This window comes from Pseudomonas sp. UME65 (genome assembly GCF_014170225.1).
GTDB classification, from domain to species: domain Bacteria; phylum Pseudomonadota; class Gammaproteobacteria; order Pseudomonadales; family Pseudomonadaceae; genus Aquipseudomonas; species Aquipseudomonas protegens.
Genome location: NZ_LZZQ01000014.1, coordinates 1,009,527 through 1,065,263, shown reverse-complemented (window position 1 = coordinate 1,065,263; position 55,737 = coordinate 1,009,527). Strand labels below are relative to the sequence as shown.

The 55,737-nt window shown below is 65.1% G+C and carries 49 protein-coding genes and 3 pseudogenes (2 of these 52 running past the window's edge); 25 read left to right on the top strand and 27 right to left on the bottom strand.

Translation table 11 applies throughout. The features are described from left to right. Positions 1–1,120, top strand: partial view of a PqiB family protein gene (locus A9971_RS25120; RefSeq protein ID WP_183001540.1) — the final stretch only. 1,184 nt of this gene lie to the left of the window's left edge; 1,120 of the gene's 2,304 nt are visible here — the last part of the coding sequence; its start codon lies off the left edge, out of view; the stop codon is at positions 1,118–1,120. Positions 1,121–1,275: 155 nt separating this feature from the next. Here A9971_RS25120 and mksF read toward each other — a convergent pair whose 3' ends face one another. From mksF to mksB, 3 genes are read right to left on the bottom strand one after another with little or no spacing between them, the layout of a single operon-like run. After that, positions 1,276–4,119, bottom strand: coding sequence for an Mks condensin complex protein MksF (gene mksF / locus A9971_RS25115; RefSeq protein ID WP_015637042.1), 2,844 nt, complete (start codon positions 4,117–4,119; stop codon positions 1,276–1,278). After that, complete coding sequence (mksE, locus tag A9971_RS25110) at positions 4,116–4,823, bottom strand: Mks condensin complex protein MksE (protein WP_015637041.1); 708 nt, start codon at positions 4,821–4,823, stop codon at positions 4,116–4,118. The genes mksF and mksE overlap by 4 nt, the downstream gene beginning before the upstream one ends. Next, positions 4,813–6,090 (bottom strand): Mks condensin complex protein MksB, encoded by a 1,278-nt coding sequence (gene mksB, locus A9971_RS25105; protein WP_041120711.1) that lies wholly within the window; start codon positions 6,088–6,090, stop codon positions 4,813–4,815. The genes mksE and mksB overlap by 11 nt, the downstream gene beginning before the upstream one ends. Positions 6,091–6,269: 179 nt before the next feature. Between mksB and A9971_RS25100 the strand changes: the two genes are divergently transcribed. Beyond that, positions 6,270–7,070, top strand: coding sequence for a hypothetical protein (locus tag A9971_RS25100; RefSeq protein ID WP_015637039.1), 801 nt, complete (start codon positions 6,270–6,272; stop codon positions 7,068–7,070). Further along, on the top strand, positions 7,067–7,519 hold the full coding sequence (gene rimI / locus A9971_RS25095; RefSeq protein ID WP_011063479.1) for a ribosomal protein S18-alanine N-acetyltransferase: 453 nt from the start codon (positions 7,067–7,069) through the stop codon (positions 7,517–7,519). Before A9971_RS25100 ends, rimI begins: the two co-directional genes overlap by 4 nt. Before the next feature lie 138 nt (positions 7,520–7,657). Here the strand turns inward: rimI and A9971_RS25090 are convergent, their stop codons facing one another. Continuing rightward, positions 7,658–7,990, bottom strand: a complete 333-nt coding sequence (locus A9971_RS25090; RefSeq protein ID WP_011063478.1) for a hypothetical protein — start codon at positions 7,988–7,990, stop codon at positions 7,658–7,660. Between the two features lie 155 nt (positions 7,991–8,145). Between A9971_RS25090 and can the strand changes: the two genes are divergently transcribed. Then, positions 8,146–8,790 carry a carbonate dehydratase gene (gene can / locus A9971_RS25085; RefSeq protein WP_011063477.1) on the top strand — a complete coding sequence of 215 codons (645 nt, stop codon included), beginning with the start codon at positions 8,146–8,148 and terminating at the stop codon, positions 8,788–8,790. 113 nt (positions 8,791–8,903) lie between these two features. On the opposite strand, the gene A9971_RS25080 is transcribed toward can, so the two are convergent. The 5 genes from A9971_RS25080 to A9971_RS25060 form a co-directional block, all read right to left on the bottom strand. Beyond that, complete coding sequence (locus tag A9971_RS25080) at positions 8,904–10,076, bottom strand: hypothetical protein (RefSeq protein WP_183001539.1); 1,173 nt, start codon at positions 10,074–10,076, stop codon at positions 8,904–8,906. Positions 10,077–10,193: 117 nt separating this feature from the next. Further along, a complete protein-coding gene (locus tag A9971_RS25075; protein ID WP_183001980.1) occupies positions 10,194–11,915 on the bottom strand; it encodes a J domain-containing protein in 1,722 nt (573 codons plus the stop codon). 11 nt (positions 11,916–11,926) lie between these two features. After that, positions 11,927–13,624, bottom strand: a complete 1,698-nt coding sequence (locus tag A9971_RS25070) for a molecular chaperone HscC (RefSeq protein WP_011063474.1) — start codon at positions 13,622–13,624, stop codon at positions 11,927–11,929. Between the two features lie 192 nt (positions 13,625–13,816). Next, a complete protein-coding gene (locus tag A9971_RS25065) occupies positions 13,817–15,520 on the bottom strand; it encodes an acid phosphatase (protein ID WP_183000088.1) in 1,704 nt (567 codons plus the stop codon). Between the two features lie 186 nt (positions 15,521–15,706). Beyond that, entirely contained in the window at positions 15,707–17,125 is a 1,419-nt protein-coding gene (locus tag A9971_RS25060) for a short-chain fatty acid transporter (RefSeq protein ID WP_011063472.1), read from the bottom strand. Positions 17,126–17,240: 115 nt separating this feature from the next. On the opposite strand from A9971_RS25060, the gene A9971_RS32945 reads away from it, so the two are divergent. Together A9971_RS32945 and A9971_RS25050 are read left to right on the top strand one after the other, a co-directional pair. Continuing rightward, positions 17,241–17,474 (top strand): hypothetical protein, encoded by a 234-nt coding sequence (locus tag A9971_RS32945; protein WP_041774476.1) that lies wholly within the window; start codon positions 17,241–17,243, stop codon positions 17,472–17,474. A gap of 4 nt (positions 17,475–17,478) precedes the next feature. Beyond that, entirely contained in the window at positions 17,479–18,867 is a 1,389-nt protein-coding gene (locus A9971_RS25050) for a PLP-dependent aminotransferase family protein (protein WP_053153844.1), read from the top strand. On the opposite strand, the gene panB is transcribed toward A9971_RS25050, so the two are convergent. Continuing rightward, positions 18,855–19,682, bottom strand: a complete 828-nt coding sequence (gene panB / locus A9971_RS25045; RefSeq protein WP_183000087.1) for a 3-methyl-2-oxobutanoate hydroxymethyltransferase — start codon at positions 19,680–19,682, stop codon at positions 18,855–18,857. The genes A9971_RS25050 and panB overlap by 13 nt on opposite strands. Before the next feature lie 175 nt (positions 19,683–19,857). On the opposite strand from panB, the gene A9971_RS25040 reads away from it, so the two are divergent. Both A9971_RS25040 and A9971_RS25035 read left to right on the top strand, forming a co-directional pair. Continuing rightward, complete coding sequence (locus tag A9971_RS25040; protein WP_011063468.1) at positions 19,858–21,186, top strand: MFS transporter; 1,329 nt, start codon at positions 19,858–19,860, stop codon at positions 21,184–21,186. Between the two features lie 168 nt (positions 21,187–21,354). Continuing rightward, entirely contained in the window at positions 21,355–21,873 is a 519-nt protein-coding gene (locus A9971_RS25035) for a hypothetical protein (protein WP_011063467.1), read from the top strand. Positions 21,874–21,945: 72 nt separating this feature from the next. On the opposite strand, the gene A9971_RS25030 is transcribed toward A9971_RS25035, so the two are convergent. Continuing rightward, positions 21,946–22,362 carry a lysozyme inhibitor LprI family protein gene (locus A9971_RS25030; protein WP_015637031.1) on the bottom strand — a complete coding sequence of 139 codons (417 nt, stop codon included), beginning with the start codon at positions 22,360–22,362 and terminating at the stop codon, positions 21,946–21,948. 87 nt (positions 22,363–22,449) lie between these two features. Continuing rightward, entirely contained in the window at positions 22,450–23,820 is a 1,371-nt protein-coding gene (locus tag A9971_RS25025; RefSeq protein ID WP_011063465.1) for a gluconate:H+ symporter, read from the bottom strand. Between the two features lie 248 nt (positions 23,821–24,068). Between A9971_RS25025 and A9971_RS25020 the strand changes: the two genes are divergently transcribed. Further along, on the top strand, positions 24,069–24,965 hold the full coding sequence (locus A9971_RS25020; RefSeq protein WP_041119887.1) for a cation diffusion facilitator family transporter: 897 nt from the start codon (positions 24,069–24,071) through the stop codon (positions 24,963–24,965). A 57-nt stretch (positions 24,966–25,022) separates the two neighbouring features. On the opposite strand, the gene A9971_RS25015 is transcribed toward A9971_RS25020, so the two are convergent. Next, a complete protein-coding gene (locus A9971_RS25015; RefSeq protein WP_011063463.1) occupies positions 25,023–25,697 on the bottom strand; it encodes a heavy metal response regulator transcription factor in 675 nt (224 codons plus the stop codon). A gap of 386 nt (positions 25,698–26,083) precedes the next feature. Here A9971_RS25015 and A9971_RS25010 point away from each other — a divergent pair, with 386 nt between their 5' ends. The 3 genes from A9971_RS25010 to A9971_RS25000 all read left to right on the top strand — a co-directional run bounded on the left by A9971_RS25010 (position 26,084) and on the right by A9971_RS25000 (position 31,868). After that, positions 26,084–27,334, top strand: coding sequence for a TolC family protein (locus A9971_RS25010; RefSeq protein ID WP_183000086.1), 1,251 nt, complete (start codon positions 26,084–26,086; stop codon positions 27,332–27,334). Between the two features lie 200 nt (positions 27,335–27,534). Next, the gene (locus A9971_RS25005; RefSeq protein ID WP_041119885.1) at positions 27,535–28,704 is read left to right on the top strand and encodes an efflux RND transporter periplasmic adaptor subunit; all 1,170 of its coding nucleotides are present in this window, start codon (positions 27,535–27,537) and stop codon (positions 28,702–28,704) included. Between the two features lie 26 nt (positions 28,705–28,730). Beyond that, positions 28,731–31,868, top strand: coding sequence for a CusA/CzcA family heavy metal efflux RND transporter (locus tag A9971_RS25000; RefSeq protein ID WP_011063460.1), 3,138 nt, complete (start codon positions 28,731–28,733; stop codon positions 31,866–31,868). A 137-nt stretch (positions 31,869–32,005) separates the two neighbouring features. Here the strand turns inward: A9971_RS25000 and A9971_RS24995 are convergent, their stop codons facing one another. The 3 genes from A9971_RS24995 to A9971_RS24985 form a co-directional block, all read right to left on the bottom strand. Beyond that, positions 32,006–32,464 carry an REP-associated tyrosine transposase gene (locus A9971_RS24995; protein WP_183000085.1) on the bottom strand — a complete coding sequence of 153 codons (459 nt, stop codon included), beginning with the start codon at positions 32,462–32,464 and terminating at the stop codon, positions 32,006–32,008. Between the two features lie 329 nt (positions 32,465–32,793). Next, on the bottom strand, positions 32,794–33,015 hold the full coding sequence (locus A9971_RS24990; RefSeq protein WP_011063459.1) for a hypothetical protein: 222 nt from the start codon (positions 33,013–33,015) through the stop codon (positions 32,794–32,796). Positions 33,016–33,191: 176 nt separating this feature from the next. Beyond that, positions 33,192–34,520, bottom strand: a complete 1,329-nt coding sequence (locus A9971_RS24985) for an OprD family porin (RefSeq protein WP_011063458.1) — start codon at positions 34,518–34,520, stop codon at positions 33,192–33,194. Between the two features lie 321 nt (positions 34,521–34,841). On the opposite strand from A9971_RS24985, the gene A9971_RS24980 reads away from it, so the two are divergent. Continuing rightward, a complete protein-coding gene (locus A9971_RS24980) occupies positions 34,842–35,174 on the top strand; it encodes a DUF2790 domain-containing protein (RefSeq protein WP_015637022.1) in 333 nt (110 codons plus the stop codon). Between the two features lie 60 nt (positions 35,175–35,234). Here the strand turns inward: A9971_RS24980 and A9971_RS24975 are convergent, their stop codons facing one another. Next, a complete protein-coding gene (locus A9971_RS24975; protein ID WP_183000084.1) occupies positions 35,235–35,729 on the bottom strand; it encodes a RidA family protein in 495 nt (164 codons plus the stop codon). Positions 35,730–35,945: 216 nt separating this feature from the next. On the opposite strand from A9971_RS24975, the pseudogene A9971_RS33340 reads away from it, so the two are divergent. The 4 genes and pseudogenes from A9971_RS33340 to A9971_RS33325 form a co-directional block, all read left to right on the top strand. Then, positions 35,946–36,716 (top strand): annotated as a pseudogene (locus A9971_RS33340) (PAS domain-containing protein); the annotation flags it as partial. After that, on the top strand, positions 36,702–37,262 hold the full coding sequence (locus A9971_RS33335; RefSeq protein WP_256656579.1) for a methyl-accepting chemotaxis protein: 561 nt from the start codon (positions 36,702–36,704) through the stop codon (positions 37,260–37,262). The pseudogene A9971_RS33340 and the gene A9971_RS33335, both read left to right, overlap by 15 nt. Positions 37,263–37,535: 273 nt before the next feature. Then, positions 37,536–38,312: pseudogene (locus tag A9971_RS33330) on the top strand (PAS domain-containing protein); the annotation flags it as partial. Beyond that, positions 38,307–38,852, top strand: a complete 546-nt coding sequence (locus A9971_RS33325; protein WP_370059450.1) for a methyl-accepting chemotaxis protein — start codon at positions 38,307–38,309, stop codon at positions 38,850–38,852. The pseudogene A9971_RS33330 and the gene A9971_RS33325, both read left to right, overlap by 6 nt. A 39-nt stretch (positions 38,853–38,891) precedes the next feature. On the opposite strand, the gene A9971_RS24960 is transcribed toward A9971_RS33325, so the two are convergent. The 3 genes from A9971_RS24960 to A9971_RS24950 form a co-directional block, all read right to left on the bottom strand. Continuing rightward, complete coding sequence (locus tag A9971_RS24960) at positions 38,892–39,419, bottom strand: GNAT family N-acetyltransferase (RefSeq protein ID WP_015637021.1); 528 nt, start codon at positions 39,417–39,419, stop codon at positions 38,892–38,894. 53 nt (positions 39,420–39,472) lie between these two features. Then, complete coding sequence (locus A9971_RS24955; RefSeq protein WP_019093558.1) at positions 39,473–40,381, bottom strand: LysR family transcriptional regulator; 909 nt, start codon at positions 40,379–40,381, stop codon at positions 39,473–39,475. A gap of 109 nt (positions 40,382–40,490) precedes the next feature. Further along, on the bottom strand, positions 40,491–41,264 hold the full coding sequence (locus A9971_RS24950) for an SDR family oxidoreductase (RefSeq protein ID WP_015637019.1): 774 nt from the start codon (positions 41,262–41,264) through the stop codon (positions 40,491–40,493). Between the two features lie 164 nt (positions 41,265–41,428). Here A9971_RS24950 and A9971_RS24945 point away from each other — a divergent pair, with 164 nt between their 5' ends. Further along, complete coding sequence (locus A9971_RS24945; RefSeq protein ID WP_041119882.1) at positions 41,429–42,034, top strand: flavin reductase family protein; 606 nt, start codon at positions 41,429–41,431, stop codon at positions 42,032–42,034. Position 42,035: 1 nt separating this feature from the next. Here the strand turns inward: A9971_RS24945 and A9971_RS24940 are convergent, their stop codons facing one another. Further along, positions 42,036–43,118, bottom strand: coding sequence for an SDR family oxidoreductase (locus A9971_RS24940; RefSeq protein ID WP_183000083.1), 1,083 nt, complete (start codon positions 43,116–43,118; stop codon positions 42,036–42,038). Between the two features lie 95 nt (positions 43,119–43,213). Here A9971_RS24940 and A9971_RS24935 point away from each other — a divergent pair, with 95 nt between their 5' ends. Further along, positions 43,214–44,116, top strand: coding sequence for a LysR family transcriptional regulator (locus tag A9971_RS24935; protein WP_015637017.1), 903 nt, complete (start codon positions 43,214–43,216; stop codon positions 44,114–44,116). Positions 44,117–44,184: 68 nt separating this feature from the next. Then, on the top strand, positions 44,185–44,691 hold the full coding sequence (locus A9971_RS24930) for a YbaK/prolyl-tRNA synthetase associated domain-containing protein (RefSeq protein ID WP_183000082.1): 507 nt from the start codon (positions 44,185–44,187) through the stop codon (positions 44,689–44,691). 6 nt (positions 44,692–44,697) lie between these two features. On the opposite strand, the gene A9971_RS24925 is transcribed toward A9971_RS24930, so the two are convergent. After that, the gene (locus tag A9971_RS24925; protein WP_019093555.1) at positions 44,698–45,582 is read right to left on the bottom strand and encodes a LysR family transcriptional regulator; all 885 of its coding nucleotides are present in this window, start codon (positions 45,580–45,582) and stop codon (positions 44,698–44,700) included. Positions 45,583–45,679: 97 nt separating this feature from the next. On the opposite strand from A9971_RS24925, the pseudogene A9971_RS24920 reads away from it, so the two are divergent. Next, a pseudogene (locus tag A9971_RS24920) lies at positions 45,680–47,047 on the top strand (MFS transporter); the annotation flags it as partial. Positions 47,048–47,056: 9 nt separating this feature from the next. Here the strand turns inward: A9971_RS24920 and A9971_RS24915 are convergent. Continuing rightward, positions 47,057–47,986 carry a DMT family transporter gene (locus tag A9971_RS24915; RefSeq protein WP_183000081.1) on the bottom strand — a complete coding sequence of 310 codons (930 nt, stop codon included), beginning with the start codon at positions 47,984–47,986 and terminating at the stop codon, positions 47,057–47,059. Positions 47,987–48,088: 102 nt separating this feature from the next. Between A9971_RS24915 and A9971_RS24910 the strand changes: the two genes are divergently transcribed. Next, complete coding sequence (locus A9971_RS24910; RefSeq protein ID WP_053160043.1) at positions 48,089–48,988, top strand: LysR substrate-binding domain-containing protein; 900 nt, start codon at positions 48,089–48,091, stop codon at positions 48,986–48,988. 36 nt (positions 48,989–49,024) lie between these two features. Here A9971_RS24910 and A9971_RS24905 read toward each other — a convergent pair whose 3' ends face one another. From A9971_RS24905 to A9971_RS24890, 4 genes are all read right to left on the bottom strand, one after another. Next, positions 49,025–51,265 (bottom strand): ATP-binding protein, encoded by a 2,241-nt coding sequence (locus A9971_RS24905; RefSeq protein WP_183000080.1) that lies wholly within the window; start codon positions 51,263–51,265, stop codon positions 49,025–49,027. Then, positions 51,262–51,876, bottom strand: a complete 615-nt coding sequence (locus A9971_RS24900; protein WP_183000079.1) for a biliverdin-producing heme oxygenase — start codon at positions 51,874–51,876, stop codon at positions 51,262–51,264. The genes A9971_RS24905 and A9971_RS24900 overlap by 4 nt, the downstream gene beginning before the upstream one ends. Positions 51,877–52,134: 258 nt before the next feature. Further along, a complete protein-coding gene (locus A9971_RS24895) occupies positions 52,135–52,521 on the bottom strand; it encodes a cupin domain-containing protein (protein WP_183000078.1) in 387 nt (128 codons plus the stop codon). Positions 52,522–52,601: 80 nt separating this feature from the next. Further along, positions 52,602–53,411, bottom strand: a complete 810-nt coding sequence (locus tag A9971_RS24890) for an AraC family transcriptional regulator (RefSeq protein ID WP_047285399.1) — start codon at positions 53,409–53,411, stop codon at positions 52,602–52,604. A gap of 242 nt (positions 53,412–53,653) precedes the next feature. On the opposite strand from A9971_RS24890, the gene A9971_RS24885 reads away from it, so the two are divergent. From A9971_RS24885 to ddlA, 3 genes are all read left to right on the top strand, one after another. Further along, on the top strand, positions 53,654–54,295 hold the full coding sequence (locus A9971_RS24885) for a LysE family translocator (protein ID WP_183000077.1): 642 nt from the start codon (positions 53,654–53,656) through the stop codon (positions 54,293–54,295). Positions 54,296–54,369: 74 nt separating this feature from the next. Next, positions 54,370–54,849 (top strand): GNAT family N-acetyltransferase, encoded by a 480-nt coding sequence (locus A9971_RS24880; protein ID WP_183000076.1) that lies wholly within the window; start codon positions 54,370–54,372, stop codon positions 54,847–54,849. 43 nt (positions 54,850–54,892) lie between these two features. Then, positions 54,893–55,737, top strand: the 5' portion of a protein-coding gene (gene ddlA / locus A9971_RS24875; RefSeq protein ID WP_053153812.1) for a D-alanine--D-alanine ligase. Its footprint extends 250 nt past the window's final position; 845 of the gene's 1,095 nt are visible here — the first part of the coding sequence; the start codon lies at positions 54,893–54,895; its stop codon lies off the right edge, out of view.

The following is a 55,737-nucleotide window of genomic DNA, read 5'->3' as shown; positions in this document are numbered from 1 at the left end:
CGGCCTGCACATGGTGCTGTTCACCGACAACCTCGGCTCCCTGGATGTTGGCAGCCCGATTCTCTACAAGCAGGTCAAGGTCGGCTCGGTGCAGAGCTATCAGTTCTCCCACACCCGCAAGCAACTGGTGATCGGTGTCCACATCGAGAAGGAATACGAAGGGCTGGTCAACGGCTCGACCCGTTTCTGGAACGTCAGTGGCATCACCCTGACCGGGGGCCTGACCGGCGGTATCCAGATCAAGAGCGAGTCGCTGCAAAGCCTGATGGCGGGTGGCATCGCCTTCGAGACCCCGCTGCCCAACGTGCCGCTGAAAAAGCGTATTCCACGTTTCCGCCTGTTCGCCAACCAGGAGGAGGCGGCGCAGCGCGGCACCCTGGTGAGCATCAAGGTTGATCGCGCCGACGGCTTGCGGGCCGGCACGCCTGTACGCTTCAAGGGCCTGGACGTGGGCAAGCTGGAAGAAGTGACCCTCAGCGCCGACATGCAATCGGTCATGCTCAAGGCGCGGATCACCGAAGTGCCCGAGCGCATCGCCCGGGTCGGCAGCCAGTTCTGGGTGGTCAAGCCGGAGTTGGGCCTGATGAAGACCTCGAACCTGGAAACCCTGGTCACCGGCCAATACATCGAGGTCCAGCCTGCGACGAAGAGCCAGGGCGTGCAGACCAGTTTTGTCGCCTTGCCGCAACCGCCGGAAGCCAGCGTTCAGGAAGCCGGCCTGAGCCTGGTGTTGAGCGCTGCTCGGCGTGGCTCTCTGAAAGTCGGAGTGCCGGTAACCTACCGCGAAGTGGCGGTGGGCAAGGTGACCGGTTACGAGCTGGGCCAGACGGCCGATCGGGTACTGATCCACATCCTCATCGAACCCAAGTACGCACCGTTGGTTCGCAGTGGTACGCGCTTCTGGAACAGCAGTGGATTTGGTGTCGACTTTGGCCTGTTCAAAGGGGCGACGGTGCGTACCGAATCCCTGGAGACCCTGATCCAGGGCGGGATTGCCTTCGCGACCCCGGATGGCGAGCGCATGGGCAACCCGGCGCGGCCTCAGCAGACCTTCCCGTTATTCGACAAGTTCGAAGAGGAATGGCTGACCTGGGCACCGAAGATCCCCCTGGGCAAATAACCTTCTTGTAGGAGCCGGCTTGCCGGCGAAGAGGCCCTCAGCCCTGTGTCGCGCCAGAGGGCGCCTTCGCTGGCAAGCCAGCTCCTACAACAGCTTTCCCATAAAAAAGGCCGCGCTCGGAAGAGCGCGGCCTTTTTCGTTGCTGCGTTACGAAATCAGACTTCGTCCAGCTCCGCTTCCGCTTCCGGCTCTGCGTTCAGCACGGCCTTGACCTGATCGTGACGACGGATGAACTTCCAGTCGGCCTCGTCGATGTAGATGCCGTTCGGTCCGCTGCCACCTTCCAGGTCGATGGCCACCTGGGCCGAAACCTGGGGCTTCACACTGGCCAGGATTGGCACGAAGCCCAGTTGCAGGCTGGTTTCCAGCAGCGCCGCCTGGTTGCGCTCGTCGATGTCCGCCGCCTCGTCGAGGTAGTAAGGCAGGCGGATGCGCCCGGCCTGGTCGCGGTCCATCAAGTGCAGCAACAGGTACATGTTGGTCAGCGCCTTGATGGTCATGGTGGTGCCGTTGGACGCCGCGCCATCGATGTCGGTGTGGATGACCGGCTGGCCGTTGACCTTGGTGATCTCGAACGCCAGTTCGAACAGGTCCTTGAGGCCCAGCTGGTTGTGGTTGGCCGCCACCAGCCGCGCCAGGTACTCCTTGGCTTCTTCGTTCTTGTTGTCCTGCTCGGCGCTCTGGCTCAGGTCGAACACCGACAGGGTCTCGCCTTCTTCGTATTGCCCAGCGCTGTGGATGATCTGGTCGATGTGCTTGAGGGCTTCCTTGTTCGGCGCCAGGACGATGCGGAAGCTCTGCAGGTTGGACACCTGGCGCTTGTTGATCTCGCGGTTGAACAGCGCCAGTTGGTGTTCCAGGCTGTCGTAGTCGCTGCGGATATTGCGCAGGGTCCGGGCGATATCGGTGACCGCGGCGCGGCGCGCCTTGCCCAGGGTCAGGGCTTCGTCGGTGCGGTGGGCATAGGCGTTGATCAGCAGCTGCAGGCGACGCTCGACGTCATCCTCACTGTCGAACTTGGCCACGCCCTTGAGGCGCACCTGGGCATACAGCGCCTCGATCTGCCCGTCGACCCGCTGCAAGCCCTGCCAGCTGTCCTGGTAGTCGTTGAGCAATGGCAGCAGGTTGTCCATGGAATCGTCCACCGGGTCCATGAACGGTGTGCCGAAGGGCAGGTCTGCCGGCAGCAGCTGACGGCGACGCAGAGCGTCGTCCAGGGTGCGCTGCTTGGCTTCCATGTCGGCGATCTGCCGGCCCACCAGTTGCAGCTTGGCGGACAACTGCTGGACGCGCTCGGTGAAGGCGTCGCTGGAGCGCTTGAGTTCGTCCTGGGCGGCCTCCATCTGTGCCAGCTGCTCCAGCTTCTCGCCTTCCTCGGCGCTCAGAGTCTGAGCGCGGCGGAAGTCTTCCAGGGCCTTCTGGGCATCCAGTACCTGTTGGTACAGGGCTTCGGTCTGGGTCTTGCTCGCGGCGCGGTCGGCGGCCACGGCGGCCTGGGTCTTGAGCTGCTTGAGCTCTTTTTCCAGGCGTTCTTTCTGATCCCGCAGGGCGGCGCGGTCGGCCAGGGCCTGCAAGGCTGGCGGTTCGATGTGGGAGATGTCGATCGACAGCCCCGGCACTTCGAAACGCTCGCCCTTGAAGCCGTCGAGGATCAGCTCCACCGACTTCACCCACTCGCCGTTGTCGTCCAGGGCAATGCCATGCTCGCCCAGGGGCAGGCTGAACAGCGCGCTGTTGAACAGGCGCATCAGGCGCTCCACGTCCTGCTGGGAGAACTCTTCCCGCAGGCGGGCGTAGCTGTTGTTGTCGGCATGATCGAGCTGCTGCTTCACCGACTTCAGGCGTTTTTCCAGGTCCCGCAGGCGCTCTTCCAGGTCTTCGGCGGAGAATTGCCGGGACTGGGCCAGGGCGCCGGCCAGTTCGTCGTGAGCATCCTTGGCCGCCAGCAGTTGCTGTTCCAGGACCTTGACGTCATCCACCAGGGCGAAGCGGTGCTTGAGCACCGACAGCTCACCCAGCCAGCGCTGGGTGCCGGTGATTTCCCGCTCCAGGCGCATCATTTCCTGGGTGCTGCTGCGCTGGTCGTTCTGCAGCGCGTCCTGCTCGTTGCGGTAATGCTCGGCCTGGATGGTCAGCTCTTCCTTGCGGGCGCCGGCGTAGTCCGACCAGGTGCCCAGCAGCGAATCCAGCAGTGGCGACAGGCGATGCAGTTTGCCCCGCAGAATGTCCCGCTGCTTCACGCCGTTGGCCAGGGCTTCCACCAGGGGGCCGGCGGCCACCAGGGAGTTGTAGTCCTGCTCCATGCGCCGCACATCGCGGAAGGCTTCGTCGCAGGCGGCGATGTAGTCGACGCTACCGGAGCGCAGGCTGTGCTCGAAGGCATCGAGAAACAGCTGCTTGAGCTTGGCCGCGGTGATCTCGCGCATGTGCAGCAGGTTGATGAACAGCGCACGGAAGGTCTTCAGGCTCTGTTCACTGGTGGAGCGCAGCGGAATCAGGGTCAGGTCCAGGGGGATCGACGTATGGCCGCCCACCAGCAGGCGCCGCAGTTCATCGGGCTTGAGCTCATAGGCCTTGAGGCCCTGGCGCTCCAGGTTGGTGAACAGCTCTTTCTGCCGCAGGCAGGTGTCGTCCTTCTGGTAATGCGCCAGGTCCAGCTGCCCGGCGTAGGCGAAGAACTGGTGACCGAAACCGCCGCCCGGGCCGCGCCCGACCACGCCGATCACATGAGGGCCGTGGGGCAGCGAGACTTCCACCAGGATGTAGCTGGTGTCGGAAGCGAAGTAGAAGCGCCGGGATTGTTCCAGGCTGTACTTGCCGAAGCTCATGTCCGACATGCGTGCCAGGATCGGGAATTGCAGGGCGTTGATGGATGCCGACTTGCCCAGGTTGTTGGCCCCGTACACCGACAGCGGCTCTTCCAGGGGGAACAGGCCGAGGCTGTAGCCGGCGGTGTTCAGTAGGGCGAAGCGGCGGATGCCGTAGCGTTCCTTGCTCATGCGTCGAGCTCCTGTTCTTCGGCGATGGCTCGGGCCAGCGCGTCTTCTTCACTTTCTTCGGACTCGTCGAATTCGCTCAGGTCCAGCGGGTCATCGGTCTGCAGCAGTTTCTCGTCGCTGTCGTTGTCCACCAGCACCGGGGTCGGCAACGGCAGCACGCTGTGCAGGCTGGCGGCCAGGTCGCGGTCCTGCTGCACCGACAGGCAGACATCGAGGAAGCGGTGCATCGGCGGCAGGAAGCGGTAGATCCCCGGCTCCTCGGCGGCAAAACCCAGCTGGGTCATGCGGCGCATGATCTTTTCTTCCAGCTCTTCCTGGGTCTGCACTTCGGCCTGGATGAACAGGTCGCGGTATTTTTCCAGCAGCGACGGCAGTTCGTCGCGGCCCAGGCTGCCGCCGTCGAGCACGGCGATCGGGTCGCGGCCCTGGTCGGCCAGGTGCTCCACCAGGATGAAGGTGAACAGCGCCAGGCGCTGGGCGGTCTTGTTCACCTGGGCGGCGGCGTTGTCCGGCACGAAGTAGTAGAAGCCGCGGGTATCGCACACCAGCTCGAAGCCCAGGGCCTTGAACAGGGTGCGGTACTGGTCCTGGAAGTTCGACAGTTGGGCGTACAGCTCCGGGTCGCGGCGGCTGACGTGGTAACCCTTGAACAGCTCGCGGAAGATCGGCGCCAGCTGGGACAGTTCGGAAAGATCAAGATGCATTGGCGTTGCTCGCAGAATGCTCGGCGGCGTCATCGCGGGCCGAGAGCAGGGCGAAGGAGCGCAGGCTGACCTGGTGCTCCTGGGTGTGGTAGTCGCGGCGTTCGAGGCGCTCGCGCTTGAAGCGTTTTTCCCGGGACAGGCGCGAGAACCAGTACAGCAGTTCGTCGGTGGCGCCATCGGGCTCCTGGTCCAGCAGCCAGCTCATCAGGTCCGGCATCGGCAGGGCGTCTTCGCAGCGCTCGAGCATTTCCCGGACCGTGCGCGGTGCCTTGGGGGCCACGCCCTTGTGGGTCTTGTGGGCCTTGGGGAAGCGCGCGGGCTTGGGTTCGAAGCGGGCCAGGGCGTAGACATAGGCTTCCACCTGGCCGGAGCTGCCGAGGAAGGTGCTTTGCGGACGGGTGAACATCGGCATGGCGGCCTGGGGCACGGCGTCGATGCCCTTGCGGCGGATGGCCGACAGGGCCAGGGCCGCGCCGCGGGTCACGGCGTTATGACGGCGCGCCTCCTCACGCAGCGGCAGCAGCAGTTCCCGGGCATGGCGCAGGGTCAACTGGGCGCTGGTCTGCATTTCCAGGATCCGCGCGTGGGTGCGCAACAGCATGTCGTCGTCCACCAGGTGGCCCAGGCGCTGCTGTTCGGTGAGCATGCGCAGCAGGACGTTCTCCACCTTGCGCACGCCCTGTTCGAAGGCGCCGTCGGCGTTCACCAGCTGGATCATCGGTTCGACGTATTCGTCCCAGGTGGCCAGCACCTCGGCATAGCGCTGGCGCAGGGGGATCTGCCGGTCGCTGGTCTTGGCCCGCTCGGCCACGGCCACCAGGGCCTGTTCGTCGTTGGCGAGCTTCTTCAGGACATCGCGCACGCGCATGTCCAGCAGCCGCAGCTGGCGCGCCAGGTCGTTGCCGTCGCGCACGTCGAAGGCGTCCTGGATGTAACCGGCCAGGCGCTCGAGGTGGCGCAGGTAGGCTTCGATTTCCAGGCACAGGCCCAGGCGGTGCTCACGGCGCAGGTAGGCGAGGAAGTCGTGGATCTGCGCATTGAGCTCGAAACGGTTCGGGCTTTTCGCCACCGGGACCAGGATGTCCAGGCGTATCCATACGTCCAGCAGGTGGGTGATGTCCTGGGGCGTGCTGTCCAGTTGTTGGGCAGACAGCTGTGAACGCAGTTCGGCAAGACTCAGGGTGCCTTGGTCGAAGTGCTCGCACAGCGGCTCCAGAAGTGCCCAGTGTTCGGCGAGGGCGCGCAAGACGCGCTTGGGTTCGATCATCGGAATGGCCGGCTGGTTGGCAATGAAAAGCGGCGATTGTACTGCATCAGGGGGCTGACGATTCACCCCCAGGTCCAGGTATGAGACGGACAGTCGCTTTTGTGCGCAATCAACTGCGGGCGATCTTCGGCGAAGGACGGTAGAATCCCCCTCCTCAGTTATCCACAAGTGGCCGACCTTTGCTTATCGAGTCCCGTCGTCGCGCTTATCTGTCCGCCATGCAGGTGGTCAGTTGGCTGCCGCGCAGCGAATTGCCCTTTGCCGCCCCTTCGCGCCCCGAGTTGCTGGCCCTGCCGGAACCGGAGGTGGAGGCGCCGCCTGCCCCTGTGGTCGAGGCCAAGGCCCCCGCGGCGCCGGCGGCAAGGAACGTCGAACGGCCGAAGATCGAGGTGCCGCGCCCCTCCACCGCCCCTGCGCGCCCAGCCAGCAAGGCGCCGACCGAGGGCGAAGAGGCCCCGGCCCCGGTGGTCAAGGCCCCGGTGGTACCGCCGCCGCGTTTTGCCCTGCAGTTGCTGCGGGCCGGCCGTTGCCTGCTGCTGGTGGAGTTACCCACAGGCGAAGCCTTCCAGAGCCGCGACCCGGCCTACCTGTTGCTCAAGGACATGCTGCGCGCCGCCGGCCTGCCGGACAGCCCGCAGATCCTCGCCGAGCCGGTGCGCTGGCCGATGCTGACCCGGGGCAACCTGGACCAGGGCCCCGAGGCTGCGCGGGATTTCGTCCAGGCCTTTGTCGGCGTGCGGATCGAGCAGGAACCCTGTGTCTGCCTGTGGCTGATCGGCCTGCCGGCGGTGCGATTTGCCGGCGAGGCGAATGCCGAATCCTACAACCGCGAACTCCAGGTCGAAGGCCTGGGTTCGGCCTGGGCCCTGCCTGGCCTGGAACTATTGATGGAAGAGCCACAGCGTAAGGCTGATGTCTGGCAAGCCATGCGTCGCTTGATGACGCGCTGGAAAAGCACTGATGAGCAAAATGACCAATGAGTGACGCGTTGACCTTCCGCCTGGCCACCGAAGCGGACCTGGATAGCATCCTGAAAATCGAATATGCGGCGTTCAGCCACCCCTGGACCCGGGGCATTTTCATGGATGCCTTCAAGTCCTACGAGGTCTGGCTGATGTTCGAAGGCAGCCAGCAAGTGGGCCACGGGGTGATCCAGGTGATCATCGACGAAGCGCATCTGCTGAACATCACCGTCAAGCCGGAAAGCCAGGGCCGCGGCCTGGGCCTGCGGTTGCTGGAAGAGCTGATGAAGCGCGCCTACCAGAAGGACGCCCGGGAGTGTTTCCTGGAAGTGCGCTCCAGCAACCAGACCGCCTATCGGTTATACGAGCGTTATGGCTTCAATGAAGTGGGGCGCCGCCGCGACTACTACCCGGCGGTAGGCGGTCGCGAAGACGCCCTGGTCATGGCCTGCACGCTGGTCGACTGAGCCTTTAACTGCGCGCGGGCCGCTGTAGGATCTGGCTTGCCAGCGAAGGCGCCATTCGGGGCGATGCACGGCTTGAGGGCCTCTTCGCCGGCAAGCCGGCTCCTGCGGGAGAGCGCGTCATTGAATGCGGTGCAGGGCTCAGGGCTTGCCGTCTAGCGGGTCGCGGCGGGCCAGTTCGGCTTCATCCAGGCCATTGCCGCCACCAATGTTCTCTTCTTCGACAATACTCAGGTCCCAGTCGGCCGGTTTGTCGGCACCGGCCTCATGGGCGGAGCGGGCGCCGTCTTCGCGGATCAGGGTTTCCGGGCTCAGGTCATCATCGCTTGCACCGTCGTCCGTGACGCGGTTGCTGGCGCGGGCGGCGGGTTCGTCGTCATCGAAATGCAGCTCCTCCATGGAGCCCATGCGGTCCTGATCGTCGTCGATGGGTTCGGGCTGGGGGGCGTTGTAGGGGCGTCGTGATTCGTTCATGGCGATTACTCATACTTCGGGACTGGATAAAGGGTGGACCCTTGCATGCCCCTGAAGATTCCCCCGCAAGGGATGGCCGGTATCTGTAGCAATAGGCGTGACCTCGACGGGCGGCCGTCTGTCAAAGCAGCGCATCATTCTTGAGGCTTCACAGCATGAACGAACTACAAGATCTGATTGATAACAACGAGCGTTGGGCCGAAGCGATCAAGCAGGAAGATCCGGACTTCTTCTCCAAACTGGCTCGCCAGCAGACCCCGGAATACCTGTGGATCGGCTGTTCGGACGCGCGGGTGCCGGCCAACGAGATCGTCGGCATGCTGCCGGGCGATCTGTTCGTGCACCGCAACGTGGCCAACGTGGTACTGCACACCGACCTCAATTGCCTGTCGGTGATCCAGTACGCGGTGGATGTACTCAAGGTCAAGCACATCCTGGTTACCGGCCACTACGGCTGTGGCGGCGTGCGCGCCTCTATGCAGGATCGCCAGCTGGGCCTGATCGACGGCTGGCTGCGTTCGATCCGCGACCTGTACTACGAGCACCGTGAAGCGCTGGGGCAGTTGCCCACGGAAGAAGAGCGGGTCGACCGTCTGTGCGAACTGAACGTGATCCAGCAGGTGGCCAACGTCGGCCATACCAGCATCGTGCAGAACGCCTGGCATCGCGGGCAGAGCCTGTCGATCCACGGTTGCATCTATGGCATCAAGGACGGTCGCTGGAAGAGCCTGAACGCCACCATCAGCGGCTTCGAGCAGTTGCCGCCGCAGTATCGGCTGCGTCCGGTGGGCGCGGTCTGATCGTCGCTGGCCGCAGGCGGCGATAGGGCGCAGGCCTGCGGGCTCTGTCAGAGCACCGCGACCCTGCGGGTCGATCGCAGCCTGCAGCAGCGGCTACAGGTTGCGCGGCCGGCTCAGAGGTGCGGTACCTCGGTGCTTGGCGCCGGTGCCGGGGCCTTGAGCTGGTTGAGCTGGGTCTTGACCGGTGCACTGGTGCATTTGGCCGCGGCTTGCTGCTCGCTCAGCTTGCGCACCGAGGTGTAGAACAGCTCGCAGGTCTGTACTTTCTGCGTCACCTGCCAGGTCTGGGTGCAACTGCCGAGCAGGGTGCTCGGGTCCGTCCCCGGTTTGCTGCCCATGCCGGCCTGCCAGCAGGCCGCGCTCAGGTCCTGGCCCATCACTTTCAACCCCGCGGCATCGGCCTTGGCCTGGTCATTGTCGTAATTCGCCGGGTCTGCCGCGTACCAGATATAGCTCGGGTGGTTGGAGCCCAGCACCGGCACCTTGACCCCCTCGCTGGGGCTGATCTGTGCCAGGCCCAGCACATTCACCGTGACCCCGTACTGCTGTTTGAGCCAATTGCGCACCGGTGCGCCGAAGGCCACCATCGGCAGGGCCGCGCCGCTGGTGCTCTGGCTGACCTGCCTGACCATGCTGGTCTGGTAGCTGTTGAAGTAGCTGTAGACCCCCTCCAGGTCCTTGCCGGCACTCGATGGCGCGGCAATCGGCGCGATGTCGACGATGGTCTGGTAGGCCGGGGTCTGCTCGGCGGCGATGCCGTTGGCCGTCAACAGGGTTGCCCAGCGGTCGGTGGTGGCCGACTCCAGATAGTCCTGGGCCTGGGTCAATGAATAGTCCGGCGGGAAGTGCAGCAGCTCGACGCTCTTGCGGTTTTCCAGGGCCATGCCCAGGGGCAGGAACAGGTACCAGCTGTAGGCCCATTTGCCATCGGCATTGAGCTGGCTGGCGCCCTTGTAGGCCAGGTCGCCGGCATCCAGCAGGGCACTCAGGGGCTTGTCGTAGCCGTCCGGCACACCGCTGATGGAGGCCAGGACCTTGTCGCCGGTGGTCTTGACACTGACTTTTGCAGCGCTGTAGCCGTCACGCTGCACGCTCTGGGTCAGGTAGTGAGCCACCGTCTCCTCCAGGGTCCAGTTGCGATAGCAGATCACGTTGCAGTTGTTGGGGTAGGCGAAGAGTTGGGTGACGCGCTGGGGGCTGCCCAGATCGACTTCGACATCGGCCTGTGCCGTCGCGCTCAGGGCAGCAGCGGTCAGCGCCAGGGTCATTCCTGCGAATTTGAACATGCTCAGATCCTTTTCAGCGTGAACCCCTTCGAAGGGGGGGCAGGACATACTGAAACAGCACCGAGCGGAGAAACAGCCGGGAGTGAAAAAATATCCATTGCCCCGGCCGCGCAGGGTTCAACCAGGCATGAGGCGCGTCCAGGGAAACCCCGGGGTATGGAGCTGACAGACCCGGATGACCACGATCATGACGACCAGATAGATCGGCTGCCAGGGGCTGAAGTGATTCCAGTGCAAGGCGCCCAGCCAGGGGCTGCGGGCACAGAAATCCGGGTCCGGCTGGCCGATGCGCCGCGAATGCAGCAGGCCGATCAGCACAAAGCCCAGGTAGGCCAGTATCCCCAGGGCCCCCAGCCAATAGCCGAACAGGCCCAGCATGACCGCTTGCGGCACCCCGTGGCGCAGCACCAGCCAGTGCTGGTGCGGATTCAGGCGCTTGGGCACCAGGCGCTCGCTCAACCACAGGTCGATGGCCAGCAGGCGGGCGATCGCAGGGGCCCAGGTGTTGAGCAGGATCAGCCCGAAAATCGCCAGGACACCCCCACAGAACAGCCCCATCATCACTGCAAGTTCTTTGCTGTGTTGAGGCTTGTTCATGAAGTACAGGCTCAGGGCCAACCCCATGGCGACCCCTGACCTGATCCAGCTGTCCACGCCCTGCGGACGCGGCATCAGGTTCTGCCAGAAAAACACATCGCTGCGAGGCAGCCGCTCCAGCAGCGCCGGGAAACGCGAGGCTAGGGTCTGCGACAGCTCCATGCAGGCCTGCCAATGTTCGTCTTCGAAGTGCCGGGTCAGGGCGACCTGGCGACGTCGGGGCATGGGGTTCAGCAGCAGGCGAGCCGCGGCAACGTCCGGCGTCGCTTCGCCGGGTTCCCCGGCGTTGGCCAGCAGCTTCTGATAGAAGGCCTCCTGCTGGCAGCGCTCGATCAGCGACTGCCAGAGCCACGCCGGTTCAGGGGTGTTGCCACGGCTTTCGTCCCAGCCGAACAACTGGCATACCCGATCGAACAAGGGTACCTGCCAGGCTTGCTGCTGCAGCAACTGCAGCATTTCATGCTGCCAGTTCTGGCGATGATCGAAGATCCGCAGCCAGGGTTGTGCGCAGTAGCTCGTCAGGCGTTCGAGGAAGGCCCGCTCCTGGCCGGCTTGCAGCAACGCTTCCAGCGTCCGGCGGTATTCCTGCAACAGCGTCTTGACCAGGAATGCCTCTTGCCAGGCCTCCATGGGCGGTTGTTGCCAGGGTGTCAGCCAGTCCAGATGCTCGGCGGCCCAGCCGATGATCGCGGCGTATTGCTCGGGGTGGGCGCAGCACGCCACCAGCAGGCGCTGCAGGAAATCGTCCTCGCAGCCCTGCTGCCGAGCCTGTTGCCAGCGCTCTGGCAGGTTCTCGACGCCCAGCCCCTTGAGCAGCGGCAATGCGCTAGTGGCTGGAGCGGGTAGGTGGGCGGGATCCTGCGGGGCGGGCGGGACCCAGTCCGCCAGCGGTTCGACGGACAAGGGGACGTCTTCAAGCAGGCTGGCCCATTGCTGGGCCTGGGAAGGGCCCCTCGGCGTTGGCCGCGGGGCGGCCACGTCCATCTCTATCAGGCCCGACCAGGCCTGCAGGTTGTCCGGGGGCGGTGCCTTAGTGGAGGCGGTCTGGATCACCGCGACTTCATCGGCGATCTCTTCCCGCCAGCGGGCCAGTTGCAGCGCCCGCTCATAGGCTTCACGCAGGCGCTGGAAGCCTTCGGCATCCTCGTCCGGACGGGTGATCTTCAACTGCCGGGCATAGCTGCGCTTGATGCTGCGTTCGTCGGCGTCCTCGGGCAACTCCAGCAGGGACCAGCAATCCATGTTGCCGCTCCTCAGTGCCAGTGGCCGTTTTCCAGGTGTTGCAGCTGTTCACTGAGCTGGCTGCGCACTTCGCGGATCTTGCGCTCGTCCTGGGTTTCCAGCACTTGCTGGAATTGCCCGGCCCAATAGCCGATCTGTTCGCGCAACTCCCCCAGGCTCTCCTGATACAGGCGTTCCAGTCGGGCGCTGAGCAGCGTGTTGACCTGCTGGTCGCGGGGGTGAATCTTCAATTGCGCCAGGGCCTTGAGGCGCTCCTGGATTTCTTCCGGAGTCAGCACGCCGGGGTTGTTTTCGATCACCAGGGAATGGCTTTCCCCGGTCAGCGGGATGCTCACCTGGGCTTCCAGCAGGCCGTTTATGTCGTAGGTGAAGCGCACGTCCAGCGAGACTTCGCCGGCGGGGCGCTTGGGCACGCGCATTTCCAGCTGGCCCAGGGCGACGTTGTCGCGCACTAGGCGGCTTTCGCCCTGGAAGATCTTCAGCAGCACCTGCTCCTGGTTGTCATGCAAGGTCTGCACGGTCTTGACCCGGCTTACCGGCACCACGCTGTTGCGCTCGATGATCGGCAGGTAGTGCCCGCTCTCGATCTGGTTGCCGTATTGCTGGGAGGTCTCGATCCCCAGGGTGTAGGAGCAGACGTCGGTCAGCACCACTTCTTCCAGGGCCGCCGAGCGTGCCTTGAGGGCCGCCTGGACCGCCGCGCCCTGGGCCACCACCTGGTCGGGATCGAGGCTGATGGAGGGAAAGCGCCCGAACAGCCCGGCCGCCAGCTTGCGCACCAGGGGCATGCGGGTGGCGCCGCCCACCAGGAGGATTTCATCCAGGTCGCTGACGCGGATCCGTGCATCGCGCAGGGCGCGTTCGATGGGCGCCCGCAGGCGTTCCAGCAGCGGCGCATAGAGGCTGGCCAGTTGCGCCTGGGTGATGGTCTGGGTCCATTGCCGGCCATCGACCCGCAGGCTGAATTCGGCACTGGGCTCCTGGCCGAGGGCGCGGCGCACGCGCTCGGCTTCCCGGCGCAGTGCCTGGAGCACGCTCTGGCGTTCCGGAAAGCCCGCGGCCTGGGCCTGCTGTTCGAGGAAGTGTTCCAGCAGCAGGTTGTCGAAGTCCTCGCCGCCGAGGAAGTTGTCGCCGGCGCTGGCGCGGACTTCCATGACCCCGTCGAACAGCTCCAGGATCGACACGTCGAAGGTGCCGCCACCGAGGTCGAAGACCAGGAACGAGGTTTCCCGGTCACGCTGGTGCAGGCCGTAGGCCAGGGCTGCGGCGGTGGGTTCGTTGATCAGTTTTTCCACCTTGAGCCCGGCCAGTTCGCCGGCAATCCGCGTGGCCTTGCGCTGGGCATCGCTGAAGTAGGCTGGCACGCTGATCACCGCTTCCTCCACCGGTTCGCCATAGGCCCGCTCAACGTCTTCCTTGAGGCTCTTGAGCACCAGGGCCGAGAGTTCTTCGGGGCGGTAGGTACGTTCCCCCAGGCGCACTTCGGTGGCGCTGCCCATGTAGCGCTTGAACAGCGCCGTGGTGAGCTGCGGGTGCGTGTGCAGGCGCTCCCTGGCGGCTTGCCCCACCAGGATCCGGCCTTCGTCGTCCAGGCCCACCACGCTGGGGGTCAGCAGTTCGCCCAGGGCATTGGGCACCAGCTCGCTGGCGGTTTCGCGCCAGACCGCGACCAGGCTGTTGGTGGTCCCCAGGTCGATACCTACGATCATGACGACGAACTCCCTTTCCAATCGGAAAACAGATGAAACAAATAGGTGGCGCGCAGGATATTACCCGCCGGGTGGATGGGTAAAGTGGGTGATGTTATATGGCTATCATTTGTGCCGGTGCCGCAGAACCGAAGCCGGGCTTGGGTTTCGGTTCTGCGGTGGCAGGTGGGCCCGTTGCGGGCCCGGCCGGGGTCAGGCCGTGAAGTGCAGGGCGTTGGTCAGGTCGCCCATGGGCTTCTGGCCCCGGGCGATCATGGCCTGGTCACGTTCCTTGATGCCGTCCAGGGTTTCCAACTGGAACACCCGGGTGATCAGCCGCAGGATCGAGGCGGTGTCGTAGACCGTGTGGTCCACCGTGCCCTTGCGGGCGAACGGCGATACCACCAGGGCCGGAATCCGCGTGCCCGGGCCCCAGCGGTCGCCCTGGGGCGGCGCCACGTGGTCCCACCAGCCGCCGTTTTCGTCAACGGTGACGATCACCACCATGTTTTTCCACTGCGGGCTTTCCCGCAGCACTTTCAATGCCCGGTCGATATGCCGGTCGCCGGCGGCCACATCGGCATAGCCGGCGTGCAGGTTGAGGTTGCCCTGGGGTTTGTAGAAGGTCACCGCCGGCAGCTTGCCGGCCTCGGCATCGGCGAAGAACTTGTTGGTGCTCGACTCATCGCCCAGGCCGCCGTCGCGCAGGCGCTTGGCCCGTTCGGCGGGGTTTTCCGGGCCCTGGCGCACGAAGTAGTTGAAGGGCTGGTGGTGGTACTGGAAGTTGGGGATCTTGGGAATCCCGCCGGAATCCTTGAACTGCTCCAGGGTCGCCTGCCAGGCGCCGCCGTACCAGGCCCAGTCGACGTTCTTCTTCGACAGCTTGTCGCCGATGTGTTCGTGGGTTTGAGGCACCAGTACGCTGGGCAGGTCCGGCTTGGCGTAGTCCGGGCGCTCCGGGTCGCGGATCCAGGTCGGCCAGTAGGGCGGGGCCATGGTATTGACCGCGTAACCGTCCGGGGTCAGGGCGCTGGGACCGAACTGCGGAGCGCCGTCCATGGCACTGGCCGGGGACTTGTCCAGGGGCTTGAGGCGGGTGCCCTTGGGGTCGTCGCCCTGCAGGGTGGCGATCTGCGACTTGGCCACCGAGTTGGCGGCATCGGGGTAGAACGGCACCTTGGCGCTGATCAGGTACTGGTGGTTGAGGAACGAGCCACCGAATGCCCCCTGGAAGAAGTTGTCGCAGAGCACGAACTCCCGAGCCACGTCCCACAGGCGCAGGGAGTAGCGGGTCTGGGCGTAGTGGCCCATGGTCAGGGCGCCGGAGTCGGCCCAGGCCACGAAGCTGTCGTTCTTGCCGCCGTTGATCTGCATCTGGTTCTGGTAGAACACGTGCCACAGGTCGCGGGTCACCAGGCCCAGGGGCAGGTCCTCGCCACTGGGCCCCTTGAGGGCGAAGGGGGCATTGGGCAGGTTTTCCTGGAACTGGGTTTCCACCGGGTAGGTGATGCCGTCCAGGGTCTGCGGGCCCACCTGGAGAATGCCGCCCCAGATCGGCGGCAGTTTCTGCAACAGGTTGCCGTCGCGGTCGCGCTGCTGGAAGTCTTCGGGCTTGAGGGCCGAGAGCGGTTTCTCCACCCCGGGAAAGTTGGCGAACAGGTTGTTGAAGCTGCGGTTCTCGGCGAACAGTACCACTACGTTTTTCACCTGCTCCTGCAGCGCCTTGTCCAGTTCGGCCGGGGACAAGGGGTGTTCCACCGGCGGTTTGCCTCCTGGCTCGCCGGGCTGGCCGCAGGCGCTCAGGGTGGCGCCGACCCCCAGAACCGCAACGCCGCCTAGGAAGCGGCGGCGGCTGGTATCGGTAGGCTGGTCGGTGGCGGATTCGGGGGGGTCGCGCAGGTCGGTATCGTCGCTCATGTCGGCTCCTTGCTCGGCTCTCTGAGGATTCGTTACAAAGTATTTCGGTCGCACGTTAACAACCGAATATGACGCAAAGGCTACAGGAATGCGGCACGGCCTGGCTGTCTGGGCCCTGGATAAATCTGCGATTGGGCCGGCGGGCCGTTATCCACAGGCCCGCTGTGCAGCGGGCCTGTGGCTCTGTCAGGGAATGACCGGCGGCAGGTAGGACAGGGTGGTCCCCAGGGCCCAGAGCAGCACCAGCACCAGGGGCGCATGCACCAGCAACTGGACAAAGGAGAAGCCGATCAGGTCCCGGGCCTTCAAGCCCAGCACCCCCAGCAGCGGCAGCATGTAGAAGGGGTTGATCAGGTTCGGCAGGGCCTCGGCGGCGTTGTAGATCTGTACCGCCCAGCCCAGGTGGTACTGCAGGTCATTGGCCACCTGCATCACGTAGGGCGCCTCGATGATCCACTTGCCGCCGCCCGAAGGAATGAAGAAACCCAGCACCGCCGAGTACAGCCCCATCAGCAGCGCGTAGGTGTCGTGGGAAGCGATCTGCACGAAGAAGGTCGAGATGTGGTGGGCCAGGGTCTGGCCATCCACGCCCTTGACCACGGTCATCAGCGCGGCGATCGAACCGTACAGCGGGAACTGGATCAGCACCCCGGTGGTGGTGGGCACTGCCCGGGCCACGGCATCGAGGAAGCTGCGCGGGCGCCAGTGCAGCAGGGCGCCGGCCATCAGGAACAGGAAGTTGTAGGTGTTGAGCCCGGAGATCGCGGTGATCGCCGGTTTGGTGGCGAACTCGTGATACAGCCAGCCGGCCGCCAGCAGCGCCAGGAGAAGGGTCAGCAGCGGGCTGTATTCCAGCCATTCGCCAGGGCGGGTCCGGGGTTGCGGCTTGGGCATGCTGAAGCTCGGGTCGACCCCGCAGGCCTGGGCATCCCGGGCGCTGCCGGGGCCGGGCGCCGTGGCGTAGGCGACGATCAGCGAGACCACCACCAGGGCCAGCAGCAGGACGCCGGATTGCCAGAGAAAGATGGTCTGGGTGAAGGGAATGACCCCGGTGATGGCCAGGATCGACGGTGGCAGGCTGCCGGGGTTGGCCTGCAACTGCGCCGCCGAAGACGACAGCCCCAGGGCCCAGACCGCGCCCAGGCCCAGGTAGGCGGCAGCGCCGGCGGCGCGGTAGTCCATGCGCAGTTCGGTACGCCGGGCCAGGGCCCGCACCAGCAGGCCACCGAACACCAGGGACAGGCCCCAGTTGAGCAGGGAGGCGACCATGGAAATCAGCGCCACCCAGGCCACCGCCGAGCGGCCGTTCCTGGGAATGCGCGCCAGCTTGTCGATCAGCTTCACCGCCGGCGGCGAGCTGGCGACCACATAGCCGCCAATGACCACGAAGGCCATCTGCATGGTGAAGGGGATCAGGCTCCAGAAGCCGTCGCCAAACGCCATGGCGGCATCGGTGGGCTTGGCGCCCATGGCCAGCGTGGCCAGGGCAACGATGATCACCGCCAGCGCGGCGAACACCCAGGAGTCGGGAAACCAGCGTTCGGCCCAGTTCGAGCAGCGCAGGGCAAAGCGGGCGGAGCGGCTATCTTGAATATCAGCGGCCACGTGAGTACCTCGGATTTCTTATGTTTATAAGGAGGTCGGCCGCCCCAGGCAGAGGCGGCCGAGAACTGTGCAAGAATGCGGCAATTGCCACGGACTGCAAAGGATCTCAACGCCCATGTCATTTTCCCCCGAAGAACGCGCCGCACTGCTCAAGGTCAAGGGTGTCGGTTCTACCGTGGTCGCTCGCCTGGAACAACTGGGCATCACTTCCCTGGCCCAGCTGGCCGCCGCCGATGCCCTGCACATCGTCACCCAGGCTTCGGCCCTGGTGGGTTCCAGTTGCTGGAAGAACAGCCCCCAGGCCCGCGCGGCGATCCAGGCGGCGATCGCCATGGCCAAAGGCAACTGAAGCGGTGCAGCGCCACCCGTCTTTCGCCTATCAGGCGGTCTACCGCTACCTGTCGCAGTGGATCGACAACGCCGCCAGCGATCAGGAGCAACGCCTGCCGTCATTGCGCGAACTGGCGCAGCGGCTGAAGGTTTCCCTGTCCACCATCAAGTACGCCTACGCCCTGCTGGAAGACGAGGGGCGCATCTGTTCGCGGCCGCGCCAGGGCTATTTCACCCGGGCCCTGGCCGCCGCGACCGTGCCCGAGACCGGTGAGGACCTGCTCGACAACCTCTATGCCCAGGCCCGCCTGCCGGGGCGCCTGGCGCTGTGCAGCGATGCGCCGGCGATGCTGCTGTCGCTGGAGCAACCCTTGCTGATGACCGAGCGCGAACTGGCCCGCCAGTACCCGCGCAACCAGGCACCGCTGTACCAGCCCCTAGGCGAGCAGGAGCTGCGCAGCGAACTGGCCCGGCGCTACACCTGCTCCAGCCGCGACTACTGGCAGGCCGACCAGGTGTTCCTGGGGGCCGATCTGCACAGCGTGGTGGAGTTGGCGTTGCGGGCGCTGGACCTGGACGGCGGCGTGGTGCTGGTGGAGTCCCCGTGTTCCTGGGCGATCCTGCGCCAGTTGCGGGCGGCGCGCCTGCGGATTATCGAGCTGCCCCTGGATGCCGGCGGGCGCTTCGATCTGCAGCAGGTGCAAGCGCTGCTTCAGCGCGAGCCGGTGCGCCTGGCGGTGTTCTCCTCGACGGTGAACATCCCCCACGGCAGCCTGATGCCCGCCGCCGACAAGCAGCAGCTGTGCCGCTGGTTCGCCGAGCGGGGGATCTGGCTGCTGGAGAACGATAGTTACGGAGCATTCAGCTTCGTGCCCGGCGCTGCTCGCTATCGGGATTTCGCCGACCCCGAGCGCCTGCTGGTGTTCGCCAGCCTGGACAAGGCCATCGGCGCCGAGGCGCCCTTGAGCTACGTGCTGAGCCGCAGCCTGGGCCCGGCCTTGCAGCGCCAGTGCCTGGAGCGGCGCTTTCGCCTGTCGCCGATCCGCCAGAAGGCCGTGGCCCGGCTCTTGAGTTCCGGTCGCGTAGACCAGCACGTGCTGAAACTGCGGGGCATGCTGCAACAGCGGATGAAGCAGTTGCAGCAACTGCTGGACGAGCAGGCCGGCGGGCTGTTGCATGCGCCGCTTGCCGCCGGCGGCGCGACCTTGTGGGTCGAAGCCAGGCGCCCGGTGCCTATGACCCGGGTCTACGAGCGCCTGCTGGCCGACGGCATCGTCATCGCCCCGGGGGCGATCTTCAGCCAGCAGGGCTTGTGGCAGCAGCACCTGCGCCTGAGCTTCACCCTGGACTGGAGCAAGGATATCCAGGGCGCCCTCGGGCAGTTGGCGCGGGCGGTGAGTCAGGCTTCCTGAACCACCCCATAACAATGCTGCAACTGCGGAAAGGCCTGCTCCCGAACCTCTGCGGCGAAGCGTTCGCAGGCCTGGCTGATCAGGGCGCCGGCATCGGCGTATTGCTTGACGAAACGCGGCACCTGGGGCCCGCCCAGCCCCAGCAGGTCTTCGGTCACCAGTACCTGGCCGTCGCAGGCCGGGGAGGCGCCGATGCCAATGGTCGGCATCGGCGAGAAGTCGCTGATGCGCCGCGCCAGGGGCTCCGCAACCCCTTCCAGCAACAGGCTGAAGGCGCCGGCCTCGAGGTGGGCCTGGGCATCTTCCTCGATCTTGCGGGCCGCCTCGCTGTCGAGCCCCTGGGCCTTGAACCCGCCCATCTGGTTGACGAACTGCGGCATCAGGCCGATATGCGCCATCACCGGAATGCCCCGCTGCACCAGGAACTCCACGGTGGGCGCCAGGGCCCGGCCGCCCTCCAGCTTGAGGGCGGCGCAACCGGTGCGGGCCATCACCTCGGCGCAATTGCGGTAGGCCTGTTGCGGGGATTCCTGGTAGCTGCCGAAGGGCATGTCGGCAATCACGCAGGCCAGGCGGCTGCCGGCCACCACCGCGCGGGTGTGGGCGATGATTTCCGCCAGGCTCATGTCCAGGGTCGAGGTGCGCCCGTAACCGACCATGGCGGTGGAATCACCGATCAGGATGAAATCCACGAAGGGGTCCATCAGCCGCGCCATGTGGCTGGTATAGGCGGTGAGGGAAACGATCTTCTGCCGGCCTTTCATGGCCACCAGTTGCGGGACGCTCAGGCGCTGGGTGCGGGTATGGCTGCTCATGACGACTTTCCTGATTCTGCTTGAGTGGGAAAGTGCCCGATTATTGGCCTGGCGCGCGGCCGTTCAAGGTACAGAAAACCCCGGAAAACCAACCCAGGGCCGGGAACGGGTTGTTCCCCGGATCTTTTGCGTAGACCATGAGCGCCTTTGCTTTGTGCTGCCATCGAGTTGCTTTATGACCCCTTCCACTGAGTCGTCGCCGGCGCGCTTTTCCCGCTCCGACTACAAGACCCTGGGCCTGGCCGCCCTGGGCGGTGCCCTGGAAATCTACGACTTCATCATCTTCGTATTTTTCGCCCTGACCCTGAGCCAGCTGTTCTTTCCCCCGGAAATGCCCGAATGGCTGCGCCTGCTGCAGAGCTTCGGGATCTTCGTCACCGGCTACCTGGCCCGGCCCCTGGGCGGCATCCTCATGGCCCATTTCGCCGACCGCCTGGGGCGCAAGAAGGTTTTCAGCCTGAGCATCCTGATGATGGCGCTGCCCTGCCTGCTGATCGGCATCATGCCGACCTATGCCCAGATCGGTTATTTCGCGCCCTTGCTGCTGCTGGCGCTGCGGGTGCTGCAAGGTGCCGCCGTGGGCGGTGAAGTGCCCAGCGCCTGGGTATTCGTCGCCGAGCACGCGCCGCGGGCCCATCGCGGTTATGCCCTGGGCTTTCTCCAGGCCGGGCTGACCTTCGGCTACCTGCTGGGCGCCCTGACCGCGACCCTGCTGGCGCGGGTCTTCAGCCCCGAGGAAATCCTCGACCACGCCTGGCGCTATCCCTTCCTGCTGGGCGGCGTGTTCGGCGTGATCGGCGTCTGGCTGCGCCGCTGGTTGAGCGAAACCCCGGTGTTCGTGGCGCTGCAGCACCAGCGCGATGCCGCCGCCGAACTGCCCCTGCGCACCGTGTTGCGGGAACACCGGCTGGCGATCCTGCCGGCGCTGATCCTCACCTGCGTGCTGACCTCGGCGGTGGTGGTGTTCGTGGTCATCACCCCGACCATGATGCAAAAAAGCTTCGGCATGAGCGCCAGCCACACTTTTGCCCTGAGCAGCCTAGGGATTGTCTTTCTCAACATTGGTTGCGTGCTGGCGGGGCTGGTCGTCGACCGCCTCGGTGCCTGGCGCACGGTGATGCTCTATAGCCTGCTGCTGCCACTGGGCATCGCCGTGCTCTATGGCTGCCTGATCAGCGGCGGCGCCTGGATCGGCCTGGCCTATGCCATCGCCGGCCTGGGCTGCGGCGTGGTGGGGGCGGTGCCGTCGGTGATGGTGGGCCTGTTTCCGGCGCGGATTCGCGTGTCGGGGATCTCCTTCACCTACAACATCGCTTATGCCCTCTGGGCCAGTACCACGCCGTTGCTGCTGATCGCCCTGATGCCCTGGAGCCCCTGGATCTGCGTGATCTACTGCGCAGTGATGGGAGCGGTGGGGGTCGTCAGCGCCGGTTACTTCGGCGGCCGTGTGGGTGAGGAAGGGCCTGCGGCAGCGAGAGAAAGCTGCATGGCTGACCAACGCTAGGACTTTTCTTCGGCCTGCTGTGATTCAGCGAAGCGGCGAGCTAGAGCCTTCACCAAAACGCCTCTTGATCCCGCGTGAAACCGGGCTGGAAAAGGGCTTTCAGCCCCCGGTTTTTTCCCGCTAATCTCCCGGAACGCGCGGCCTGCGCTTGGGTTTCCGGGAGCTGTCTTGATTCGTTCGACGCTGTGTTCCTTGCGAAATTTCTCCGCCTTGGCGCCACTGTTACAAGTGGCGCTGATGAGCTTCGTGCTGGGGTTGGTGTTTGCCCTGATCCAGGCCTGGACCTGCACTCAACTGGACTACGGCCTGGAGGGCGCCAGCCCCGACAGCTTGCGCGCCCGGGTGATCGCAGTGGAGGCCGGGGCGCTGCTGGTGGAGGAACTCGACACCGGGGAGCGCCAACGCTTGCGCCTGAACCGCGAACTGACCCGGCTCCAGCTGCCACTCGCTCAACTGCCGGGGCAGACCCTGGTTCTCCGCCACCTGCGGGGGTACCTGCTCAGTTGTCGCCGCGACGATCAACCCGGGTGCAGCGCCCTGTGTTCCAGCGCCGCAGAGTGCCAGCAGCGCCTGCGCCAGGGCGACTCGTGTGTTGGCATGCTGGGCTTTGCCTGGCTCGTCAGCCTGATCTGCGGACTGCTGCATGGCTTGGGGCATCGACCGTTCTGGCAGCGAGCGGGCTCCTGAGGCCGCTTTCGCGGGCAAGCCCGCTCCTGCAGGTGCTCCGGCTTGCTGGCGAAGAGGCCCCCGGGTCTGCTGTCATTCGGGCAGCAGTTGTTCCAGATAGCGGGTGCGTTCGGTGCTCAGGCGGGTCACGCAGAGGTTGATCAGGGTCACATGGGCCGGCTTGCCCGGTTCCACTTCGAAGGCCTCCAGCACGCAGGTGCTGTCGCGGTATTTGATCCAGGCGCGTTGGGCGTTCTTCAATTTGCCGAGGTATTCCTGTTCTTGCAGCAGGCTGCTGGGGTACAGGTTGTGCACCCGGACCAGCAGCGCCTGATAGCTCTGGTTGAGTGCGGCGTCGGCCCGCTCCTTGTCCTGCTGGGCGCAGCGGTCGACCTGTTCGCTGACGCTGATGTGCTCGCAATCCAGCGCTGCGGCCTGGGCAGGCGCCCAACCAGCGGCGCCTGCAATTACGGCGATGACGAGGCCAAAGATCCAGGGCTGATAAGGCATGTCGGTCCCTTGCGCTGAGAATGAAGCGGGCATTCTACAGCGCTGTTCCCAATGCAGAAGGGCAGGCCTGCCCACCACGGCCAGCGGTTATTGCAACCAGTGCCAGAGCAGCAGCGTCCCCACCAGCCCGACCACGGAAACAATGGTCTGCAGCACCGACCAGACCCAGAGTGTCTGCTTGAGTTGCAGGCCGAAATACTCGCGCACCATCCAGAACCCGGCGTCGTTCACGTGGCAGAAGAACACCGAGCCGGCGCCGATGGCCAGCGCCACCAGGGAGCTTTGGGTGGCGGCCAGACCGGCCATCATCGGCGCCAGGATGCCGGCGGTCGTGGTGGTGGCCACGGTAGCCGAGCCGGTGGCCTGGCGCAGGGCCACGGCGATCAGCCAGGCCAGGAGGATATAGGGCAGGTGCGCGCCTTCGGCCACCTTGCTGATGGTCTGGCTGACCCCGGCATCCAGCAGCGTCTGTTTGAGCCCGCCGCCGGCGCCAATGGTCAGCAGCAGCACGGCAATCGGTGCCAGGCTTTTGCGCAGGGTGTTGCCCACCTGGTCCCGGGCCATGCCGTTGGCCCAGCCCAGGCAGATCACCGCGGCGATCACCGCCAGGCCCAGGGCGATCAGGGGTTCGCCGAGAAACTTCAGGGTCAGGGCCAGGGTGTTCTCCGGGCTCATGGCGACCTTGGCCAGGGTGCTGCCGAGCATCAGCAGCACCGGCAGCACAATGATCAGCAGCGACACGCCGAAGCCCGGCTGGCGCGGGGCCTTGGGCGCAGCACTGAACAGCGCGCCGAGCTCCGCCGGTTCGCTGACCTGCAGGCGCTTGGACAACCAGTTGCCATACAGCGGGCCGGCCAGGATCACCGCCGGCACGGCCAGGCACAAGCCCAGCAGCATGGTCAGGCCGAGGTCGGCGTGCAGGGCGCTGACGGCGATCAGCGGGCCCGGGTGCGGGGGCATCAGCGCGTGCAGGGTGGTCATCCCGGCCAGGGCCGGAATGGCGATTTTCAGCAGCGGCAGGCCCGAGCGGCGGGCCATGACGAAAATGATCGGCACCATCATCACCAGCCCCACTTCGAAGAACAGCGGCAGGCCGATGACCATCGCCACCAGGGCCATGACCCAGGGCAGCGACTTGCCCTTGCCCAGGCCCAGCAAGGTCGAGGCGATGCGGTCGGCGGCGCCGGACTCGGCCATCAATGCGCCGAGCATCGAGCCCAGGGCAATGATGATCCCGGCCTCGCCGAGAATCGCCCCGGCGCCCTTGCTGAAGGCCTTGGCCACTTCCTCCGGCGGCAGGCCTGCGCCCACCCCGGCAATGAAGGTGCCGATCAGGATCGACAGGAACGGCGGCAGTTTGGTGGCGCTGATCAGCACAATGATGCTGGCGATGGCCACCAGGCAGCAGATGATCAGGCGGGTGTCGTGGACCATCCAGGCGGCAGTCGATACATCCAAGGCGGGACTCCTCAATCGGCTATTTTTATCTGTTACGTTTTGTTTCACTTTTTCGGGAGCATACCCGAGGCGCCCACCGCAGAGGGCTTGTGCGCACTTTTGGTGCATTCGTTAGCCGGCTAACTATGGACCTGCCCTGGATAACCGGCGGATAACCGGCAGATGACAATTCGCTTATCCAGCCCTGGGCACCTGGCCAATCGAACTATCATCAGAGCCACGCTTTACCAGCCAACCGAGGATCTTTCATGGGCGCAGGACACAGTCACGGCCAGGTACGGGCCGGGCATGAACGCAAGTTGTGGATGGCCCTGGGGCTGACCGGCAGCTTCATGCTCGCCGAGGTCATCGGGGCCTTTGTCACCGGCAGCCTGGCGCTGCTGTCGGATGCCGCGCACATGCTCACCGATACCCTGGCGCTGGCCATCTCCCTGGTGGCGATCCAGGTCGCCAAGCGCCCGGCTGACCGCAAGCGTACTTTCGGTTATGCGCGCTTCGAGATCCTCGCCGCGGCGTTCAACGCCCTGCTGCTGTTCGTGGTGGCGTTCTACATTCTGTTCGAGGCCTGGCAACGCCTGCAGGCACCGGCCGAGATCCAGTCCACGGGAATGCTGGTGATCGCGGTGCTGGGGCTGATCGTCAACCTGATCTCCATGGGCCTGCTGGCCTCCGGCAGCAGCCAGAGCCTCAACGTCAAGGGTGCATACCTGGAGGTATGGAGCGACATGCTCGGTTCACTGGGGGTGATCATCGCCGCGCTGGTGATCATGTTCACCGGTTGGGGCTGGGTCGATTCCCTGGTGGCCGCGGCCATCGGCCTGTGGGTGTTGCCTCGGACCTGGACCCTGCTCAAGGAGAGCATGAACGTGCTGCTGCAAGGGGTGCCGGACGGGGTCGACATCGACCAGGTGGAGCAGGCCATACGCCAGGTGCCGGGGATCAGCGACGTGCACGACCTGCATATCTGGGCCCTGACCAGCGGCAAGAACGTGCTTAGCGCGCATCTGGTGGCGCACCTGCAAGGGCGGGATGAACAGGGGATCCTGGCCGAGGTCACCGAGCTGCTGCAGGAGCGCTTCGACATTGCCCACGTCACCTTGCAGGTGGAGCAGGCAGGGTTTCATGAGCAGGTGCATGAACATTGAGGCAGCAGTGCTTGCGTCTTGTGCAGGAGCCGGCTTGCCGGCGAACACGGCCGCGCCTCAGTCGCGTTCTTCAAGGACATAACCCACACCGCGCAGGGTGTGGATCAGCTTGCGTTCGAAAGGGTCGTCGATCTTCGCTCGCAGGCGGCGGATCGAGACTTCCACCACATTGGTGTCACAGTCGAAATTCATGTCCCAGACAAAGGAAATGATTTGGGTCCGCGACAGCACCACGCCGCTCTGGCGCATCAGCAGGTGCAGCAGGGCGAACTCCTTGGTGGTCAGGTCGATGCGCTGCTTGCCGCGAAAGGCCCGGTGCCGGCCCTGGTCCAGCTCCAGGTCGGCGACCCGCAGCACATCCGGCACCGGCGCCTGTTCGCTGCGGCGCATCAGGGTGCGGACCCGGGCCAGCAATTCCGGAAACTGGAACGGCTTGACCAGGTAATCGTCGGCGCCCAGGTCCAGGCCACGGATCTTGTCCGCCAGCCGGCCCTGGGCGGTGAGCATCATCACCCGGGTGCTGCTGTCCTGGCGGATCTGCCCGAGCACGCCCCAGCCGTCGATGTGCGGCAGGTTGATGTCGAGGATCACCAGGTCGTACGCATGCTGGCGAGTCAGGTGCAGGCCGTCCGCGCCGTTGTTGGCGCAGTCCACCACGTAGCCACTTTCAGTCAGCCCTTGATGCAGGTAGTCAGCGGTCTTGGGTTCGTCTTCGATGACCAGAATACGCATGGAAATGAGGTTCTCGGCAGATGGGAGACAGTAACGAAAAGACGCGAATAATCAGCGGGCCAATGCTCAAAAGTTGTGCAGCCCCGTGCCGTATTCGTGTTCTTTAAAGTTCGCTTGCTGGCACTTGAAAAGTGCTCTTGATGTTCACTTCGAATAGCCGGATGTTAATACAGAACCTTGATCCAGAGCCTTTGCTAACGGATTTGTAATCTTTGCGCCACCCTGCTGATAAGCACTGAAAGTTACAGTTGGCCGAACTTGAAACTCTCCCTGTCAATGGGCGAACTGCTGCAGTTTCATATCGGCCGGAGCTCCTGTGGATAAGCGTCGATATGGTGCGCTGCAACTTCGCAGACACTTTGCCTCCATAGGGGCCGGAACTTGTTATGCCGACTTTCCCGAGAATATCTGCCCGGGCAGCACGCACCTGCGTCCTGACCCTGTTGCTGGCCGTGGCGAGCCAATCTGCAAGCGCCGTCGAGCAACCGCTGTTGAGCCTGGACAGCGCCCTGGCCCGAGCCTTTGCCAACAACCCTGAACTGGCCGCCGCACGCTGGGAGATCGACATCGCCCAGGGCGCCCGCCAGCAGGCCGGGCTCATCCCCAACCCGGTGCTGTCGGTGGACGCCGAGGACACCCGCCGGGATTCGCGCACCACTTCGGTCAAGCTCAGCCAGGCCCTGGAGCTGGGGGGCAAGCGCGGAGCACGGATCGACGTGGCCAGTCGCGGTCAGGAACTGGCGGCCCTGGAGCTGGAGCGGCGTCGCAACCAGTTGCGTGCGGATGTTCTGGATGCCTATTACACGGCGCTGCGGGCCCAGGAACGCAGCCAACTGGCCGGGCGCTCCCTGGCCCTGGCCGAACGGGGCGTGGCGGTAGCCCAGGGCCGGGTCAACGCCGGCAAGGCCTCGCCGGTGGAAGCCGCCCGGGCCCAGGTGCAACTGGCCGAGGTGCGCCTGGAACTGAACCGGGGGCAGATGGAGCAGGACAATGCCTACCGACGCCTGGCCATGGTCACTGGCGCGGCCACCAGCGACTTTGCCGGGGTGCAGGAGCAGCCCCTGGCACTGGCGGCGCTGCCGGCTCCGGCACAGTTGCTTGGCCGCCTGCCGGAAACCACCGAACTGCGCCTGGCGGAGCAGGAAGTGGTGCAGCGCGAGGCGTCCCTGGGGCTGGAGAAGGCCCAGCGCATTCCCGACCTGGACGTCAGCGTGGGCAGCCAGTACGACGCCAGCGCCCGGGAGCGGGTCAACCTGGTAGGGCTGTCGATGCCTTTGCCGCTGTTCAATCGCAACCAGGGCAACGTGCTGTCCGCCGCCCGCCGCGCCGACCAGGCCCGGGACCTGCGCAACGCCACCGAATTGCGCTTGCGTACCGAAACCCGCCAGGCCCTGGAACAGTGGAACACCGCCCGGGGCGAGGTGCAGTCCTTCAACCAGACCATCCTGCCCGCCGCCCAGCGTGCGGTGGACAGCGCCACCCAGGGCTTCGAGATGGGCAAGTTCAGCTTTCTCGACGTTCTCGATGCTCAACGCACCCTGATCGGCGCGCGTACCCAGTACCTCGCCGCGGTGGCGCAAACCACCGATGCCTGGGTACGGATCGAGCGCATCTACGGCGACCTCAGCCGTTGGTGAAACCCTGGCTGATGGGCCTGGCGTGCCTTGCCGCGTTGCTGGTGAGCGACTGCAGTGGCGCACCCCCGACAGCCCCCGAAGACCCACCCGCGCATTGGTGCGTGCATGAGCTGCATCGGGCCATTGGTCAATGGCTGTGTCCCTCTACCCCGTAAGGCAGCGCCTGGCGCTACCGACCCTCGATCGATTCAGGAGTCCCCATGGATAAAAAACGCAGCCTTGTTCTGGCCAGCACGGCAGTGGTCGGCCTCGGGCTGGCGGCCTTGCTGCTGCCGGGCCTGTTCGCCAGCCCGGCAACGGTGCCCCAGGCCGAGGAGGCCGGGCACGGCACCCAGGAGCCCGAGGGCCATCTGGAACTCAGCCCGGAACAGATCCAGGCCGCCGGCATCGAGCTGGCCGCAGCCGGTCCGCGGCGCCTCAACCGGGTACTCAGCCTGCCGGGAGAGATCCGCTTCGACGAGGACCGTACCTCGCACATCGTGCCCCGGGCCGCCGGTGTGGTGGAGTCGGTACAGGTCAACCTCGGCCAGGCGGTCAAGCGCGGCGAACTGCTGGCGGTGATCGCCAGCCAGCAGATCTCCGATCAGCGCAGCGAGCTGGCCGCCGCCGGGCGGCGGGTGGAACTGGCCCGTACCACCTTCCAGCGCGAGCGCCAGTTGTGGGTCGACCAGATCTCCGCCGAGCAGGATTACCTGCTGGCACGCCAGGCCCTGCAAGAGGCGGAAATCGCCCTCAACAATGCCCGGCAGAAGATGAATGCCCTGAGCGGCAGCGCCCAGTTGGTGGGCGGCAACCGCTATGAAATGCGCGCGCCGTTCGACGGTGTGGTGGTGGAAAAACACCTGAGCGTGGGCGAAGTGGTGGGCGAAACCAGCGCCGCGTTCACCCTCTCGGACCTGTCCCGGGTCTGGGCCACCTTCGGCGTGTTTCCCAAGGACCTGGACAAGGTCCGGGTCGGCCAGCCGGTGCAGGTCAGCTCCAGTGAGCTGGGGACCCAGGTCCAGGGCCAGGTGGCCTACGTCGGCAGCCTGCTGGGGGAACAGACCCGCACCGCCACGGTGCGGGTGACCCTGGCCAACCCCAATGACGCCTGGCGCCCGGGGCTGTTCGTCTCGGTACAGGTGGCCACCGAAGCCTTCGACGCACCGGTCAGCGTGCCGCAGACGGCGATCCAGACCGTGGAAGACCGGCCCTCGGTGTTCGTCCGCGTGGCCGAGGGGTTCCAGGCCACGCCTGTGGTCACCGGGGCCAGCCAGGACGGTTTTGTCGAGATCCGCGAGGGCCTCGAAGCCGGGGCCCAGGTAGCCGCCCGCGGCAGCTTTACCCTCAAGTCCGAACTGGGCAAGGGCGCGGCCGACCACGGCCATTGATCGGCCTCATCAGAGAGTGACTTCCCATGTTTGAACGCATCATTCAATTCGCCATCGAGCAGCGCATCATCGTCCTGCTGGCGGTGCTGCTGATGGCCGGCGTCGGCATCGCCAGCTACCAGAAGCTGCCGATCGACGCGGTGCCGGACATCACCAACGTCCAGGTGCAGATCAACTCCGCGGCGCCGGGGTTCTCACCCCTGGAAACCGAACAGCGCATCACCTTTCCCATCGAGACGGCCATGGCCGGCCTGCCGGGGTTGCAGCAGAGCCGGTCGCTGTCGCGCTCGGGGTTGTCCCAGGTAACCGTGATCTTCAAGGACGGCACCGACCTGTTCTTCGCCCGCCAACTGGTCAACGAGCGCCTGCAAGTGGCTCGCGAGCAATTGCCCGACGGTGTGGAGGCGGTGATGGGGCCGATTTCCACCGGGCTCGGGGAGATCTTCCTGTGGACCGTGGAGGCCGAGGAGGGCGCCCGCAAGGAGGACGGCACGCCCTACACCCCCACCGACCTGCGGGTGATCCAGGACTGGATCATCAAGCCGCAACTGCGCAACGTGCAGGGCGTGGCCGAGATCAACACCATCGGCGGCTTTGCCAAGGAGTACCAGATTGCCCCGGACCCCAAGCGCCTGGCGGCCTACAAGCTGACCCTGAGCGACCTGGTGACGGCCCTGGAGCGCAACAACGCCAACGTCGGCGCCGGCTACATCGAGCGCAGCGGCGAGCAGTTGCTGATCCGCGCGCCGGGGCAACTGGCGTCCATCGAGGACATCGCCAACATCGTCATCAGCAGCAGCGACGGCACGCCGATCCGCGTGCGCAACGTGGCCGACGTGCAGATCGGCCGCGAGTTGCGCACCGGCGCGGCCACCGAGAATGGTCGGGAAGTGGTGCTGGGCACCGTGTTCATGCTGATCGGCGAGAACAGCCGTACCGTGTCCCAGGCGGTGGCGAAGAAACTTGAGGAGATCAACCGCTCGCTGCCCGAAGGCGTGGTGGCGGTCACGGTGTACGACCGCACCAACCTGGTGGAAAAGGCCATCGCCACGGTGAAGAAGAACCTCTTCGAGGGCGCGCTGCTGGTGATCGTGATTCTGTTCCTGTTCCTGGGCAATATCCGCGCGGCGCTGATCACCGCCCTGGTGATCCCGCTGTCCATGCTGTTCACCTTCACCGGCATGTTCAGCAACAAGGTCAGCGCCAACCTGATGAGCCTCGGTGCCCTGGACTTCGGCATTATCGTCGACGGCGCGGTGGTCATCGTCGAGAACGCCATCCGCCGCCTGGCCCATGCCCAGCAGCACCACGGGCGCATGCTGACCCGCTCCGAACGGCTGCATGAAGTCTTTGCCGCGGCCAAGGAAGCCCGGCGCGCGCTGATCTTCGGCCAGTTGATCATCATGGTGGTGTACCTGCCGATCTTTGCCCTTACCGGGGTGGCCGGGAAAATGTTCCACCCCATGGCCTTCACTGTGGTCATGGCGTTGCTGGGGGCGATGATTCTCTCGGTGACCTTCGTTCCGGCAGCCATCGCGCTGTTCGTCACCGGCAAGGTCAAGGAAGAGGAAAACCTGCTGATGCGCAGCGCCAAGCGCGGCTACGCCCCGGTGCTGGACTGGGTGATGGCCCGGCGTGGCCTGACCTTCGCCCTGGCCGGCTTGATCCTCGCTGGCAGTGCGCTGCTGGCCAGCCGCATGGGCAGTGAATTCATCCCCAGCCTCAGCGAAGGCGACTTTGCCCAGCAGGCCCTGCGGGTGCCCGGCACCAGCCTCACTCAGTCGGTGGACATGCAGCAGCGCCTGGAGAAAACCCTGCTGGCGCAAGTGCCGGAGATCGAGCGGGTGTTCGCCCGCACCGGCACCGCGGAGATCGCCTCGGACCCGATGCCGCCGAATATTTCCGACAGCTACCTGATGCTCAAGCCCAAGGCCCAGTGGCCGGACCCGAACAAGTCGCGGGAGGCGCTGATCGCTGATATCCAGCGTGCCAGTGCCCTGGTGCCGGGCAGCGCCTACGAGCTGTCGCAGCCGATCCAGCTGCGCTTCAACGAGCTGATTTCCGGGGTGCGCAGCGATGTTGCGGTGAAGGTGTTTGGCGATGACATGGCGGTGCTGAACAAGACCGCTACGCAAATTGCCACGGCCTTGCAGAGCTTGCCTGGCGCCTCGGAAGTCAAGGTCGAGCAGACCTCGGGGCTGCCGGTGCTGACCATCAATATCGACCGCGACAAGGCCGCACGTTTCGGCCTCAACGTGGGGGATGTGCAAGACACCATCGCCGTTGCGGTGGGCGGGCGCCAGGCCGGCACCCTGTACGAAGGCGACCGGCGCTTCGACATGGTGGTGCGCCTGTCCGATCAACTGCGCACCGATATCGACGGCCTGTCCCGGCTGCTGATTCCCATACCGGCGACGGCGGGCACGGCCAACGGGCAGATCGGCTTCATCGCCCTGTCGGAAGTGGCCAGCCTCGATCTGGTGCTGGGCCCCAATCAGGTCAGCCGGGAAAACGGCAAGCGCCTGGTGATCGTCAGCGCCAACGTGCGCGGGCGGGATATCGGCTCCTTCGTCGAAGAGGCCACAGGCCTGATTGCCGAGAAGGTCAAAGTCCCGGCCGGCTACTGGACGACGTGGGGCGGTCAGTTCGAACAATTGCAGGAAGCCTCCCAGCGCCTGCAGGTGGTGGTGCCGGTGGCCTTGCTGCTGGTGTTCGGGCTGCTGTTCATGATGTTCAACAACCTTAAGGATGGCCTGCTGGTGTTCACCGGGATTCCCTTCGCCCTGACCGGCGGGATCATGGCCCTGTGGCTGCGGGACATACCGCTGTCGATCTCGGCGGGGGTGGGCTTCATTGCCTTGTCCGGGGTCGCCGTGCTCAACGGCCTGGTGATGATTGCCTTTATCCGTAACCTGCGAGAGGAAGGGCGCTCGTTGTCCCTGGCGATTCATGAAGGCGCCCTGACCCGACTGCGCCCGGTACTGATGACCGCCCTGGTGGCCTCCCTGGGCTTCATCCCCATGGCCCTGGCCACCGGCACCGGCGCCGAGGTGCAACGGCCCCTGGCCACGGTAGTGATTGGCGGCATCCTGTCCTCCACCATCCTCACCTTGCTGGTGCTGCCTGCCCTGTACCAATGGGCGCATCGCAGGGAAGAAGACTGATCGCGCGCCGCTTCTTGTAGCCGCTGCCGCAGGCTGCGAACGGCAGCGCAGGAGGCGTCGCTCTTGGGGGCGCTGAAGGTCCTGCGGACCTTTTCGCAGCCTCGCAGGCTCGGCAGCGGCTACATGGATCGTTGTGGTTAAAGCCAGGTGGCGTCCCACAGGGGGTAGTCACCTACGCGCTCGACCAACCCTGCGCGAACCGGGTTGTAGATGATGTAACGCGCTATCACCTTGAGGTCTTCCTCTCGGCGTATGGCGCGTTCGTGATAACCCTTTTGCCACAGCCGACCGCGTCGGTTAAGGCATTGGTTGATGGTGCGCCCGCTACGGGATTTGAGCCGGCACAGGGCCTCTTCCAACGAGCATTTCTGCAGCTGGAACAGCCAGTGAATGTGATCAGGCATTACCACCCAGGCCAGTGAGTGGGTGAGGCCCGCTTCGTGCTGTTCCCTCAGTTGGTCGACCACCAGCCGCCCCAGGCGAAAGTCGCTGAACACCCGGCACCGTTGTTCGGTCACGGCGGTCACGCTGTAGATCCTGCCGATCTCCGAGCGCCGCCCCTTGAACAGGCGGTAACCATTGGATAGGACCTGCATGGCCTTGCTCTCCCTTCGCGTGATTGATCCATTTCAACCTAGCTCCGGCCTTGCCTGTTAACAGATGTATCCCATTAGCACATATGTCCCTGTAGCCGCTGCCGAGCCTGCGAGGCTGCGAAAAGGTCCGCAGGACCTTCAGCGATCCTCAGAAGCAGCGCCCGCTTCGCGGTCGTTCGCAGCCTGCGGCAGCGGCTACAGGTGTCAGTCCTGCGGCAATTTTCGGGCAAAAAAAAGCGCCCCAAGGGGGCGCTAAAAATTCATCTCTTTCCAAAGGAGCATCAGAAAAAACGCTTCAAGAGATGAATGTGCTCGGTAGGCAATCGCTGTCAGATGTCTTCTTCGGCCGTGGTAGGCGCAGAAGCATCGCGAGGGGCTTTGCCGGTGCTGCCGGTGGCGGCTGTTTCCTGGTTGGCGTCGCCGTGGATCTGTTCCTGGCTGGCCAGGAAAGCTTCGCGGACCTGCTGTGGGCGTTCGCTGCCATCAGCGGCCCAGGTGGCGGAGCTGGTTGTGGCCAGTAGGCCGATCAATAACAGTTGGGTTGGGCGCATGAGCTTCTCCTGACACGTTGGGCGGCCGTGAAAAACACGGTGGCTGCCAGTGTGTCCGGGAGTATATGAAGGCCAACCTAACGAGAAGGTGAGGCCGATATTACAGTTCTGAAAGGCATGAGTCTGTGAAGAAGTTTTAACACCGGGCAGGCCTGGCGCCTGCCCGGAGCCGCTCTCTAGAGCAGGGCCAGGGGGTACTCGACGATCAGGCGAAACTCTTCCAGGTCGGATTCGAACTGGCTGGAACGGATGGTCGCCTGGCGGATGCGCAGGGACAGATCCTTGAGGCTGCCGCCCTGGAACACGTACTTGGCTTCGATATCCCGCTCCCAGCGGCGCTGGTCGGTCAGTGGGTCACCTGCCGCATCGCGGCGCATGTACACCGAGTTGGCGTGGCTGTAGTCGGCGCCGCTGCCGCGGGCGTAGCGGGTCATGAACGACAGGCCGGGAATGCCCAGGGGCTGCATGTCGAGGTCGTAGCGGACCATCCACGAGCGTTCCTTGGGCGAGTTGAAGTCGCTGTACTGGATCGAGTTGTCGAGGAAGATCGAGTCCGACTGGCGCAGGTAGTCGAAGTCGTCGTTGCCGTTGTTGCGCTGATGCGACAGGGCCAGGGTGTGGGCGCCGTAGGTGGCGCCGACCTTGGCGCTCCAGATGTTGTTGTCGAACTCGCCCAGGAGTTTCTTGCCCTCATCGACGGCCTTGTAATAGTTGAAGCCGCTGAACAGGCTCAGTTGGTCGGACAGCGGGTAGTTGCCCGCGACGCCGAAGTAGTACTGGTCCCAGGCGTCCTTCAGGCGGCTGCTGTAGAGGCTGAAGTTGAGATTGGAGTTGAGCCGGTAGTCGCCGCCGAAGTAGCCGACCCAGGGCGAGTCCACCTTGCCGGCGTAGAAGGTGGCGAAGCCATCGCGCATGCCACTGCTGTCGGGCTGGCTCATGGCATGCAGGCGGCCGCCCTGCAAGTTGAGGCCGTCGATGCTGGTGTTCTCCAGGGTCACCCCGCGAAAGCTTTCCGGCAGCAGGCGGGAGTCGCCGTAGTGCACCACGGGGGTCTTGGGAAACACATCGCCGACTTTCACCACGGTATCCAGGGCTCGCATTTTCACCGCACCCCCAGCCTTGCCGTAGCTGTCGGCGGGCCGGTTGTCGTGGTTCAGCGGCAGCATGCCGAAGGAGCCACCGCCGCCGCTGCGGCCGGTGCCAGAGTCGAGCTTGAGGCCGTACATGGCAAAGGCATCGAGGCCAAAGCCCACCGTGCCCTGGGTGAAGCCGGATTCGAACTGGCCGATCAGGCCCTGGGCCCAGGCTTCGGAATAGCCGTTGCCGGTGGGGCTGGACTGGCCCTTGCGGTCGTCGCGGTTGAAGTAGAAGTTGCGCAGCAGCAGGTCGAGGCGGCTGCCTTCGACAAAGCCTTCGGGCCGTTCCTCGGCGGCCACTGCCGCCATAGGGCTGAGCCCCAGTACCGCAGCGAGCACGGACAGGGACAAGGGGGGATTGATACGCATGGGGGTCGCTCCTGAGTGTTGGCAGCTATCAACTTTTATATCGCCAGAGGCGTTCTTATTGGGCTCGACCGGCAGGCGTCGCAACGCCTGCCCAGTCGCTGTCGATAGTTGCAAACGGCAGATAACGGCGGGGTGACCCGGTCATTACAATTGTGCAAGAAAGCCGTCCAGGGCCCGGGCCAAAACCCCGACGGGCCGGGGGTTATCCCGGGTAGGGCGGGCTGTCGGCAGCGCCCATTACAGATAAGTAATCTGCCCGCGATCATCCTGACAGGGTCGGTTGCTTATCCTCGCTGGCGTCAACTGGACGAGGAAACTGTGATGAAAGCAATCAACCTGAGTCTCGCCGCGCTGCTGTTGAGCCTGGCTTCCCTGGCGCAGGCCGAAGGGGGAGGCGACCGTACGTTCGCCCGGGCCATGGTGGAAAACCAGAAGGCCATGGAGCGCTATGCGGCGAACCAGGGCAAGCCGGCGCCGGTGGTGCAGGCGTACCGCTACGGCATGAAGCTGGATGTCGCCAAGGTGGTCAACGTGACCCCGCCGATCAAGTCCTGCGAGGTGGTGCCTTCGCGCATGACGTATGAGGATTCCGCCGGCCAGCTCAAGACCATCGAGTACCAGGTCATGGGCCAGTGCCGCAACAACGGCAGTTGATGGGCCGCCGGCGCTGCTGTGCCGGGCCCGCAGGGGTGGGCCCGGCCAGCGTGGCTGCACTCAGTCGTTGCCGGAGCCGGGGTGCAGGGCGACGATCATGTCCACTTCCACCGAGGCATTCTTGGGCAATTGATAGACCCCCACCGAGGTCCGGGTGTGTACGCCGGCGTCGGCAAAGATCGAATACAGGACTGCGGAGGCGCCGTCCGCCACTTCGCTCTGCTGGGTGAAGTCCGCCGCGCTCTGTACATAGACGTTGATCCGCAGGATGCGCTTGATCCGCTGCAGGTCGCCGAGCATCTGCTCGAGGATCGCCAGGGCCCGCAGGGTGCAGATCTGCGCCCCGTGCCGGGCCTGCTCCAGGGAGGTTTCGGCACCGACCCGGCCAACCACCATCACGGTATTGTCGATACGCGGGATCTGCCCGCTGACATACACCTCATCGCCATTGCGCACCGCCGGCACGTAATTGCCGCCAATGCGCATCTTGCCTTCGAAACTGTGTCCGACCTGTGCTGCGGCCTGCTGGAAAAGTGCCTTGCGTGATGCATCCATAGTCCAACTCCGTCGATCGCCCTGGAATTTCCCGTCGCCGACTATACGCGCTCCTTGGTTGCGCGAAATCCCCGGCTGCGGGCCCGAATTCCGCGGCCTTGCTGGCTGCGGAATTATTTTTGTCAGACAAGCCTTAATGGCTATTAAGAAAAATCTTTCAGGGCCGATGTTAGGCCCAAAGCAGTCCACTTTTTCAGCCCCCCCCGGTACATCCTCATGTTCAATAAACGCTTGAAGCAGGAGTTGTCGACTCTACGCGAAGAACTTTCGAGCCTTCAGCAAGTGAAGGAGAGCCTTGAAAGCGAGATGCTCGTCATCAACCTGAGCGCCGATGGACGGATTCAGTCGGTCAATCACAATTTCGCCCAGGAAATGCTCTACAAGACTGGCGATCTGGTGGGCCGGGCCCTGGAGGACATCGTCCCGGAACACGTCAAGCATGATGAGTTTCACCTGCGGTTCAAGGCGACCCTGACCCGGGGCGAACACTTTGCCGGGGCGGTGCGGCTGCTGCGCGGCAATGGCCAGGAAGCCTGGCTGCGTTCCATCTCCCAGCCGGTTCGCGACTCCGAGGGGCGGATCAAGTATTTCGCGATCTTCTCCAGTGACCTGACCCGCACCATCGAGGCCTCTCGGGAGCACGAGAACCTGATTGGCGCCCTGATGCGTTCCACCGCGCTGATCGAGTTCGACCTCAACGGCAACGTGCTGACGGCCAATGACCGCTTCCTTTCCAGCATGGGCTACAGCCTGGCGCAGATTCAGGGCAAGCATCACCGCATCTTCTGCGAGCCGGAGGAGTACAACAGCCAGGCCTACCAGGCCTTCTGGAAACGCCTGAACGCCGGGGAGTTCATCGCCGAGCGCTTCAAGCGCATCGACGCTCATGGCCGGGTGGTCTGGCTGGAGGCTTCCTACAACCCGGTCATGGACGCCAACAACAAACTCTACAAAGTGGTGAAGTTCGCCACCGTGATCACCGACCAGGTAAACCAGGAACTGGCCGTGGCCGAGGCGGCGAGCATTGCCTACAACACCTCGCTGCAGACCGACAACAGCGCCCAGCGCGGCACCACGGTGGTTACCGAGGCGGTGAACGTGATGCGCGATCTGGCCAAGCACATGCAGGAGGCCGGCGAAGGCATTGGTGCCCTCAACGAGCAATCCCTGGTGATCGGCAGCATCGTCAAGACCATCAGCGGGATTGCCGAACAGACCAACCTGCTGGCACTCAACGCGGCCATCGAGGCGGCCCGGGCCGGTGAGCAGGGACGTGGTTTCGCGGTGGTGGCCGATGAAGTCCGGCAACTGGCCTCGCGCACCAGCAAGGCCACCGAGGAAATCGTCGGCGTGGTGCGCCAGAACCAGGACATGGCCCGCGAAGCCGTGGAACTGATGGCCGAAGGCAAGCTGCAGGCCGAGCAGGGGCTGGCCCTGGCGGCGGAAGCCGGCACCGTGATCGTCGAGATCCAGGACGGCGCGCAGAAGGTGGTCAGCGCGGTCGGCCAGTTCGCCAACCAACTGTCCTCCTGATTGCTCCCCAGCACAGTGCTCCCGTCACGGGGCACTGTGGATTTCAGGGCAGCATCGGCCAGCCCCGGCGCCCTTGGCGCCATTCATTTCCCACGCTGAGACACTCGGGCATGACCGATAGGGCCCCGGGCGACGGCTGCGCCCAAGAAAAACCAAGAAATTTCCTAGAGGCTTGTAGGAAGTGTCTGGAAAGCGCTGCGGGGCTTGGAGAAAGCCCAAACTGCGCCGATGGCTAGGGGTTGTTGTATCCACTCCTAGTCTGTCGGTGTATCCATGTTCAACAAACGTTTGAAGCAGCAACTTGCCACCCTGAGCGACGAGCTGAACGCTCTGCAGCAATTCAAGGCCTGCCTGGAAAGCCAGGTGCTCAATCTCGAACTCGATGGCGAGGGGGCCATCCGCCGGGCCAACCAGAACTTCATCCAGGCCCTGGAACTCGATGGCCAGCCACTGGCTGGCGTGGCCCTGGAGAGCATCATCTCGCGCCACCCGCAGGCTGTGCCGTTGTATCGCGAATTCAAGGCGGCCCTGGGGCGCAACGAAAGCTACACCGGCCAATTGCGCCTGCAACGCGGAGGCGGCCGCGAGGCCTGGCTGCAGGTCTGCGTGCAGCCGATCCGCGATGGCGCCGGGCGGCTCGATCATTACAACCTGATCTGCACCGACCAGAGCGCTTCGGTGGAAAGTGCCTGCGAGCATGAAAACCTGATGGCGGCGCTGCTGCGCTCCTCTGCGGTGATCGAGTTCGACCTGCAAGGCCGGGTGCTGACGGCCAACTCGCGGTTTCTCGCCTGCATGGGCTACCGGCTGGATGAGGTCCAGGGCCAGAACCACCGCCTGTTCTGTGAACCGCAGGAATACGAGGGGCCCGGCTACCAGGAGTTCTGGGCACGGTTGAACGCCGGCGAATACATCGCCCAGCGGTTCAAGCGCATCGACAGTCAGGGCCGGGTGGTGTGGCTCGACGCGTCCTACAACCCGGTGCTGGACGCCAGTGGCCAGCTCTACAAGGTGGTGAAATTCGCCATCCTGATCACCGATCAGGTGAACCAGGAACAACGGGTGGCCGAGGCGGCGGACATCGCCTACAGCATCTCCCGACAGACTGACACCAGCGCCCAGCGCGGCTCGGCGGTGGTCACCGAGACCCTGGACGTGATGCGTGACCTGGCTACCTGCATGCAGCAGGCCGGGGACGGCATCGAAGCCCTGAACGAGCAGTCCCTGGTGATAGCGAGCATCGTCAAGACCATCAGCGGGATTGCCGAACAGACCAACCTGCTGGCCCTCAATGCGGCCATCGAAGCGGCCCGGGCCGGTGAACAGGGGCGGGGTTTTGCGGTGGTCGCCGATGAGGTCCGGCAACTGGCCTCGCGCACCAGCAACGCCACCGACGAGATCGTCGGCGTGGTGCGCCAGAACCAGGACATGGCCCGCTCGGCGGTGGAACTGATGGCCGAGGGCCGGCAGCAGGCGGAACAGGGCCTGACCCTGGCAGCGGAGGCCGGCACGGTCATCGTCGAGATTCAGGACGGTGCGCAGAAAGTGGTCAGCGCGGTCGGCCAGTTCGCCAACCAGCTGTCGGCCTGAGGGCGTGGGCGTGCGTCTTGGGGGCGCACGCCCGGGTTGCTAGCGTGGCGCAGGCCCATGGCACTCGTAGTGCAAGCGGTCGAACCACTCGCCGTGCAACAGGAAGCTGCGCCGCGAATGGCCGTAGCAAGAGAAGCCGCAGGCTTCCAGCACCCGCACCGAACCGGTGTTCTGCGGCCGCGCATTGGCTTCGATGCGGCTCAGTTGCAGTTCGCCGAAGGCGCGCAGCAGCACCTGCTGCACCGCAGTGCGGGCAATGCCGCGGCCGTTGAAGCGGGCGCCGACCCGGTAGCCCAGTTCCGCGCAATTGAAGTAGGGGCGCTGCACCCGGTGCAGGTTGACGCGCCCCACCAGCACTGCGTTGTCGCGGATCAGGAACTGATAGCCGCGGTCTGCCTCGGCATCCTCGCACGCCTGGTTTATGGCTTCGGCGACCCCTTCGCGGGAGTAGTAGGTGGCAGGCCGGGCGTTGATCGAGGCTTCGAAGAACGCTCGGTTTTCCCCTTCGAAGGCCAGCAGGTCATCCAGGTCGTCGAGGTGTGGAGCGCTGATGTGCAGGTGGGTCATGGTGCCAGTGCCTCAATCCGTGAAGGCGCTTTCTTCTCACGATCCGCGGGTGTTCAGCAAGCCTCCAGGTGCGGTTTGATCAGCTCGGCGAACCATTCGATGAACACGTTGAGGCGGCGCGAGCGATGGCGCCGGTCGGGGTATAGCGCGCAGATATCCATGGGCGCCACCGGCAGTTCACGGAGCACCTGCACCAGCTCGCCACGGTCCAGCAGGTGCTGCACGTCGAAGCGTGGCACCTGGATCAGCCCCAGCCCCTGACGGCAGCAGGCGATGTAGTTCTCGACGTTGTTGACGATCACCCGGCTGGGCAGCCCCAGCAGGTGCTCGCGACCTTCCAGCAGGTATTCCCAGGGCTGCTCGCGGCCGGTGTCCGGGGAGGCATAACCGACCATCCACTGGCCGTTCTGCAGGTCCTGGGGGGTGTGGGGCTCGCCCTGTTCGGCCAGGTAGGCGGGGCTGGCGCAGTTGATCAGCGCCAGTTGCCCCAGGGGGCGGGCGACCAGGCTGCTGTCGGCCAGGCTGCCGACGCGGATCGCGCAGTCGATGCCTTCCTGGACCAGGTCGATGCTGCGATCGCTGGCGCCCAGGGCCAGTTGCAGGCCGGGGTATTGCGCCAGCCATCGGGGCAGGGCGGGGACGATCAGGCGCCGGGCGATGCGGCTGGGCACATCGATGTTCAAGCGCCCGCTGACGTCTATCTGGCGGTGGTGGAACAACTGGTTGAGTTCGGCGGCGTCTGCCAGCAGGCGCCGCGCCCGTTCCAGCAGAATGGCGCCGTCGGCGGTCAACTGCACGTGGCGGGTGGTGCGGTGCAGCAGTCGGGTGCCGAGGCCGGTTTCCAGTTGCTGCACGGCGGAAGAGACGGTGGCCCGTGGCAGTTCCAGGGCATGGGCAGCCTTGATGAAGCTACCCATGTCGGCCACCTGGATGAACACGCGGTATTGCTCAAGCTTATCCATCGTTTGAACGATCCTGGTTCGGGGGCGCCTGACGGCAGTGGATCGCAGCATCGGCCGAGGCGATCGATGCTGCGGCTCGGCAGGCCAATTTACCCCTTGGGCGCCAGGATTACTTGGTGGTGTAGCCGCCGTTGATCAGTAAGGTCTGGCCAGTGATCCACCAGCCTTCGGTGACCAGGTGGCGAATGAAGGGCACCACGTCCTCGATATCGGTGAGCCCGGTCTTGCTCGAAGGCGACAGGGCTGCGGCGCTCTTGTGGTACGCCACGGCGTCGGCGCCTTCGGCCGGGTAGAAGAATGGGGTATCCATGGGCCCGGGGCCGACGGCAGTCACTGAAATGCCGCGGGCACCGAACTCCTTGGCCGCGGCCCGGGTGAAGTGTTCCACCGGCGCCTTGGAGCCGCCATAGGCGGCATAGAACGGAGTGAAGGCCCCCAGCAGCGAAGTCACCAGGGTCACCAGCTTGCCGTTGTCCTCCAGGTGCTTGCCGGCTTCCTTGATAAAGAAGAAGGCGCTCTTGGCATTGACCGCGAACATCTGGTCGTACTCGTCCTCGCTGATTTCAATGATGGGTTTCTTCAGCACCTTGCCCACGGTGTTGATGGCGATGTCGATCTTGCCGAAGCGCGCCTTGGCCTCGTTGAACAGCTGCTCCACGGCACTGGCGCGGGTGAGGTCGGCCTGCCACGCCTGGGCCTCCACACCCAGGGCCTTGAGTGCCGCCACCGTGGCCTCGGCGTCGGCCCGGCTGGCGTTGCTGTTGTAGTGCACGGCCACCGCCCGGGCACCGTGGCTGGCCAGGTCGCGGGCAATCAGGCCGCCGAGGTTCTTCACGCCACCGGCGATCAGCACGACTTTGTTGTTCAGGGAGTGATCGGTCATGGCGCGGGTCCTTCAACAATTGGGGTGAAGGCTGAGTCTAGTGTCTGCACCGCTGTTGATAAGCCGTCGGCGGCTGGACGGATTATCCAGAAAATCCGGCCAATGACCGTGCCTGCCGGCGGCCGCGATGGGGCTACAATCGCAGTTTTTTTCAGGAGCCAGTCATGTCCGATCTTCGTCGCCCGGTACCGCTGGACAAGGCGTACCGCTTGCTCAACCACGGCCCAACGGTGCTGGTCAGCGCAGCCCATGGCGGGCAGCGCAACATCATGGCCGCAGCCTGGGCCATGCCCCTGGATTTCGAGCCGCCGAAAGTCGCCGTGGTGCTCGACAAGTCCACCTGGACCCGACAACTGCTGGAGGCCTCGGGCACCTTCGTGCTCAATGTGCCTTGCGTGGCCCAGGTGGATATCGTGCAGAGCCTGGGCAACAGCTCCGGGCTTGAGCTGAGCCAGGGCGGTAGCGACAAGTTCGCCGCCTACGGTCTGCAGGCCTTTGCCGGCGAGCAACTGGCGGCGCCGCTGCTGGAAGGTTGCGTGGCCTGGCTGGAATGCCGGCTGCTGCCCGAGCCCCACAACCACCAGCAGTACGACCTGTTCCTTGGCGAAGTGATTGCCGCCCAGGCCGATGCCCGGGTGTTCAGCGAAGGGCGCTGGCACTTCGACGGGCACGACCGGCTGCGTACCCTGCACCATGTTGCGGGCGGGCATTTCCTGATCATCGGTGACGCCGTTGACGGTCGGCAACTGCCCCTGGTCGGCGAGCCCTGAGTCAGGGAATCAGCCGGTAATCACGCAGCCGCTGCAACTGTTCGAGCACGCTCTGGTGGCTGTCGATGCAACCGGTAAAGCCGGCCTGGCGGATCTTGATGGTGCTTTGCACCATGTCGTAGCCGGTATTGAGCCAGCCATCGACGAAGGGCCAGGCGGCGATCTGCTCCCAGGGCGTGGGGCGCAGTTGCTGTTCCTGGACAATGCGCGCCCACAGCGGCGCCTTGTCGGCCATCTGCACCCCCAGGTTCATCGGTTGCGGCGCGGCGCTGGCAAGGCCGAAGAACCCGGCGATCTGTGGCCACAGGTGCTGCCAGCGAAAGTGATCGCCATTGGTCACGTTGAAGACCTGCTGCTGTGCATTCGGTGAAGTCAGGGCCCAGAGCACGGCCTGGGCCAGCACCCGGGAATCGGTGGCCTGGTGCAGCGCCGACCAGGCCTGCAGGCTGCCGGGAAAACGCAGTGGCAGGTTCAGTGCCTGGCTGATGGCGGCGAAGCTGGCGATGCCGGTGAGGATGTTCATCGGTGAGTTGAGGCTGGGGCCCATGACCCCGTCCGGGCGCAATACCGTCCAGGCAAAACCCTCGCGTTCGGCTTCATGCCACAACAGGTCTTCCTGATCGTTGTAGAAGATCGGCCCCATGAAGCGCGGGTCGTTTTCCTTGGCTGGCGTCTTATAGGGCCCCAGGTGTTCACCGTAGGATTTACCGCCACCGATCAGCACCACCTGGCGCAACCTGGCTCCGGCCTGGCGCAGGGCCTTGAGGCTGTGCTCCAGCATCGCCAGGTTCGGCGCCACCGTGGCGGCCATGCTTTCCCGCTCGCTGTAGGCGCAGAACACCAGGTCGGTGACGCTGCCCTGTCCGGAAAAGGCGCGAGCGGTGCCGGCGGCGTCCAGCAGGTCGGCGCTGATGTGCGCCGGTGCCGGGCTGCCGTCCAGCAGGCTGGTCGGTGGGCGGCGACGGGCGGCGGTGGTCAGTTGCCAGCCCGGGGTACGGTGCATCAGCTCGACCACTGCGGTGCCGACCACGCCATAGCCGCCGATCACCAGCAAGTGACGGTCCGGGGAAGTTGAAACGCTCATCTGGGATACCTCGAATAAAGGGATCGCCAGCATAGAGTCGGGTCTTTGAGTGAAATAGACTGCCGGCCGGAACAGCAGCTGTGAGTTGAATTCATATGGCGGGCAGCGAGATCAACCGGTTTGCCGAGATGGAAACCTTTGTCGCGGTGGTGGAGTGTGGCGGCTTGTCGGCCGCTGCGCGGTTGAGGCAGGTGACGCCTTCCTCGGTGAGCAAGCTGCTAGCGCGGCTTGAAGCACGCCTGGGCGTACGCTTGCTCAACCGCTCCACTCGCCAGTTGCAACTGACCGCGGAAGGCCGCGGCTTCTATGAAAACAGCGTGCGCCTGCTGGCAGACCTGCGAGAAGTGGAGGGTGAGGCCAGCAGCGCCCGGGCTCCGGTGGGCCGGGTGCGGGTCAACACCAGCGCCTCCTTTGGCCTGCATGTACTGGCGCCCCTGGTGGCGGAGTTTCTCCAGCTGTACCCGCAGGTGTCCCTGGACCTGGTGCACAGCGATGCCCTGGTAGACCTCTTGGGGGAACAGACCGATGTGGCGATCCGCACCGGGCCGCTGGCGGATTCGCAGTTGATTGCCCGCAAGCTCGGGGAAACCCGTGGCGTTGTCGTTGGCTCCCCGGCCTACCTGGCTCGCTGTGGCGTACCGCAGACCCCGGAGGATCTGGCCGCGCACCACCTGCTCGGTTTCGACTACGCGCGGGCCGTGCCGGGCTGGCGCCTGGGCGCGGCGGGCGAGAGCCAACTGCTGCAGCCCAATGGCCGGGTGCAGGCCAGCGACGGCGAAGCCTTGCGCCATCTGGCGCTACACGGTGCCGGGCTGGCGCAACTGGCGGCTTTCACCATCGCCGATGACCTGGACAGCGGCAGGCTGGTACCGGTACTGGAAGCCTTCAACCAGGCGCCGCTGGAAAGTTTTTATGCGCTGTATGTCGGCCAGGGCGGCCACGTGCCGTCGCGGGTGCGGGTGTTCATCGACTTCCTGGCGCAGCGGGTGCGCTTGTAGCCGCCACTGGTCAGGCGTGGCGACGGATGCTTGAATCAACCCCCTGGCGACTTTTCCAAGGACAGAACATGCATGCAGTTTTCCAACGACTGGTGAGCCTGCTGGACAGCCACCAGGCGCGCTATCGGGTGATTTTTCACCCGGCCGAAGGGCAGTCGGCGCGGGTTGCCGAGATCCGCGGCACCGAACCTGGGCAGGGGGCCAAGGCCATGCTCTGCAGCCTCAAGGGCACAGACGAGGTGTATGGGCTGGTGATTCTCAGCGGCGACCAGAAGCTGGACATGAAAAAGGTCGGCGCGGCCCTGGGGGGCAAGAAGGCGCAACTGGTATCGCCGGAGCTGGCCAGGGAGCTGACTGGTTGCGTGATCGGCGCCATTGCTCCGCTGAGTTTCGATCCGCGCATCCGGCTGATCGTCGACCCGCAACTGACCTCCCGCTACAGCGAGATCGCCTTCAACGCCGGGCGCCTGGATGCCTCCATGGTGCTCGATACCCAGGACTACCTGAGGATCGCCCAGCCGCTGCTGCTGAGCGTGACCCGGGACCTGGAGAGCGACAGCCCCCAGCCCGGTTGAAGGCGGCTACCAGCTCAACCGAACCAGGGCCTCGGCAAAGGCGGTGAGCTTCGGCGAGCACTGGCGCGAGGGCGGATACACCAGCGACAGCTCGCGGCTGCGCCCGGCATGCTCCTGCAGAACCGGCACCAGCCGGCCGGTGTCCAGGGCTTCGCGTACCGCGAACTCCATCAACTGGGCAATGCCGAAGCCGCCGAGCACCGCGTCCACCAGGGCATCGCCGATATCGAAGATCAGCCGGCCCTGGACGGCCAGGTCCAGGGGCTTGCCCTGGTCCATGAACTGCCAGTCCACCAGCCGGCCGCTGCGCAGGTTACGCACGGCCAGGCAGTTGTGCTGCTGCAGGTCGGCCAGGTGCCGAGGCGTGCCATGGCGCTCCAGGTAGCCTGGCGCCGCCACCGTGACCCAGCGCAGGGGCGCCAGGGGCCGGGCAATGAGGCGCTGGTCCTGGATCACCCCGGTGCGCACCACCGCGTCGAAACCTTCATCGATGATGTCCACCACCCGGTCGGTCATCACCGCTTCGATGCTCAGCCCCGGGTGCTGGGCCGTCAGCTCGCCGATCACCGGCATCACCACCTTGCGCCCGAACAGTGACGGGGTACTGATCTTCAACATTCCACTGGGGGATTCGCGCCGGTCCAGCAGCAGGTGTTCGGCATGGGCCAGTTCCGCCAGCAGGGGCGCGGCGCGCTCGACCAGCACCTGGCCGTCCGGGGTCAGGCTGACACTGCGGGTGTTGCGTTGCAGCAGGCGGACCCCGAGCTGCTGTTCCAGGCGGGAAATGGCTCGGGACAGGCCGGACTGGGTCAGCCCCAGGTCACCGGCGGCACGGGTGAAACTGCGGGTTTCGGCAACCCGGACCAGCAGGCGAAGGGCGTTCAGATCCATGATTAAAGTCATTACTGAAAGAGATAATGGCTTGTTTATCATTTAAACAGCATCGATGACACTGGCCGCCGGTTATTTCCACACAAGGATCTTCGCGATGTCCGCGACCCCGTTAGCCAAGCCGTCGGGCTGGATGCTGTTACTGCTGGCCACCGCGCAATTGATCATCGCCCTGGACGCCACCATCGTGTTTGTCGCCCTGCCGGAAATCGGCAGCCACCTGGGCTTCTCCGCCCAGCAGTTGCAATGGGTGGTCAGTGCCTACAGCGTGGCCTTCGGTGGTTTCCTGCTGCTGGGCGGACGGGCGGCGGACCTCCTGGGCAAGCGGCGTTTCTACATCGTCGGCCAGTCCTTGTACGCCCTGGCCTCGCTGGCCGGCGGCCTGGGCGGCAGCGCGCTGCTGCTGGTGCTGGCCCGGGCGGTGCAGGGCGTGGGCGGGGCGATGCTGTTCCCCGCGACCCTGGCCCTGATCAACACCTGGTACGCCGAGGGGCCGGCGCGCAACCGCGCCTTTGCGGTGTGGAGCGCGGCCTCGGCGGCGGGGCTGGCCCTGGGGGCGTTGCTGGGCGGGGTGTTGACCCAGTACTGGGGCTGGGAAGCGGTGTTCCTGGTCAACGTGCCCCTGGCTGGGGCCTGTGCGTTGCTGGCCCGGCACTGGATACCCGCCGAGCCTGCGCGCCAGCGCGGCCGTCAGTTCGACTTGCGCGGCGCGCTGACCGTGACCCTGGGTGGCACCCTGCTGGTGTTTTCCATCGTCCAGGGCCCGGAGTGGGGCTGGAGCGCCCCGGCGACCCTGGGCTGCCTGGCGTTGTCCCTGGCCCTGCTCGGGTTGTTCGTGCGCCTTGAACAGCGTAGCGCCGACCCGCTGATGCCCCTGCGCCTGCTGGGTTATCCACAACTGCGCATGGCCATGGTGATTACCGCGCTGTTCATGAGCAGCTTCGGCGTGCAGTACTACTTCCTCAGCCTGTATTTCCAGCAGGTCTATCAGTTCAGTGTGTTGCAGAGCGGACTGGCGTTCCTGCCCTCGACCCTGCTGTGCACGGCCGGGATCTGGGTCGCGGAGCGGGCCCTGCTGCGCGTAGGCTTGCGGGCGACCCTGGTCAGCGGCTTGCTGCTCGGGGCGCTGGGCATCGGCCTGATGTACCTGGCCCTGCCGGGCAGTAGCGGCTTTGTCGGCCTGCTGCCGGGGATCGTGATCATGAGCATCGGCCAGGGCATGACCTGGACCTCGATGTGGGTCTCGGCCGGGCAGGGTATCGCGGCGTCCGAGCAAGGGGTGGCTGCGGGCGTGGCCTCCACCAGCCAGCAGATCGGCGGCGCCCTGGGGCTGGCGCTGCTGGTGTCCCTGGCCAACACCTTGAGCGCCGGCGGCAATCAGGCCTATGGCATCGAGATGGCTACCGCCGCCAGTGCCCTGCTGGCGCTGTTCGGGGCCTTGCTGGCGCTGCGCCTGCCCCGGGCTGAGGGGGATTTAATCGGGCTGGGGCAAGTGGCGGCGCACGGCCCACAGCACCCCGGCCAGCAACAGCAGGGCTGCCGAGCTTTGCATCAGGCTCGGCAGGTGTTGCAGGCAGATAAAGCCGTACAGCAGGGCGAACAGGGTCTCGAACACGATCAATTGGCCGCTCAGGGTCAGCGGCAGGCGCCGGGTCGAGGCATTCCACATGCGATTGCCGAACCAGGAGCCGAGCACCGCACTGGACAGGCTCAGGCCCCAGAACAGCATCCAGCGCTGCTCGCTGGCCTCGGCCCGGGTGCCGGGCAATGAGAACCCGTCCGCCAGCAGCCAGACCAGGGCGCTCATCAGCCCAGTGGTAATGCCCCACAGGGTCGACCACTGGCTGCTGTTGAAACGGCTGCCTTTGAGGTAGCGGGCGTTGTCGGTGGCAAACCAGGTCCAGCACAGCAAGGCGCCGAAGGCGCAGAGCAGGCCCAGGGCGCGCTGGCCCAGTTCCACGGAATCGCTGTGTGCCGTGAGCAGAGTGTCGAGGTTGATGCAGCAGATGCCGGCGAACACCAGCAGCAGCGGCCAGCGCAGTCGGCGCAGGGGCAGCGCGTCGGCGTCGGCGCGTCCGGCCAGAGTGATGGTCAGGGGCAGCAGGCCGACGATCAGCGCGGTGCTGGCTACGCCGGCCCACTGGATGGCGCTGGCCAGGAGCATGAAATAGATCAGGTTGCCGGTCAGCGCCAGCTTCACCAACAGCACGGCATCGCCCCAGGTCAGGCGTTGCAGCAGCTCCCGGGCCTGAGGCGCAGCCAGGAGCAGGGAGAATGCGCCATACAGCGTGAAGCGGGCACAGCTGAGCATCAGCGGACTGAACTCCGGCAACAGGCTGGGCACCACAATGGCCAGGCCCCAGACCGCGCCGGCCAGGGCGGCGTAAGTAACTCCGCGTTTCATGCACACACTCGCAGCGATTCATCAAAGCGCGCAGCCTAGTCATTGCTGACCGACCGGACAAAGGATATATAGGCACCCATCTATTCTTCTGGGGAATGCCTGATGAGCCGCTTTGCCCGCCATTTACCACCATTGGAAACCCTGGTGACCTTCGAGGCGGTGGGACGCAGCGCCAGTTTCACCCGCGCCGCCACCGAGCTGTGCCTGACCCAGAGTGCAGTGAGCAAGCAGATTCGTGCCCTGGAGCTGTCGCTCAAGACCGAGCTGTTCGAGCGCCAGGCCCGGGGGGTGAAACTCACCGTCAGCGGTGCCTCGCTGTTTGCTGAGGTCAGTACCCAGTTGGAAGCGTTACTGCGCAGCGTCAGCCGTCTGCGGGCCGGGCGCGACGCCAACACCATCACCGTGCAATGCACCCATGCAGTGGCACAGTTCTGGTTGTTTCCGCGCTTGCTGGCGTTCAACAAACAACACCCGGACATCACCGTGAGCATCCACGCCAACAACGACATGGACGAGTCCAGCGTGGCCGAGCACGACTTCGCCATTCTCTACGGCGCCGGGCACTGGTCGTCCCTGACCGCCACGCCGTTGTTCGCCGAGATGGTCTATCCCATCGCCAGCCGGCGCCTGGAGTTGCCGGCCATTGACGCGCTGGCACAACTGGCCGAGCTGCCCTTGATCCAGCTGGATGCCTCAGCCTGGAACTGCATCGACTGGCGCGACTGGTTCCGGCATTTCGGACTGGACTACAGCGCACCGCCAGGGGCCATGGGGTTCAACCAATTGACGCTGATGTTCAGTGCCGTGCAGCAGGGCATGGGGGTTGGCCTGGGCTGGGATTTCATGGCCAGTGAGTTGGTGGCCCAGGGCGAGTTGCAGCGCGTCGGCCAGTGGGCGTTTCGCACCGGGCAGGCAGACTTTCTGGTGCATGTGCGGCACAAGCGCCTGTCCGCCAGCGGCCAGCTGTTTCGCGACTGGCTGGTGGCGCAATCTGTTGAATGAGGGGGCGGGGCTCGGCAGGGAGCCCCGGAGTGCGGTCTAGAGGCTGGCGCGCGGCACGCTGAAGCGGAACTCGCTGCCCTTGCCCACTTCGCTGTGGGCTTCGATCTTGCCGCCGTGGGCGTGGATGATGCCCTGGGTGATGTACAGCCCCAGGCCGGTGCCGTTGGGGTTGCCTTCCTTCATGGTCCAGTAGCGGTCGAAAATGAACGGCAACTGGTCGGTGGGAATGCCCTCCCCGGAGTCGCGCACGCTGAACACGATCTGCTCGCCGTCGGACATCGCCACCACTCCGACCTTGCCCTGTTTGGGGGTGAACTTGATGGCGTTGCCCACCAGGTTCGACAGCACCTGGAACAGGCGCTCGGGGTCGGCGTTGATCCTGAGGTCCGGTTCGGCGTGGAAGTTGATGTCGATGGCCTTGTCCAGGGCCAGTGGCGCCAGCAATGAATAGGCCTCTTCGAATATCTGGCTGACGTCCAGCGGCTGCGGGGCGATGCTGTAGCGCCCGGCCTCGATCTTGGAGGTGTCCAGCAGGTCTTCCAGGAGATTGTTCATGCGGCTGGCGGCCTGCTGCATGGTGTCGATGGCCGAGGAAATGCGCCGTGAGGTATGCGGGCCATCGGAACTGAAGGCCTTCTGCATCATGCCGCAGAGCATGGAGATCACGGTCATCGGGTTGCGCAGGTCGTGGGACACCACCGCCACCAGTTCGTCCCGGGCGCGCACTGCCTGTTGCTCGCGCAGCACCTGGCGCGCCAGGTCGTGCTCCAGGGCCGAGCGGCGCAGGTCATTGGCGGCGAAGCGGTCGCCGTGGCTCCACTTGGTGGAGATCCCGGCCATCTCCACTTTCCAGATCTCGAACGAGGTGCGCGGCCGCAGGCGCAGGCCGGCGTCGGAGTTTTCCAGGTCCAAGGGCTTTTGCGGGTTGCCACTCCAGTTGATGTTTTCCTTCACTTCCGGGCGGAACCACAGCACGCCGTTATCCACAGGCTTGGGCAGGGTCATGGCCAGGACCCCGCTGGCCACTTGTTGATAACTCGCCGCCGGCGGGTAGACGCTGGCCAGGTGATGGCTGGCGAACACCGCCTGCCCGGTGCCTTGCAGCCAGCGGTGCAGGGCGCGGATTTCGTCCTGGGGCGGGCAGTTACCGAAGCAGTGCAGCTGCTTGTCTTCGATGATTGCCACGCCACCGGCCTGGGTCAGGTCCAGCAGCAGTTGCGGCACCTGGGTCAGGCCGTCGAAGACGCTGTCAGGGGTGTCGCGCATGGTCTGGTCGAGGCTGGCCAGGGCGGCGACTTTCTCTTCCCGCTGGCGGCTGATATCCAGGGCTTCCATGGCGCTGATCTGTAACGACAGCACCTGGCCGATGGTCTGGCAGGCAATGCGCAGCTCGTGGGGCACCAGCAGCGGCTGGCGGTTGCCGCAACTGATCAGGCCCCAGAGCTGGTCGCCCTTGAGCAGGGAAATGCTCATGGAAGACAGCACGCCCATGTTCTTCATGTACTGGCAGTGGATCGGCGACACGCTGCGCAGGGTGGCGAAGCTAAGGTCCAGGGCCTGCTGAGTGTCCGGGCGCAGTGCCGGCAGCAGGGGCACTGGCTGGTAATCGGCGTTGGGGATGATCCGCAGCCAGTTGCTGCGGTACAGCTCGCGGGCTTGCTGGGGAATGTCCGAGGCCGGGAAGAACAGGCCATTGAACACTTCCATGGTGGGGCGGGTGGCTTCGGCGATCACCTGGCCGTGGCCTTCCTCTTCGAAGCGGTAGATCAGCACCCGGTCGTAGCCGGTCATCGCCTGGATTTCGCTGACGCTGATGGCGTACAGCTCATTCAGGGTCTTGGCCGTCTGCAAGCGCCGCAGCAGGCGCCCCAGGTTCTCGGTCTGCTCTTTCAGGTGCTGGGGCTGCAGGTGTTCGAGCTGGATTTCCAGCTCCAGCATCAGCACTCCCTGGTGGCGATGCAGCAAGCCTTCGAAGCGCGCGTCATTGACGGCCAGGTGCAGCGGCGGCGCATCGGACAACCGCGGCAGTTGCAGCACCTCGCGGATGCGCTGGCCGTCGGTGTCTCCCAGCAGTTGCTCCAGGGGCTGGCCGAGGACCTGCGCGGCAGGCTGGCCCAGCAGGGCCTCGACGTTGGCGCTGATCTGCTGGATGCGCAGGTCCGGCTCCGACAGCGTCAGCAGCACGCCATGGGGCTGGATCGCACCGGGGGAGCGGATTGGCTCATCGGCGCAGTTGGCCAGCAGTTGTTCGAAGGCTTGGGCGTCTTGTGGGGTCATAGCAGCACCTCGCGGCTGTCGAGCCAGTGCTCGAAACAGGCAAATGTGGATTGCGCGGCGCTGACCACTTGTTGTCGTGCGCTCGCGTCCTCGGGCATGCGCCCCAGGTAGTCGAGAAAATCTTTCCAGCGCCGCCCGGTGGCGGCGCCATACACGTCGAGGAAAGCCCCGCCGTTATCCCTGTGCAGGTCCAGGCGCTGGGCCATTTCCCGGCGCAGGATCTGCCCGCCCAGGGTCGCGCCCTCCAGTACATAGAGGGCGCCCAGGCACGCGCCGGGGCTGGCCAGTGCGGGCAGATGGTCGCAACGGGGCAGGGCGTCGATGCGCTCCGGGGCCAGGCCCAGGGCCTGCAGGTCGCCGGCCAGGGCCGGGGTCTTGCGGCGCTGCTCCGGGTCGTAGCCGGCAGGGATCAGGCCGCTGTCATACAGGGCCGCCTCCAGGGGCTGATAGAAGCCGAAATAGGCCTGGATCAGGCGCCGATACCAGGCCGCATCGAGATGCTCAGAGAAGAACGGCAGGCGCTTTTCCAGGGCCTCGTGCAAGGTCGCGGTGCCGGCGCGCAGGTCTTGAAGCAGGGTGGGGGCGGCGGTGTCTTGGTGCGGTTTGGGCATTCAGGGGTCAGGGGTCGCAACAGGTAATGGACGCGCCATGGGCGTCATCGAAAGCTGGGACCAGACTCTAGTCCCTGCACTAGAGCCATCGCACAGAAAAATAAGAGCGTCACTCTACCTGTGCTTTTTGCACTGACGTACAGTTTTTGACGCACCATTGGTCGGCCAAGGGTAGTCGATCGATGACGTGTTGCTGTGTCTGACTGTGTTCAAGAGGCAGAAATTCCTTTTTCCGTCTCGCAGGTTCAGCGGTGAGGATCAGATCCAGACGTCGTTCTGGGCGGTGCGTTCGCCCCCTTGATCGCCGGTGTTGAGCACGCCCTTGGGTTCGATCAGCAGCAGTTTGACCTCCTGCTCGGCCCAGGGTTTGTGCTCGACGCCCTTGGGCACCACGAACATTTCGCCACTGCCGATGGCCACCCGGCCGTCACGGAAGTCGATGTACAACTGGCCGTCGAGCACGATGAAGGTTTCATCGGTGTCGGCGTGGGAGTGCCAGACGAATTCGCCCTGCAACTTGGAGATCTTGAACTGGTAGTCGTTCATCTCGGCGATCACCTTGGGGGTCCAGTGTTCGCTGAACAGGCCGAGTTTCTGGGCGAAGTTGATGCTCTGGTAGGCGTCTTGCGGGGCAGGGTTTTGCATGTTGCGGTCCACCTCAGTGATGAATGAGCACTGAGGGTAAACAGCCAGGGGCTAGGGCTTCTTGAACGATCGTGTGTGGCTCAGCGGCCGAGCATCTTCAGCCAGCGTGCCGGTGGCAGGCCGTAGGTCTGGCGAAACTGCCGGGTCATGTGGCTCTGGTCGGTGAAGCCGGCGATCAGTGCGGCGTTGGCCAGGGTCTGGCCCTGCACCAGCAGCGCGCGGACCAGGTCCAGGCGGCGCATGCTCAGGTAGCGGTAGGGGCTGGTGCCGAACAGCAGGCGAAAATCCCGGGACAGGCTCCAGCGGTCGCGCCCACTGTGGGCCGCCAGTTCCTCCAGGGTCAGGGTGCGGTCCAGGGCACTGTGGATGTATTCCCGGGCCCGCTCGGCCGCCACATAGTCGAAACGTTGCCGTGATTGGGCGACCCCGGAGACGCTGTTCAGGGCATGGGCCAGATCGAACAGGGCGTCTTCCTGTTCCAGCGGGTCCAGGGGGCTGTCGACCCCACGCAGCAGGGCCTCGGTGGCGGCAAACAGCCGCGGGTCGTTGGACAGGCCGCCGGTAATGAAGGGCAGGGGCTGGCCGCCGAGGATCTGCTGGATCAGCGCCGGCTCGACATACAGCATGCGGTAGTGGAAGCCGTCGTGGGTGCCGGCCTCGCCGTCGTGGGCTTCGTCGGGGTGCAGGACCATGGTGGCGCCGGGCAGGCTGTGGCGCCAGCCGCCGCGGTACTGGAAGCTCTGCACCCCGTGCAGGGTGCGGCCGATGGCGTAGGTGTCATGGCGGTGCATGTCATAGCCATGGCCGGCGAAATACGCCTCGATGCGCTCCAGGCCCCGGGCGGGCGGCGCGCGATGAACCCAGTCGGTGACAGCTGCGGGTTTGGCCATGGAACGGTCCTGATGGATGAAACCAAGGGTCGTACGTTAACTCAGGGGCGCGCTGGCTGTCTTGCCCCTCGGTTCTACGCCTTAGCGGTTCTGCCGGAAGAAGGGCGGCTTGCAGGAGGGGGCCGGCGCTGCACGATGGCTTGCTGCCTGAGCCGGGTTGCGAGGTCAATCGGCGGTTGCCTGGGCAGGCGCGAGTGGAGTAGCGTCGTTCCCCCGGACCCTCTTCATGGCCATCTGTTCCCATGTACGCCTCACACCTGGTTTACCTCGCCCCGTTGTTGTCGCTGGCCCTGCTCTGGAGCGTGGCGGTGATCACCCCCGGGCCGAACTTTTTCACCACTGCACAACTGGCGGCGGGCTGTTCGCGGCGCCATGGCCTTTTCGCCGCCCTGGGGGTGGCCAGCGGCACCGTGCTCTGGGGGCTGGCGGGAGGCTTGGGCATCAAATCGCTGTTCAGCGCGGCGCCGGCGCTGTTCGTGTTGTTCAAGGTTGCCGGTGGCTGTTACCTGATCTACCTGGGGCTCAAGCAGTTCAAGCGCAAGCCGGCCTTGAAGACCACGACCACCGATGGCGCGAGCCATGCTGCGCGCAGCCTGTTCTCGGCCTACCGGCTGGGCTTTCTCGGCAACATGACCAACCCCAAGTCGGCGCTGTTCGTGGCCACCATTTTTGCCACTTCGATGCCGGCCTCCCCGCCACCTCTGCTACTGGGGCTGGCGGTGCTGACCATGGCCGGCCTGTCGCTGTCCTGGTACTGCTGCGTGGCGCTGTTTTTCGCCAGCAGCCGGGTGGCCGGGTTCTATGCCCGGGCCCGGCGCTGGCTGGACCGCCTGGCCGGTGGTTGCTATGTGCTGTTCGGCGGGCATCTGCTGGCCAATCGCTGAACGGCCGGTGCCTTGCGCCGGCCAGTATCCACCCCCCAACAAGGACGATCCGTCCCCGTATCAGGAGACTGAACATGGCTGTTGTTTTTCGCCCGGTGGCAGAGGCGGACATTCCGCGGATCTGCAGTTTCGTGGGCAATCCGCAGGAGTTGTATTTCTTCTTTCCCGCTGCCACTTGGCCACTGACCCACGAGCAGTTGCGCGACTCCATCGCCCAGCGCAGCGACTCGACGGTGATCGAGCGTGACGGGCAGGTAGCGGGCTTTGCCAACTTCTACCGCTGGGCCAAGGGCGGCACCTGTACCATCGGCAATGTCATCGTCGACCCAGAGGTGCGCGGCACGGGCCTGGCGGCGCAATTGATCGGGCAGATGATCCACATCGCCCACAGCAAGCACCAGGCCAGCGAGGTGACGCTGTCGTGCTTCAACAGCAACGTGGCGGGGTTGCTGCTCTATCCGAAGCTGGGCTTTGTGCCGTTCGCCATCGAAGAGCGCAAGAACAAGGAGCAGGAGCGAGTGGCGCTGATCCATTTGCGCTACAGCCCCAGCTGAATTGAAGAACCGTCAGCAATCATTTTTTCAACGGGAAGCAGTCATGAGCAAGTTGCGGGTCGGGATTATTTTTGGTGGCCGTTCGGCCGAACACGAAGTGTCGCTGCAGTCGGCGCGCAATATCGTCGATGCCCTGGATCGCACGCGTTTCGAGCCGGTGCTGATCGGCATCGACAAACAGGGGCACTGGCACCTCAACGACACCTCGAACTTCCTGATCAACCAGGAAAACCCGGCGCTGATCGCCCTCAACCAGTCCAATCGCGAACTGGCGGTGGTGCCGGGCAAGGCCAGCCAGCAACTGGTGGAAACCTCCAGCCAGGAACTGCTGGGGCATGTCGATGTGATCTTCCCCATCGTCCACGGCACCCTGGGCGAAGACGGTTGCCTGCAGGGCCTGCTGCGCATGGCCGACCTGCCCTTTGTCGGCTCCGACGTGCTGGGTTCGGCGGTGTGCATGGACAAGGACATCAGCAAGCGCCTGCTGCGCGACGCCGGGCTGGCGGTGACCCCGTTCATCACCCTGACCCGGGCCACCCGTGGCCGCTACGGTTTTGCCCTGGCCCGGGAAACACTCGGCCTGCCGCTGTTCGTCAAGCCGGCCAACCAGGGGTCATCGGTGGGGGTGAGCAAGGTCGACAACGAGGCCGAATACGAGGCCGCGGTGGAACTGGCCCTGGGCTTCGATCACAAGGTGCTGGTGGAGTCGGCGGTGCGTGGGCGGGAAATCGAATGCGCGGTGCTGGGCAACGACCAGCCGATTGCCAGTGGCTGCGGCGAGATCGTGGTCAGCAACGGTTTCTATTCCTACGACAGCAAGTACATCGACGGAGAGGCGGCCCAGGTGCTGGTGCCGGCGGACATCAGCATCGAGCACAGCGAGCGCAT

What these genes read in the sequence shown, in the direction of transcription:
- mksF (WP_015637042.1), bottom strand. Translation starts at nt 4,119, where the DNA reads ATGAGCAAGGAACGCTACGGCATCCGCCGCTTCGCCCTACTGAACACC.
- mksE (WP_015637041.1), bottom strand. Translation starts at nt 4,823, where the DNA reads ATGCATCTTGATCTTTCCGAACTGTCCCAGCTGGCGCCGATCTTCCGC.
- mksB (WP_041120711.1), bottom strand. Translation starts at nt 6,090, where the DNA reads ATGATCGAACCCAAGCGCGTCTTGCGCGCCCTCGCCGAACACTGGGCA.
- rimI (WP_011063479.1), top strand. Translation starts at nt 7,067, where the DNA reads ATGAGTGACGCGTTGACCTTCCGCCTGGCCACCGAAGCGGACCTGGAT.
- A9971_RS25090 (WP_011063478.1), bottom strand. Translation starts at nt 7,990, where the DNA reads ATGAACGAATCACGACGCCCCTACAACGCCCCCCAGCCCGAACCCATC.
- can (WP_011063477.1), top strand. Translation starts at nt 8,146, where the DNA reads ATGAACGAACTACAAGATCTGATTGATAACAACGAGCGTTGGGCCGAA.
- A9971_RS25080 (WP_183001539.1), bottom strand. Translation starts at nt 10,076, where the DNA reads ATGTTCAAATTCGCAGGAATGACCCTGGCGCTGACCGCTGCTGCCCTG.
- A9971_RS25075 (WP_183001980.1), bottom strand. Translation starts at nt 11,915, where the DNA reads ATGGATTGCTGGTCCCTGCTGGAGTTGCCCGAGGACGCCGACGAACGC.
- A9971_RS25070 (WP_011063474.1), bottom strand. Translation starts at nt 13,624, where the DNA reads ATGATCGTAGGTATCGACCTGGGGACCACCAACAGCCTGGTCGCGGTC.
- A9971_RS25065 (WP_183000088.1), bottom strand. Translation starts at nt 15,520, where the DNA reads ATGAGCGACGATACCGACCTGCGCGACCCCCCCGAATCCGCCACCGAC.
- A9971_RS32945 (WP_041774476.1), top strand. Translation starts at nt 17,241, where the DNA reads ATGTCATTTTCCCCCGAAGAACGCGCCGCACTGCTCAAGGTCAAGGGT.
- panB (WP_183000087.1), bottom strand. Translation starts at nt 19,682, where the DNA reads ATGAGCAGCCATACCCGCACCCAGCGCCTGAGCGTCCCGCAACTGGTG.
- A9971_RS25040 (WP_011063468.1), top strand. Translation starts at nt 19,858, where the DNA reads ATGACCCCTTCCACTGAGTCGTCGCCGGCGCGCTTTTCCCGCTCCGAC.
- A9971_RS25030 (WP_015637031.1), bottom strand. Translation starts at nt 22,362, where the DNA reads ATGCCTTATCAGCCCTGGATCTTTGGCCTCGTCATCGCCGTAATTGCA.
- A9971_RS25020 (WP_041119887.1), top strand. Translation starts at nt 24,069, where the DNA reads ATGGGCGCAGGACACAGTCACGGCCAGGTACGGGCCGGGCATGAACGC.
- A9971_RS25015 (WP_011063463.1), bottom strand. Translation starts at nt 25,697, where the DNA reads ATGCGTATTCTGGTCATCGAAGACGAACCCAAGACCGCTGACTACCTG.
- A9971_RS25010 (WP_183000086.1), top strand. Translation starts at nt 26,084, where the DNA reads ATGCCGACTTTCCCGAGAATATCTGCCCGGGCAGCACGCACCTGCGTC.
- A9971_RS25005 (WP_041119885.1), top strand. Translation starts at nt 27,535, where the DNA reads ATGGATAAAAAACGCAGCCTTGTTCTGGCCAGCACGGCAGTGGTCGGC.
- A9971_RS25000 (WP_011063460.1), top strand. Translation starts at nt 28,731, where the DNA reads ATGTTTGAACGCATCATTCAATTCGCCATCGAGCAGCGCATCATCGTC.
- A9971_RS24995 (WP_183000085.1), bottom strand. Translation starts at nt 32,464, where the DNA reads ATGCAGGTCCTATCCAATGGTTACCGCCTGTTCAAGGGGCGGCGCTCG.
- A9971_RS24990 (WP_011063459.1), bottom strand. Translation starts at nt 33,015, where the DNA reads ATGCGCCCAACCCAACTGTTATTGATCGGCCTACTGGCCACAACCAGC.
- A9971_RS24985 (WP_011063458.1), bottom strand. Translation starts at nt 34,520, where the DNA reads ATGCGTATCAATCCCCCCTTGTCCCTGTCCGTGCTCGCTGCGGTACTG.
- A9971_RS24980 (WP_015637022.1), top strand. Translation starts at nt 34,842, where the DNA reads ATGAAAGCAATCAACCTGAGTCTCGCCGCGCTGCTGTTGAGCCTGGCT.
- A9971_RS24975 (WP_183000084.1), bottom strand. Translation starts at nt 35,729, where the DNA reads ATGGATGCATCACGCAAGGCACTTTTCCAGCAGGCCGCAGCACAGGTC.
- A9971_RS24960 (WP_015637021.1), bottom strand. Translation starts at nt 39,419, where the DNA reads ATGACCCACCTGCACATCAGCGCTCCACACCTCGACGACCTGGATGAC.
- A9971_RS24955 (WP_019093558.1), bottom strand. Translation starts at nt 40,381, where the DNA reads ATGGATAAGCTTGAGCAATACCGCGTGTTCATCCAGGTGGCCGACATG.
- A9971_RS24950 (WP_015637019.1), bottom strand. Translation starts at nt 41,264, where the DNA reads ATGACCGATCACTCCCTGAACAACAAAGTCGTGCTGATCGCCGGTGGC.
- A9971_RS24945 (WP_041119882.1), top strand. Translation starts at nt 41,429, where the DNA reads ATGTCCGATCTTCGTCGCCCGGTACCGCTGGACAAGGCGTACCGCTTG.
- A9971_RS24940 (WP_183000083.1), bottom strand. Translation starts at nt 43,118, where the DNA reads ATGAGCGTTTCAACTTCCCCGGACCGTCACTTGCTGGTGATCGGCGGC.
- A9971_RS24935 (WP_015637017.1), top strand. Translation starts at nt 43,214, where the DNA reads ATGGCGGGCAGCGAGATCAACCGGTTTGCCGAGATGGAAACCTTTGTC.
- A9971_RS24930 (WP_183000082.1), top strand. Translation starts at nt 44,185, where the DNA reads ATGCATGCAGTTTTCCAACGACTGGTGAGCCTGCTGGACAGCCACCAG.
- A9971_RS24925 (WP_019093555.1), bottom strand. Translation starts at nt 45,582, where the DNA reads ATGGATCTGAACGCCCTTCGCCTGCTGGTCCGGGTTGCCGAAACCCGC.
- A9971_RS24915 (WP_183000081.1), bottom strand. Translation starts at nt 47,986, where the DNA reads ATGAAACGCGGAGTTACTTACGCCGCCCTGGCCGGCGCGGTCTGGGGC.
- A9971_RS24910 (WP_053160043.1), top strand. Translation starts at nt 48,089, where the DNA reads ATGAGCCGCTTTGCCCGCCATTTACCACCATTGGAAACCCTGGTGACC.
- A9971_RS24905 (WP_183000080.1), bottom strand. Translation starts at nt 51,265, where the DNA reads ATGACCCCACAAGACGCCCAAGCCTTCGAACAACTGCTGGCCAACTGC.
- A9971_RS24900 (WP_183000079.1), bottom strand. Translation starts at nt 51,876, where the DNA reads ATGCCCAAACCGCACCAAGACACCGCCGCCCCCACCCTGCTTCAAGAC.
- A9971_RS24895 (WP_183000078.1), bottom strand. Translation starts at nt 52,521, where the DNA reads ATGCAAAACCCTGCCCCGCAAGACGCCTACCAGAGCATCAACTTCGCC.
- A9971_RS24890 (WP_047285399.1), bottom strand. Translation starts at nt 53,411, where the DNA reads ATGGCCAAACCCGCAGCTGTCACCGACTGGGTTCATCGCGCGCCGCCC.
- A9971_RS24885 (WP_183000077.1), top strand. Translation starts at nt 53,654, where the DNA reads ATGTACGCCTCACACCTGGTTTACCTCGCCCCGTTGTTGTCGCTGGCC.
- A9971_RS24880 (WP_183000076.1), top strand. Translation starts at nt 54,370, where the DNA reads ATGGCTGTTGTTTTTCGCCCGGTGGCAGAGGCGGACATTCCGCGGATC.